Annotated in this window: 56 protein-coding genes and 1 tRNA gene; 17 read left to right on the plus strand and 40 right to left on the minus strand. The window is 65.2% G+C overall.

The genetic code is table 11. The annotated features are described in order from the left end of the window. From KIT86_RS12460 to KIT86_RS12490, 7 genes are all read right to left on the minus strand, one after another. Window positions 1-515: amidase (locus tag KIT86_RS12460; RefSeq protein ID WP_297398783.1), on the minus strand; the 515-nt coding region annotated here is incomplete at its 3' end. A gap of 4 nt (window positions 516-519) precedes the next feature. Then, the gene (gene hydA, locus KIT86_RS12465) at window positions 520-1,935 is read right to left on the minus strand and encodes a dihydropyrimidinase (protein WP_297398784.1); all 1,416 of its coding nucleotides are present in this window, start codon (window positions 1,933-1,935) and stop codon (window positions 520-522) included. Beyond that, window positions 1,932-2,678: an aspartate/glutamate racemase family protein gene (locus KIT86_RS12470; RefSeq protein ID WP_297398786.1), complete on the minus strand. Its 747-nt coding sequence runs from the start codon at window positions 2,676-2,678 to the stop codon at window positions 1,932-1,934. Before KIT86_RS12470 ends, hydA begins: the two co-directional genes overlap by 4 nt. Then, window positions 2,675-4,066, minus strand: coding sequence for an amidohydrolase family protein (locus tag KIT86_RS12475; RefSeq protein ID WP_297398788.1), 1,392 nt, complete (start codon window positions 4,064-4,066; stop codon window positions 2,675-2,677). The genes KIT86_RS12470 and KIT86_RS12475 overlap by 4 nt, the downstream gene beginning before the upstream one ends. A gap of 9 nt (window positions 4,067-4,075) precedes the next feature. Then, window positions 4,076-5,356, minus strand: a complete 1,281-nt coding sequence (locus KIT86_RS12480; protein ID WP_297398790.1) for a TRAP transporter large permease — start codon at window positions 5,354-5,356, stop codon at window positions 4,076-4,078. Beyond that, a complete protein-coding gene (locus KIT86_RS12485) occupies window positions 5,353-5,904 on the minus strand; it encodes a TRAP transporter small permease (protein ID WP_297398792.1) in 552 nt (183 codons plus the stop codon). Before KIT86_RS12485 ends, KIT86_RS12480 begins: the two co-directional genes overlap by 4 nt. Continuing rightward, window positions 5,901-6,896, minus strand: coding sequence for a TRAP transporter substrate-binding protein (locus tag KIT86_RS12490; protein ID WP_297398794.1), 996 nt, complete (start codon window positions 6,894-6,896; stop codon window positions 5,901-5,903). Before KIT86_RS12490 ends, KIT86_RS12485 begins: the two co-directional genes overlap by 4 nt. Before the next feature lie 219 nt (window positions 6,897-7,115). Here KIT86_RS12490 and KIT86_RS12495 point away from each other — a divergent pair, with 219 nt between their 5' ends. Next, a complete protein-coding gene (locus tag KIT86_RS12495; protein WP_297398796.1) occupies window positions 7,116-7,850 on the plus strand; it encodes a GntR family transcriptional regulator in 735 nt (244 codons plus the stop codon). Window positions 7,851-7,874: 24 nt separating this feature from the next. Continuing rightward, complete coding sequence (locus tag KIT86_RS12500) at window positions 7,875-8,735, plus strand: fumarylacetoacetate hydrolase family protein (protein ID WP_297398799.1); 861 nt, start codon at window positions 7,875-7,877, stop codon at window positions 8,733-8,735. 268 nt (window positions 8,736-9,003) lie between these two features. Here the strand turns inward: KIT86_RS12500 and KIT86_RS12505 are convergent. Beyond that, window positions 9,004-9,079, minus strand: a tRNA-Arg gene (locus KIT86_RS12505). Between the two features lie 142 nt (window positions 9,080-9,221). Here KIT86_RS12505 and KIT86_RS12510 point away from each other — a divergent pair. Next, window positions 9,222-10,082 carry a c-type cytochrome gene (locus KIT86_RS12510; protein ID WP_297398801.1) on the plus strand — a complete coding sequence of 287 codons (861 nt, stop codon included), beginning with the start codon at window positions 9,222-9,224 and terminating at the stop codon, window positions 10,080-10,082. A 69-nt stretch (window positions 10,083-10,151) separates the two neighbouring features. On the opposite strand, the gene KIT86_RS12515 is transcribed toward KIT86_RS12510, so the two are convergent. The 3 genes from KIT86_RS12515 to KIT86_RS12525 are packed head-to-tail and all read right to left on the minus strand — an operon-like array spanning window position 10,152 to window position 12,123. Next, complete coding sequence (locus KIT86_RS12515; RefSeq protein ID WP_297398803.1) at window positions 10,152-10,679, minus strand: DUF2946 family protein; 528 nt, start codon at window positions 10,677-10,679, stop codon at window positions 10,152-10,154. 11 nt (window positions 10,680-10,690) lie between these two features. Then, window positions 10,691-11,689: an alpha/beta fold hydrolase gene (locus KIT86_RS12520; protein WP_297398805.1), complete on the minus strand. Its 999-nt coding sequence runs from the start codon at window positions 11,687-11,689 to the stop codon at window positions 10,691-10,693. Then, window positions 11,686-12,123, minus strand: coding sequence for a nuclear transport factor 2 family protein (locus KIT86_RS12525; protein ID WP_297398807.1), 438 nt, complete (start codon window positions 12,121-12,123; stop codon window positions 11,686-11,688). The genes KIT86_RS12520 and KIT86_RS12525 overlap by 4 nt, the downstream gene beginning before the upstream one ends. Window positions 12,124-12,213: 90 nt before the next feature. On the opposite strand from KIT86_RS12525, the gene KIT86_RS12530 reads away from it, so the two are divergent. Genes KIT86_RS12530 through KIT86_RS12540 form a run of 3 tightly spaced genes read left to right on the plus strand, consistent with a single transcriptional unit; the run spans window position 12,214 to window position 14,267 of the window. Next, complete coding sequence (locus tag KIT86_RS12530; RefSeq protein WP_297398809.1) at window positions 12,214-12,822, plus strand: LemA family protein; 609 nt, start codon at window positions 12,214-12,216, stop codon at window positions 12,820-12,822. Further along, on the plus strand, window positions 12,819-13,727 hold the full coding sequence (locus KIT86_RS12535; RefSeq protein ID WP_297398811.1) for a TPM domain-containing protein: 909 nt from the start codon (window positions 12,819-12,821) through the stop codon (window positions 13,725-13,727). The genes KIT86_RS12530 and KIT86_RS12535 overlap by 4 nt, the downstream gene beginning before the upstream one ends. Window positions 13,728-13,739: 12 nt before the next feature. Then, on the plus strand, window positions 13,740-14,267 hold the full coding sequence (locus KIT86_RS12540; protein ID WP_297398814.1) for a TPM domain-containing protein: 528 nt from the start codon (window positions 13,740-13,742) through the stop codon (window positions 14,265-14,267). 14 nt (window positions 14,268-14,281) lie between these two features. On the opposite strand, the gene KIT86_RS12545 is transcribed toward KIT86_RS12540, so the two are convergent. The 10 genes from KIT86_RS12545 to KIT86_RS12590 form a co-directional block, all read right to left on the minus strand. Next, the gene (locus tag KIT86_RS12545; protein ID WP_297398816.1) at window positions 14,282-14,827 is read right to left on the minus strand and encodes a cyclic nucleotide-binding domain-containing protein; all 546 of its coding nucleotides are present in this window, start codon (window positions 14,825-14,827) and stop codon (window positions 14,282-14,284) included. A 160-nt stretch (window positions 14,828-14,987) separates the two neighbouring features. Then, entirely contained in the window at window positions 14,988-15,404 is a 417-nt protein-coding gene (locus KIT86_RS12550) for a F0F1 ATP synthase subunit epsilon (protein ID WP_291114471.1), read from the minus strand. A 122-nt stretch (window positions 15,405-15,526) separates the two neighbouring features. After that, the gene (gene atpD, locus KIT86_RS12555; RefSeq protein WP_297398818.1) at window positions 15,527-16,933 is read right to left on the minus strand and encodes a F0F1 ATP synthase subunit beta; all 1,407 of its coding nucleotides are present in this window, start codon (window positions 16,931-16,933) and stop codon (window positions 15,527-15,529) included. Between the two features lie 44 nt (window positions 16,934-16,977). Next, window positions 16,978-17,844, minus strand: coding sequence for a F0F1 ATP synthase subunit gamma (gene atpG / locus KIT86_RS12560; protein WP_291114477.1), 867 nt, complete (start codon window positions 17,842-17,844; stop codon window positions 16,978-16,980). Window positions 17,845-17,874: 30 nt separating this feature from the next. Beyond that, window positions 17,875-19,422, minus strand: a complete 1,548-nt coding sequence (atpA, locus tag KIT86_RS12565; RefSeq protein ID WP_297398820.1) for a F0F1 ATP synthase subunit alpha — start codon at window positions 19,420-19,422, stop codon at window positions 17,875-17,877. A 54-nt stretch (window positions 19,423-19,476) separates the two neighbouring features. Next, window positions 19,477-20,007 (minus strand): F0F1 ATP synthase subunit delta, encoded by a 531-nt coding sequence (locus KIT86_RS12570; protein WP_297398822.1) that lies wholly within the window; start codon window positions 20,005-20,007, stop codon window positions 19,477-19,479. A gap of 40 nt (window positions 20,008-20,047) precedes the next feature. Continuing rightward, complete coding sequence (locus tag KIT86_RS12575; RefSeq protein ID WP_297398824.1) at window positions 20,048-20,518, minus strand: F0F1 ATP synthase subunit B; 471 nt, start codon at window positions 20,516-20,518, stop codon at window positions 20,048-20,050. A gap of 122 nt (window positions 20,519-20,640) precedes the next feature. Next, entirely contained in the window at window positions 20,641-20,886 is a 246-nt protein-coding gene (gene atpE / locus KIT86_RS12580; RefSeq protein WP_009519254.1) for a F0F1 ATP synthase subunit C, read from the minus strand. 76 nt (window positions 20,887-20,962) lie between these two features. Continuing rightward, on the minus strand, window positions 20,963-21,829 hold the full coding sequence (gene atpB, locus KIT86_RS12585; protein ID WP_297398833.1) for a F0F1 ATP synthase subunit A: 867 nt from the start codon (window positions 21,827-21,829) through the stop codon (window positions 20,963-20,965). Between the two features lie 26 nt (window positions 21,830-21,855). Beyond that, a complete protein-coding gene (locus tag KIT86_RS12590) occupies window positions 21,856-22,362 on the minus strand; it encodes an ATP synthase subunit I (RefSeq protein WP_297398834.1) in 507 nt (168 codons plus the stop codon). 150 nt (window positions 22,363-22,512) lie between these two features. Between KIT86_RS12590 and KIT86_RS12595 the strand changes: the two genes are divergently transcribed. The 6 genes from KIT86_RS12595 to KIT86_RS12620 all read left to right on the plus strand — a co-directional run bounded on the left by KIT86_RS12595 (window position 22,513) and on the right by KIT86_RS12620 (window position 27,279). Then, window positions 22,513-23,397 (plus strand): D-amino acid aminotransferase, encoded by an 885-nt coding sequence (locus KIT86_RS12595; protein WP_297398836.1) that lies wholly within the window; start codon window positions 22,513-22,515, stop codon window positions 23,395-23,397. 19 nt (window positions 23,398-23,416) lie between these two features. Next, window positions 23,417-23,701, plus strand: a complete 285-nt coding sequence (locus tag KIT86_RS12600) for a DUF493 family protein (RefSeq protein WP_297398838.1) — start codon at window positions 23,417-23,419, stop codon at window positions 23,699-23,701. 73 nt (window positions 23,702-23,774) lie between these two features. Then, window positions 23,775-24,479: a lipoyl(octanoyl) transferase LipB gene (gene lipB / locus KIT86_RS12605; RefSeq protein ID WP_297398840.1), complete on the plus strand. Its 705-nt coding sequence runs from the start codon at window positions 23,775-23,777 to the stop codon at window positions 24,477-24,479. Window positions 24,480-24,507: 28 nt separating this feature from the next. Next, on the plus strand, window positions 24,508-25,524 hold the full coding sequence (gene lipA / locus KIT86_RS12610; protein WP_297398842.1) for a lipoyl synthase: 1,017 nt from the start codon (window positions 24,508-24,510) through the stop codon (window positions 25,522-25,524). A gap of 1 nt (window position 25,525) precedes the next feature. Continuing rightward, window positions 25,526-26,224 carry an AraC family transcriptional regulator gene (locus KIT86_RS12615; RefSeq protein ID WP_297398844.1) on the plus strand — a complete coding sequence of 233 codons (699 nt, stop codon included), beginning with the start codon at window positions 25,526-25,528 and terminating at the stop codon, window positions 26,222-26,224. A 104-nt stretch (window positions 26,225-26,328) separates the two neighbouring features. Continuing rightward, window positions 26,329-27,279, plus strand: a complete 951-nt coding sequence (locus KIT86_RS12620) for a DMT family transporter (protein ID WP_297398846.1) — start codon at window positions 26,329-26,331, stop codon at window positions 27,277-27,279. On the opposite strand, the gene ptsP is transcribed toward KIT86_RS12620, so the two are convergent. The 5 genes from ptsP to KIT86_RS12645 all read right to left on the minus strand — a co-directional run bounded on the left by ptsP (window position 27,276) and on the right by KIT86_RS12645 (window position 31,701). Beyond that, window positions 27,276-29,030 carry a phosphoenolpyruvate--protein phosphotransferase gene (ptsP, locus tag KIT86_RS12625; RefSeq protein WP_297398848.1) on the minus strand — a complete coding sequence of 585 codons (1,755 nt, stop codon included), beginning with the start codon at window positions 29,028-29,030 and terminating at the stop codon, window positions 27,276-27,278. The two genes, KIT86_RS12620 and ptsP, sit on opposite strands and share 4 nt — an antisense overlap. 115 nt (window positions 29,031-29,145) lie before the next feature. Beyond that, window positions 29,146-29,415, minus strand: coding sequence for an HPr family phosphocarrier protein (locus KIT86_RS12630; RefSeq protein ID WP_297398850.1), 270 nt, complete (start codon window positions 29,413-29,415; stop codon window positions 29,146-29,148). Beyond that, window positions 29,384-29,830 (minus strand): PTS fructose transporter subunit IIA, encoded by a 447-nt coding sequence (locus KIT86_RS12635; RefSeq protein ID WP_297398852.1) that lies wholly within the window; start codon window positions 29,828-29,830, stop codon window positions 29,384-29,386. Before KIT86_RS12635 ends, KIT86_RS12630 begins: the two co-directional genes overlap by 32 nt. Before the next feature lie 9 nt (window positions 29,831-29,839). Next, on the minus strand, window positions 29,840-31,138 hold the full coding sequence (locus KIT86_RS12640) for an MFS transporter (RefSeq protein WP_297398854.1): 1,299 nt from the start codon (window positions 31,136-31,138) through the stop codon (window positions 29,840-29,842). Next, a complete protein-coding gene (locus KIT86_RS12645; protein ID WP_297398856.1) occupies window positions 31,135-31,701 on the minus strand; it encodes a hypothetical protein in 567 nt (188 codons plus the stop codon). The genes KIT86_RS12640 and KIT86_RS12645 overlap by 4 nt, the downstream gene beginning before the upstream one ends. 67 nt (window positions 31,702-31,768) lie before the next feature. Between KIT86_RS12645 and KIT86_RS12650 the strand changes: the two genes are divergently transcribed. Then, window positions 31,769-33,034: a CaiB/BaiF CoA-transferase family protein gene (locus KIT86_RS12650; RefSeq protein WP_297398858.1), complete on the plus strand. Its 1,266-nt coding sequence runs from the start codon at window positions 31,769-31,771 to the stop codon at window positions 33,032-33,034. A gap of 25 nt (window positions 33,035-33,059) precedes the next feature. After that, window positions 33,060-33,488, plus strand: a complete 429-nt coding sequence (locus tag KIT86_RS12655) for a thioredoxin fold domain-containing protein (RefSeq protein ID WP_297398860.1) — start codon at window positions 33,060-33,062, stop codon at window positions 33,486-33,488. A gap of 28 nt (window positions 33,489-33,516) precedes the next feature. On the opposite strand, the gene KIT86_RS12660 is transcribed toward KIT86_RS12655, so the two are convergent. Next, on the minus strand, window positions 33,517-34,221 hold the full coding sequence (locus KIT86_RS12660; RefSeq protein WP_297398862.1) for a DUF4197 domain-containing protein: 705 nt from the start codon (window positions 34,219-34,221) through the stop codon (window positions 33,517-33,519). A 73-nt stretch (window positions 34,222-34,294) separates the two neighbouring features. Between KIT86_RS12660 and KIT86_RS12665 the strand changes: the two genes are divergently transcribed. Next, window positions 34,295-34,822 carry a TlpA disulfide reductase family protein gene (locus KIT86_RS12665; RefSeq protein ID WP_297398863.1) on the plus strand — a complete coding sequence of 176 codons (528 nt, stop codon included), beginning with the start codon at window positions 34,295-34,297 and terminating at the stop codon, window positions 34,820-34,822. 72 nt (window positions 34,823-34,894) lie between these two features. Here KIT86_RS12665 and KIT86_RS12670 read toward each other — a convergent pair whose 3' ends face one another. Continuing rightward, complete coding sequence (locus KIT86_RS12670) at window positions 34,895-35,344, minus strand: cytochrome c (protein WP_297398865.1); 450 nt, start codon at window positions 35,342-35,344, stop codon at window positions 34,895-34,897. A gap of 150 nt (window positions 35,345-35,494) precedes the next feature. Here KIT86_RS12670 and KIT86_RS12675 point away from each other — a divergent pair, with 150 nt between their 5' ends. Together KIT86_RS12675 and KIT86_RS12680 are read left to right on the plus strand one after the other, a co-directional pair. Further along, window positions 35,495-36,163 (plus strand): cytochrome b/b6 domain-containing protein, encoded by a 669-nt coding sequence (locus KIT86_RS12675; RefSeq protein WP_297398866.1) that lies wholly within the window; start codon window positions 35,495-35,497, stop codon window positions 36,161-36,163. Between the two features lie 73 nt (window positions 36,164-36,236). Next, the gene (locus KIT86_RS12680; RefSeq protein ID WP_297398867.1) at window positions 36,237-36,734 is read left to right on the plus strand and encodes a GNAT family N-acetyltransferase; all 498 of its coding nucleotides are present in this window, start codon (window positions 36,237-36,239) and stop codon (window positions 36,732-36,734) included. A gap of 66 nt (window positions 36,735-36,800) precedes the next feature. Here KIT86_RS12680 and KIT86_RS12685 read toward each other — a convergent pair whose 3' ends face one another. From KIT86_RS12685 to rpsJ, 12 genes are all read right to left on the minus strand, one after another. Beyond that, window positions 36,801-37,313, minus strand: coding sequence for a peroxiredoxin (locus KIT86_RS12685; protein ID WP_297398869.1), 513 nt, complete (start codon window positions 37,311-37,313; stop codon window positions 36,801-36,803). 129 nt (window positions 37,314-37,442) lie between these two features. After that, on the minus strand, window positions 37,443-37,712 hold the full coding sequence (gene rpsQ, locus KIT86_RS12690) for a 30S ribosomal protein S17 (protein ID WP_297398871.1): 270 nt from the start codon (window positions 37,710-37,712) through the stop codon (window positions 37,443-37,445). A gap of 9 nt (window positions 37,713-37,721) precedes the next feature. Continuing rightward, window positions 37,722-37,928, minus strand: coding sequence for a 50S ribosomal protein L29 (gene rpmC / locus KIT86_RS12695; protein WP_291114553.1), 207 nt, complete (start codon window positions 37,926-37,928; stop codon window positions 37,722-37,724). Window positions 37,929-37,944: 16 nt separating this feature from the next. Then, entirely contained in the window at window positions 37,945-38,361 is a 417-nt protein-coding gene (gene rplP, locus KIT86_RS12700) for a 50S ribosomal protein L16 (protein WP_066089098.1), read from the minus strand. 2 nt (window positions 38,362-38,363) lie between these two features. After that, window positions 38,364-39,239, minus strand: coding sequence for a 30S ribosomal protein S3 (gene rpsC, locus KIT86_RS12705; protein WP_291114559.1), 876 nt, complete (start codon window positions 39,237-39,239; stop codon window positions 38,364-38,366). Between the two features lie 15 nt (window positions 39,240-39,254). After that, window positions 39,255-39,584, minus strand: a complete 330-nt coding sequence (rplV, locus tag KIT86_RS12710) for a 50S ribosomal protein L22 (protein WP_204735725.1) — start codon at window positions 39,582-39,584, stop codon at window positions 39,255-39,257. Between the two features lie 9 nt (window positions 39,585-39,593). Next, complete coding sequence (gene rpsS, locus KIT86_RS12715) at window positions 39,594-39,869, minus strand: 30S ribosomal protein S19 (protein ID WP_204735724.1); 276 nt, start codon at window positions 39,867-39,869, stop codon at window positions 39,594-39,596. Window positions 39,870-39,881: 12 nt separating this feature from the next. Further along, a complete protein-coding gene (rplB, locus tag KIT86_RS12720; RefSeq protein WP_291114567.1) occupies window positions 39,882-40,706 on the minus strand; it encodes a 50S ribosomal protein L2 in 825 nt (274 codons plus the stop codon). Window positions 40,707-40,708: 2 nt separating this feature from the next. After that, on the minus strand, window positions 40,709-41,023 hold the full coding sequence (gene rplW, locus KIT86_RS12725; RefSeq protein ID WP_068174618.1) for a 50S ribosomal protein L23: 315 nt from the start codon (window positions 41,021-41,023) through the stop codon (window positions 40,709-40,711). Further along, window positions 41,020-41,640, minus strand: a complete 621-nt coding sequence (rplD, locus tag KIT86_RS12730; protein WP_291114572.1) for a 50S ribosomal protein L4 — start codon at window positions 41,638-41,640, stop codon at window positions 41,020-41,022. Before rplD ends, rplW begins: the two co-directional genes overlap by 4 nt. Next, entirely contained in the window at window positions 41,640-42,314 is a 675-nt protein-coding gene (gene rplC / locus KIT86_RS12735; protein WP_297398882.1) for a 50S ribosomal protein L3, read from the minus strand. The genes rplD and rplC overlap by 1 nt, the downstream gene beginning before the upstream one ends. A gap of 199 nt (window positions 42,315-42,513) precedes the next feature. Continuing rightward, window positions 42,514-42,828: a 30S ribosomal protein S10 gene (gene rpsJ / locus KIT86_RS12740; RefSeq protein ID WP_056266806.1), complete on the minus strand. Its 315-nt coding sequence runs from the start codon at window positions 42,826-42,828 to the stop codon at window positions 42,514-42,516. Window positions 42,829-42,834: the final 6 nt, after the last annotated feature.

The raw sequence follows: 42,834 nt of genomic DNA on the forward strand, positions 1-42,834 counted from the left end.
AGCGGCCCCAGGCCGGCGGCCACCGCCGCGGCTGCGCCGCCGGACGAACCGCCGGGTGTCAGCGCCAGGTCGTACGGGTTCTTCGTCGCGCCGAACAGCCGGTTGACGGTGACGCCCTTGCAGGCGAACTCGGAGCAGTTGGTGATGCCGGCGAACACCGCGCCGGCGTCGCGCAGCCGCGCCACCGCGAACGCATCCTGCGGGGCCACGAAGTCGGCGAAGCGCCGCGAGCCCTGGCTGACGCGCTGGCCGGCGACCCACAGGTTGTCCTTCACCGTGAACGGCACGCCGAGCAGCGCGGCGGGGTCGCCTGCACGCAGGCGACGGTCGGCCTCGCGGGCCTGGGCGCGGCCGGTGTCCGGGTCGAAGCGGATCAGCGCGTTCAGCGCCGGGTTCAGCGCCTCGATGCGCGCCGCGACGGCGTCGAAGGCCTCGACCGCGCTGGTCTCGCCCTGGCGGATCCAGCGGGCGAGCGTGCACGCGTCGGCGCTCGCGAGGCGGGTATCGGTGCCCATGGTGTCAGCGCCTCGGCAGCAGCGACGGGGCGTCGCAGCGCAGGAGGCGGCCCCGGCCGGCACGCGGATGGAAGTCGCGCCCGTCCCAGACGACCTCGCCGCGCGCGATCGTCAGGCCCGGCCAGGCGCGCAGCGTCTGCCCGGCATAGGGCGTGTAGTCGACCGCGTGGTGCAGCATGTCGTTGGAGAGCACGAACTCGCGCTCGTCCCACACCACCAGGTCGGCATCGCTGCCCACCGCGATCGTGCCCTTGCGCGGATGCAGGCCGTAGGCCTTGGCCGGGCCCGTGGAGGTCAGCTCGACGAAGCGGTTCAGCGTCATGCGGCCGGCCAGCACACCCTCGCTGTAGAGCAGCGGCAGGCGCGTCTCGATTCCCGGGATGCCGTTCGGGATGTGGCGGAACGCCACCTCCTCGCCGCCGGGCTTCTTGCCTTCGGGCGCGTCGAACCTGAAGGGCGCATGGTCGGAGCTGAACACGGTGAACAGGCCGTCGTTCAGTCCGTCCCAGATCACGTCCTGGTTCTGCTTGTCGCGCGGCGGCGGGCTGCACACGCAGCGCGCTCCCTTGTAGCTGTCGTCGATGCCCAGGTCCTCTGCCGTGAGGAACAGGTACTGCGGACAAGTCTCCGCAAAGACTTTCAAGCCTTGCGATCGGGCCCAGCGGATCTGCTCCACCGCCTCGCGCCCCGACACATGAACCACCAGGATCGGCACATCGATCAACTCAGCCAGGGCAATGGCGCGGTGCGTGGCCTCTCGCTCCACCAGCATGGGCCGCGCGTGCGCATGAAAGCGGGGCGCGGTGCGACCCGCGGCCTCCAGGCGGCGGGTCAGCCAGGCGATGCAATCGGCGTTTTCCGCATGGATCATCGCCATCGCATCGTGTCGTCGCGCGACTTCGAGCACGTCCAGGATCTGGCCGTCGTTGAGCTTGAGGTCGTCGTACGTCATGTAGATCTTGAACGACGTGTAGCCCTCGCGGATCAGCGCAGGCAGTTCCCGCTCCAGCACATCGGGCGTGGGATCGCTCACGATCAGATGGAAGGCATGGTCCAGGTGCGACTTCCCCCGAGCGCGCGCGTGGTAGTCGTCCACCGCGGCACGCAAGGATTGCCCTTTGACCTGCGCGGCGAAAGGGATCACGGTGGTGGTGCCACCGCACGCGGCTGCGCGCGTGCCTGTCTCGAAGTCGTCGGCCATGCGCACGGGCGGCGCCATCGGTTGATCGAGATGGCAGTGGGCGTCCACCCCGCCCGGTGTGACCACCCGCCCTGCCGCATCGATCTCGCGGTCTCCTTTGGCGAGTTGCAGGCCAAGTTGCTGGATCACACCATCGCGAATGCCAATGTCACTCTCAAAGCAATCCGCCGCGGTCGCCACACGGGCGTTTCGGATCACAAGGTCGAAGGCGGCGCTCATGGCTGCCGCCCGATCAGCAAGGACAGCCCGCCCTCCAGGCCTTGGTGCGCTTTGGCCGGCGGCGGCGAGAGCGCCCCACCGCGCCGGGGTGCGTAGGCGCCGCGGCCCAAGGCCTCGGCCATGCGGATGGCGCTGCCCACGCCATCGATCAAGGGCACCGGGACCTCGTCGGCGATCTCTCGCGCCAGGCCGGCCAGAGGCGCGCCCGCGAGAATGATGCTGTCCGCCCCGTCCTGCTCCACGCAGGCCATGCACATTTCGCGCAACACCTCGCGCGCCTCGTGCTGAACCGTGCCCACATTGGCAAAGCCCTGCTTGAGCCCGCGGTAGCCGATCATGCGCGAGGACATGCCCAGTTGATCCACGGTCTGCACGTACCAGGCGCCAATGCGCTGCGAGATGCCCACGATGGCGAATCGGCCCCCGAGTAGGAAGGCCGCGGCCACCGCGGATTCGGTCAGGCCGACCACCGGAATGTCCAGCAACTCCTTGGCGGCCGCCACGCCAGGGTCGCCGAAGGCGGCGATCACGGCCACATCGTGTTCAGCCTGCTGTTGCGCCAGGAGTTGCAGCGACGCATAGGCGCCCACCGCGGCTTCCCCCGGCGTTTCGATGTAGGCCACGCCGAAGGGCGCGGTGGCCATGGTGATCTGCGTGTCGGGCAGGGCGGCGCGCTGCGCCTCATTGCGGATCAGCTCGGTCACGCTGAGGGAAATGTTGGGGTTGATGACTAGGATTTTCAATCGGTTCTCCGCGGCTCGACTTGTGCGCGAGCACGCTGCCACAATGCGGCCGCCGCCTGCTGCGCGTCGGCCAAGATGCTGTCCTGGTCGACGCGCAGGGCGCGACCGCCTTCCACCACAACCTCGCCGTGCACCAGCACCATGGCCACATCGCGGCCCTGGCCTGTGTGCACCAGGTTGCCCAGGGGATTGATGCACGGCACGAGGTGAGGCCGGCGCATGTCCACACAGACCATGTCGGCCAGCTTGCCGGCCTCCAGCGAACCCAGGTGCTCCCCCAGGCCCATGGCCTGCGCGCCGTTGTAGGTCGCCATGCGCAACATGTCCGCCGGCTGCCAGCCATCGTCGATGCCGCCGGTCTGGATGCGGCCGAGGTTCAACGCCCAGCGCATGACCTCGATCATGTCTGCGTGCATGTTGTCCGTGGCCAGCGCCAGCCGGATGCCGGCGTCCTGCATGGCACGCGTGGGCGCAATGCGACCGCCGGTCGCATTGCCCTTGGGCACGTGCGCGAGGTTCATGCCCGCTGCGCCCGCGCGCCGCATGTCGGCTTCGCTCATGTACATGCCGTGCGCGGCAATCAGCCCGGGCCCGAGCAGACCGGTCTGGTCCAGCAGCTCGCAGGGCGAGCACCCGTCGCGCTCCTGCACGCGCTGGTTTTCCATGCGGCTTTGCGAGAGATGGGTGGTCACCACGCCCCCATGGCGCTCGCGGTGGTCGGCCACCCTGCGCAGCAGCGCCCGCGAACAGGTGTCTGGCGCGTGGGGCGTGAGGTGCACGCCGGTCCGACCGTCGGGACCGCCATGCCAGCGTTCGTGCAGCGCCACCGCCTGCGCGAACGTGCTCTCGCCGATCGCATCGTCATGGCGCCATTCCCCCAGGTGCACGCGGGAAAAGTCCACGTCGTGGATGCGGCCGCAGGCATAGGCACGCAGCCCCACGTCGGCCATCGCCGGCAGCGTGAGGTCGGCGTGCACGTAGCTGTCGTTGATGACCGTGGAGCCGAACATCAGCGCCTCCAGCGCGCCCAGGCGGGCCAGGGCAACGGCCTCGTCCGGGGTGACTTCATGGCCGTGCGGCACCCCCGGCGTGTAAGCCGGCGCGAAGCCCATGTCTTCGGCCACGCCTCGGACCATGGTCAGGATGGTGTGCGTGTGCACATTGATGAACCCGGGCAGCACCAGGTGACCGCGCAGATCGATGGTGCGCCGCGCGCTGGCACGGGGCGCTTCGGCTGCGCGCGCCACGAAGGCGATGCGGGCACCGGCGATGCCGATCACCGCGTCGTCGATCACCTCCAGCTGCGGCCGGGTGTGCACAACGGTGGCACCGGTAATCAGCAGATCGAGGGGGCCCGGTGGCGCCGGGGGGCGTGGCTCTTGTGTCATGGCCACTTCTTAGAAGCCGAGCGCGCGCGGCAGGGCCGTGACGATGGACGGGAAGGCCACGCACAGCAACAGCATCGCGAACTGGAAGATCACGAACGGCATGGACTCGCGAATGATCGCGCCCATGGGCACTCGGGTAATACCGCTCATCACGAAGAACAGCACGCCCACGGGCGGCGTCATCATGCCGATCACCAGATTGAACATGAACAGGAAGCCGAACCACAAAGGGTCCAGACCGAAGGCATCGGCGATCGGCACGAACAACGGGACCAACATGATGTAGGCCGCGTTCGACTCCAGGAACATGCCGACCACGACCAGCAGCAGCATCGTCAGCAGGACGAAGACCATCGGGTCCGAGGTCATGGCCTTGACGAAGTCGGCCATCTGCTGCGGCACCATGTCGATGGTGAGCAGGAAGGTCACCGTGGCCGCCAGTGCGATCAATGCACCCACCATCGACGCGGTGACCGCCGCGCGGAACAGGCAGCCCGGAAGGTCCGTGAAGCGCAGCTTGCGGGTGACCAGCAGCCCGACCACGGCCGAGTAGACCACCGCGATGGCCGCGCCTTCGGTGGCCGTGAACACCCCACCGATGATGCCGCCGACCACGATGATGGGCATGAACAGGATGATGTGCGCCTTGCGGAACTGCACCCATGCGTTGCGGGCGTTGAAGGCTTCGCCCGTCGGCGGGTACTTGCGCTTCCAGGAGATGAAGCTGGCGATGCCGATGAAACCCAGCGCGAGCAGCACCCCCGGCACGATGCCAGCCATGAACAGCCCGCCGACCGACACGGACGAACCGGCCATCAGGGCGTAGACGATCATCGCGTTGGACGGAGGGATCACCGGACCGAGGTTGGCCGCCGAAGCGATCACCGCGCAGTTGAAGCTGTCCGGGTAGTGCTTGCGCAGTGACGGCACCAGCGCGCTGCCCAGCGCACTGGCGGAAGCGACCGCTGCGCCACTGACCGAGGCGAGGATGGTGCCGGCGATGATGGTCACGTGCGCCAGCCCACCATGCACCCGGCCCACCAGGCTGTTGGCGAAGGTCACCAGACGCTCCATCATGCCGGCCTTGACCATCAGCTCGCCCGCCAGCATGAACAGGGGAATGGCCATCAGGGGAAAGTTGTCTACCGCATGCAGCATGCGCTGGGACAACATCACCAGTTCAAAGTCGGCGACATAGAGGGCGGCCAGCGAGGCAAAGCCCAGTGCGAACGCCAAAGGCATGCCGGCAAACGCGAGCAGGCAGAAGACACAGATCACGAGCAGCGTCATGACAACCTTCCTTCCCAGATGCGCGAACCCAGCCAGGCGTGCAGCACGAGATGAACAAAAGAGTGGGCTGCGCAGATCAGCACGGCGACGTAGTAGATGCCGGCGGAGATGGGCAGGGTCGGCATGAGTTCCTGCCACTTGTCCATGGTGGCCACCCAGGCGGCGTAGAAGATCGCGGCCATCAGCACGGCGCTGGCCACGCTCACGACCCGGAACAACCGATCCTTGTTCCGGGGCGACAGGTTCATGACCAGCAGATCGATGCCGACATGCACGGCGTACTTGATGCCGTGCGGAATCGCCAGGAAGATGACCCAGACGAAGAACAGGCGCGAGACCTCGTCGGCCGAATCGATGGAGGAGCTCAACACGTAGCGCCAGAACACCTGCAAGGTCACCATCAGCGTCATCGCGGCCATCGCCACCACGATCACCACCATCGACACTTTGTCGAGCGCCTCGACCCAGCGCCGGATGGCGGGCCAGATCGGGGGCAGTTGCGCGTCGGACGGCGGTGAAACCTCCGCCGGGTTGAACGCCTCGGTCACTTTGAGGCCTCGCTCACGACAGCGTCGATCAGCTTCGGATCGATGCGCTTCTTGAGCGACTCCACCACGCTGGCGGTGCTGCGACGGAAGTCGGCGCGGCCCTGCGCGGTGATGGGCGTGAACGTCATGCCGGCCTTCACCAGCTGCTGGCGCCAGCCTTCATCTTGCTTGGCCGCTTCCACGCGCTGCCAGGCCATGGCCTCCTTCATGCCAGCCATCACGGCCTCCTGGTGCGGCTTCTTCAGTCGATCGAACAGTCGCTTGTTGGCGGCCGCGTTGATGAAGTCATAAAAGTGGCCCGTGTCGGAGAGGTGCTTCTGCACCTCGTTGAACCGGCGGCTGGCGATGATGTTGTAAGGGTTCTCGTGCCCGTCCAGCACGCCCTGCTGCATGGCCGAGTAAACCTCTTTCACATCCATGGCGACGGGGTTGGCGCCCAGCGCGCGGAAGGTATCGAGGTGCACCTCGTTGGGCTGCAAACGGATCTTCAGGCCCTTGAAGTCGGCTGCCATGGTGATAGGTCGCACGTTGTTGGTCACATGGCGAAAGCCCAGTTCGCCATAGCCCAGACTCACGAAACCTTTCTGAGCCATGCGCTCATCGAACAGCTTGCCGACCGGCCCATCCATGACGCGAAAGGCCGCCTCGCGCGAGCTGAACAGGAACGGCAGGCTGACGGCCTCGTACTCCGGCACGATTCGGGTGAAGTAGGCAATGGAGGTGACGATCGCGAAAACGGTGCCCGAGCGCACCTGGTCGACGTTCTCCGACGCACCGCCGAGCTGCATGTTCGGGAACAGGTCGATCTGGAGTTCGCCTTGCGTGCGCGCCTCGACCTCTTTCTTGAAGATCTCCATCACCTTGGTCGCCGTGTGATCTGCCGGGAAGTTCCCGGCCACGCGAAGCCGCTGCTGGGCCATCGAAGGGGCATGAAGGCCCACAAGGACCAGGGCGGCGGCAGCCGAGAGAAGAAGGGATCGGCGAAACTTCATGGCAACTCCTAAGATGGGCAGGCGGATGGAATTCACGGATGCGAACGCACTGGTAATGCAAAGAACGCTAAAGTGAATTATCTTTTTTCGGAAACCGCTGTCAACAACTCATTTTATGCACTTTATTGGTGCATTTATAGAGGTATTGCGGCGAAATATGCACTTGTATAATGCAAAAATGATTCAGATCGGTCGAATTTGCATGCAAATGGGGGCGCGATGCACAAAGCAGTGACAGGGCAGTCCGAAGACAAGCTGCCGGTTTCAGGCATGGAAGAGCCATCGGGCGCCGAAGACCGACGACGGCGACACGGTGTGCATGCCGACACCTGCGACCGCATCCGGGACATGATCGTCCACGGCGATCTGGGCTCGGGCGAGCGCATCAATGAAATGGAGCTTTGCGAGGTCCTGGGCGTCTCGCGCACGCCCATTCGAGAAGCCTTGAAAGTGCTGGCCGCCGAGGGGTTGGTCGAACTGCTGCCCAACCGCGGGTCGCGCGTGACCACACCGTCCACCGACGAGATCGTCCACCTCTTCGCCGTGATCGCCGCGCTGGAACGCCTGGCGGTGGAAACCGTCACGCTTCAGGCCTCGGTGCCAGCGCTGGCCGAGTTGCGCGCGCTGCACGACGAGATGCTGCAGCGCTACGCCGAAGAGGATCGCGACCGCTACTTCGAACTCAACCACCGCATCCACGAAACCATCATTGCGATGGCGGACAACCCGCAGCTCACCCGCACCCACGCGGATCTGATGACGCGAGCCCGACGCCCGCGCTTCGTCGCCATCACCACGGACGGGCGCTGGGAGGAGTCGGTCAAGGAGCACGAGCTCGTGATGTCGGCCATGGAGTTGCGCGACGCGCGCTTCGCTGGCGAAATCCTTTTCCGACACGTCCTCAAAACGGGCACCGCCTACATCCAGTCTCTGGCCAGCGTCGCAAAGACCTGAACCACTCCGCCAAGGACCTTCCCGATGCGACTTCTGGCTTTTCTGGACGACAACGGCCGCCCCACCCTGGGCGCACGGGACGGCAACTCGGTCATCCACCTGACGGCCGAGGGACACCCGGCCACGCTCGAGGCCTTGCTGCATCTCGGGGAGGACGGCCTGGACCGGGTGCGGGCCACGATCGCGGGCAAGTCTGTGCGGCGCGTCCCGCTTGACCAGATCGTCTGGCTTCCCCCGCTGCTCAACCCGTCGAAGGCTTTCGGCATCGGCCTGAACTACAGCGACCACGCCCGGGAAATCGGCGCCACCCCACCGCCGTACCCCGTGATCTTCCAGCGCTTTCCCTCCTCCTGGGTCGCACACGGACAGGCGATGATCCAGCCGCGACTCTCCACCCAGTTCGACTATGAGGCGGAACTGGTGGCGGTGATCGGCAAGGCCGGCCGCGACATTCCACGGGAGCGCGCGCTCGAGCACGTCGCGGGCTACTCCATCTTCAATGACGGCACCGTGCGCGACTACCAGGCGCGATCTCACCAATGGCTGTGGGGCAAGAACTTCGACGCCAGCGGCGGCTTCGGTCCAGAGTTCGTCTCGGCCGACGAACTGCCACCCGGCGCCCAAGGCTTGAATGTGCAGTGCCGCCTCAACGGCCAAGTGCTGCAGGACGGCAACACCCGCGACATGATCTTCGACGTGGCCGCGCTGGTGTCTGCCTGCTCCGAGGGCATCTCATTGCAGCCGGGCGACATGATCTTCACGGGCACACCGGCCGGGGTGGGCTTTGTGCGCCAACCTCCGGTCTGGCTGCGGCCAGGGGATGTCTGTGAGGTGGAAATCGAAGGCATCGGAACGCTGCGCAATCCCATCGCGGCTCAAGCCTGAACGCCGCCTCCAGCCACTGCCTGCATCGAAAGCCCGCCCACTGCCCCGCGGTTGATCCGACGAGCGCCATTGCGCGCGATGGGTGCGATGGGTGCCCGATTTTTAAGCACGTCGCGCGAAGCGAGGCGGGCCGTGGCCTGCGGGAGTTGTCCCAGGGGTTGTCCACACCCTTGGGCACAGTCGCTGTGAGCAATTGCAGAGACCAGACCAGAAAGGGATGTCCAGAAACGACAAAGCCCTCGAGGCAACTCGAGGGCTTGAACGTGTCTGGTGCGGCTGGCGGGGATCGAACCCACGACCCTTGGCTTCGGAGGCCAATACTCTATCCACTGAGCTACAGCCGCAACCCAGCGATTCTATCAGTCGAGGCGGCGGCGCTCGGCTGGTGCGCAGGGGGGGTGGCTATAATCTGAGGCTGTTTGCCCGGCCTGACACGGGCACGCCCCACACCCAAACAGGCCTTGCTTCGCCACCCCTGAGGACATCATGAGCGACCACGCGCACGAAGAACACCATACCGGCCCCATCAAGACGCCAACCCAGTTGATGTGGACGGCCTTCTTTGCTTTCGTCGCGCCGATCTTCATCATCATCGGCTTGGTGTATTACGTGGTGTCGGCCAACAAGCCGGCCGCCGGCGCGGTGGACATGGAGCAAGCCGTCGCCCAGCGCATCCAGCGGGTGGGCACGGTCGAGCTGCGCGACGCCAATCGCCCTCTCGCTTCGGGTGAGTCGGTCTACACCGCCCAATGTGCAGCCTGCCACGCCGCTGGCCTGGCCGGCGCACCCAAGTTCGGTGATGCCGCCGCCTGGGGCCCTCGCATCGCCACCGGCTACGAAGCCCTGCTGAATTCGGCCCTCAAGGGCAAGGGCGCCATGGGCGCGCAAGGCGGCGGCGCGTTCCGCGATGCAGAGATCGGCCGCGCTGTGGTCCACCTGGCCAACGCCGCCGGCGGCAAGTTCCCCGAGCCCCAGGCGCCGGCACCCGTGGCTGCTGCAGCCGCTTCCACCGCACCTGCTGCAGCCGCACCGGCAGCCGCACCTGCTGTGGCAGCCGCGCCGGCCCCGGCCGCTGCTGCCCCTGCACCCGCCTCCGCAACGGTGGCCGCTGGCGCCGGCGAAGCTTTGTACAAGCAGGCTTGCGCCGTTTGCCACGTGGCGGGCGTGGCAGGTGCGCCGAAGTTCGGTGACAAGGCTGCATGGGCTCCCCGAGTGGGTGCCGGCGTGGATGCGCTGACCGCCAGCGTCATCAAGGGGAAGGGCGCAATGCCCCCCAAGGGCGGATCGGCCGCGCCGGATGCCGACATCAAGGCCGCCGTGCAGTACATGCTGAACGCCGTGAAGTAAACGTCGCCCAGCACCCGATTGATCAAGCCGGCTCCGTGCCGGCTTTTTCGTTCCCGCCCGCGACCGCCTTCAGGCCATATGAGCCGCCTGCGGATGCGGCACAAAGCCGAAGCGCGCCGGCAGCGCATCGGCGTGCACCTCGCCTGGACGCCAGCGGTTGGTCTCCACCTTGTCGGCAGCGAGGTTCATGTCGGCGCTGTGCACCAGCCCGATGCCGAGGTCGGTCAGCAGGTACAGCCTTCCCACCTCATCCAGCAGGCTCTCTTGCACCTGAACCGGCAGGCCGGTGTGCGACAGCACGCCCCCGTCGGGCTGCAGGCGCCAGACCCACGGCGTTGCTTCCAGTTCGACGTACACGCGTTGTGGCCCATTCTGGAAGAACCACTGGCCCTGCGCGTCTGCCGCGTAGTTGCGGTGGATGAACTCAATGAGCTTGTCGTGCTTGAGCAGTGAGCCTTTGCTGGCGGGGAACGGCCCTTGGGCCTGCGTGCGGTCGTCGCGCATGTACCAATTGCCGCGCGCATCCAGGCCCAGCCAGCCGTAGCAGTTCGGCACGTTGGGCCACTTGGCCATCGCGGCCTTGACGATGTCGTCCATGGCGGAGTTCCTCAAAGGTGGGCAAGCAGCCAGTTTCCCACGGCCTCCGGCATGGCGCGCACATGCCCTGGCAAGCCCAGGGGTCCATGCGAAACCGGGAACCCCACATGGCCACCCTGCTCGGGCTGCCACAGCGTGACGTGGTGCCCCGCGTCTTGCTGCGTCGGAAGGGACGCGGCGGGCACGAAGGGATCGTTGAGCGCGTTGAGCGCGAGTGCAGGCACGCGGATGCGGTGAAGCACCGGCTTGGCCGAAGCCCGTGTCCAATAGTCGGTGGTGTCCTTGAACCCGTGCAAAGGCGCGGTGAAAAGGTTGTCGAACTCGTAGAGGTCGCGCGCGGCCAGCAGTTTCTGCCGGTCGAACAGGCCGGGATGCTGCTCCAGCTTGCCAAGCGCCTTGGGCACCATGGAGCGCATGAACATGCGCGTGTAGACCAAGCGGTTGAAGCCACGCCCGATGGCGTGACCACCGGCGGCAAGGTCCAGTGGCGAGCAGACGGACGCGACAGCGCGCACGCAGGAGGCCGCCTCCGCCCCCATTTCGCCGGCCCAGCGCATCAGGGCATTGCCTCCCAGCGAAACGCCCACGGCGATCAGCGGCCGGCCCGGGTGCTCCTCGGCAAATCGGCGCAGGATCCAGTCGATTTCCTGGAAGTCGCCCGAGTGGTAGGCGCGTGGCGCTTGGTTGAGCTCCCCCGAGCATCCCCTGAAGTGGGGCACCGCGTAGGCCACGCCGTGGGCGGCGGCGAAATCGGCGAAGGCCACCGCGTACTGGCTTGCAGACGAACCCTCCAGCCCATGGAACAACACCAGCAGCGGCGCCTCTGGCGCACTGCTGTGCAAGGCCAAGTCCACGTCAATGAAGTCGCCATCAGGCGTCTTCCATCGGTTGCGCTTCCAGCGCGGCGGCGGCCCGAAATGACGCTGGCTGGCCAGCGCCGCCCACACCGTCTGCGGATTGCCACCCGGCAACCACCAGGGCGCGCGGTAGAAAAAGCGGTCGGACTTCAATGCAGCACCGGCTGGGACGTGAAGGCGTCGAGGGGTTCGGTGCGCGAACCGGGGCTGGCGTGGTGAGCGACCATGCGCCAGCCCTGCGGCGTCTTGGCATACACGTTGGTGGCCACCACCCAGGCATGCTGCATGCCATCGTCTGTCATGACGGCCACGCGCTCGACCACGCTGTGCACACTGCAACCACCGGCGTCGAGCCGGCGCACCTTCTCGGGCTGGGCTTGTACGCTGCCGTTGGCGAACATCGCCTCGAAGGCGGCGCGCACCGCCGCATGGCCCACGAGCCGAGGGCCGCCCGGGTGCACGCACACGATGTCGTCCTCATCTGCCCAGCAGGCCATGAGGCGCTCGATGTCGGCGTGCTGCAAGGCGTCGTAGAAGGCCGCCTCCGTGTCGTCCGCCGAACCGAGGGGCAGTTTGGGTTTTCGCATGCGGCTATTTTGCCGCCTGCGCCCTGCCGGCCGGGCGCCCCCCGGGTATATTCCCGCTGATCGACTCGATCTCATCCAGCGGAGGTTTTTATGCGCACATCCATTCGACGCCTGTCCACTTGGACGGCCGCCCTGCTGCTCGCCGCCAGCCTCACGGGTTGCGGTTACAACGACTTTCAACGCCTGGACGAGCAGAGCCAGTCGGCCTGGTCGGAGGTGCTCAACCAGTACCAGCGCCGCGCCGACCTGATTCCCAACATCGTTGCCACCGTCAAAGGCGAGGCCAACTTTGAACAGGAAACGCTGACCCGCGTGATTGAGGCGCGGGCCAAGGCGACCTCGATCCAGGTCACGCCAGAAACCTTGAACAACCCTGCCGCGATGCAGCAGTTCCAAGCGGCGCAAGGTGAACTCGGTAGCGCCCTCAGCCGCTTGATGGTGGTGGTGGAGCAATACCCCAACCTCAAAGCCAACCAGGGCTTCAGCGACCTTCGCGTGCAGCTCGAAGGCACAGAGAACCGCATCACGGTGGCGCGCAACCGCTACATCCAGACCGTGCAGGAGTACAACGTGCTCGCGCGCAGCTTCCCCACCAACCTCACCGCAATGGTTTTCGGCTACAGCCCCAAGGCCAACTTCCAGGTCGCCAACGAGGCCGCGATCTCAACGCCTCCGACGGTGGACTTCAAGAAGCCATGACGCTGCGCCTGGCCCGGTGGCTGCTGGCCATGCTGGGCCTGTGGCTTGTCCCTGCATGGGTGCTCGCCCAAGGCCTGCAACCCATCCCTGAGTTGCGCGCGCGGGTGATCGACGAGACGGGCACGCTCGACAGCGCGAGCCTCGCCTCCATCGAGGCCAAGCTCGCTGCCTTTGAGAAGTCGAATGGCTCGCAAGTCGTCGTGGTCATGGTGGCCTCCACCGCACCCGAAGACATCAGCGATTACACGCAACGCCTGGGCGACGCCTGGAAAATCGGGCGCCGCGACGTGGGCGATGGCGTGCTGTTCGTCATTGCCAAGGATGACCGGCGCCTGCGCATCGCCACCGCGAAGGCACTCGAGGGCGCCATTCCCGACCTGATTGCCAAGCGCATCATTGACGGCGCAGTGGCACCTGCCTTCCGCGTCGGCAACTATGCGGCCGGCATCGACGCAGGGGTCGATCAGATTCTGGCGCGCATCCGGGGCGAAAACCTGCCCCTGCCTGCCGAACAAGCTGCGCTTGATCGAGGCACGGGCCTCGGCGACTTTGACGGCATGGAATTGCTGGTGTTCCTGGTCTTTGCCGTGCCCATCTTCTCAGCGGTGCTGCGCGGCATCTTCGGTAACAAACTGGGCGTCCTCCTGACCGGGGTAGGCGCCGGTGGCCTGGCCTGGGTGCTCACGACCGTGGTCTGGGTGGCCATCGGCGCCGGCCTGCTGGGCATGCTCGCCGCCCTGTTCCTGCAATTCCTGCCCGCGCCCACTTCTGGAGGTTCGGGCCGCGGCGGGCGAGGCGGTGGCTGGGGAGGAGGCGGAGGACGCAGCGGCGGTTTTGGCGGCGGCGGCTTCAGCTCGGGTGGCGGCGGCAATTTTGGAGGCGGCGGCGCTTCCGGTGGCTGGTAGGGTGAGCAAGCCGTGAACAAACTGATCCGCATCCTGAAGCACCGCTGGCTCGACGCGTCGGACACCCAGCGTGCCGTGCCCGACGACATGGCCGAGCGCCTGGCACGTCGCGTGGCCGCCAGCGAAAGCCGTCACACCGGCGAAGTGCGGCTGTGCGTGGAAGCCGCCCTGCCACTGAGCTACCTTTGGCGCATCACCGCCAACACCCCTTTGTCCACCGTGGTACGTGAACGCGCCCTGACCTGGTTCGGCCGCTTGCGCATCTGGGACACCGAGCACAATAACGGCGTCTTGATCTACCTGTTGCTGGCCGAACATGCCATTGAGTTCGTGGCCGACCGCGCGCTGGCGCAGCGGGTGGCGCCAGCCGAATGGCAGGCCGTCGTGGACCGGCTGAGCACACGCCTGCGCGAGGGGGCGTTTGAAGACGGGCTCACGCAGGCACTGGAGGAGGTGTCGGCCCTGCTGGTGCAGCACTTCCCCGCCGAGCCCGGAGCCACCCGACACAACGAACTGGCCAATGGGGTGGTGAGGCGCTGACAGCGCCGACTGGCTCAGCCGCGGCGCTTCTCCGGCACGGAGCGGCCATTGTTGAGCGCCACGTTCAATTCCTGCTGCAGCGCCTTGTTCATCTGGGCAAAGGTTTTGAGCTTGCGCGTGGTCTCGCGCAGGCGATCGGCCATGCGCTTGGAAATCGCCAGCAACAGGCGGGCCCCCAACCTCGGATCGTCCTTGAGCAGGCGCATCAAAGCCGTGCGCGACAGCACGGCCGCCGCAATGTCGGTGTTGGCGGTGCAGGTGGCCGAGCGCGGCGCGCCATCGAGCACGCCCATTTCACCGATCAGGTGGCCAGGACCCATGATGTTCACCACCATGCTCTCGTGCAGGCCAGGCAACTCGTTCTCGACCGCGATATCGCCCTCGAGCACCAGCAGCATGTAGTCGGTCTGCTTGACTTCCCCCTCCTGGATGATGACGGCGCCAGCCTTGATGAGCTTGGGCCGCATGTAGCCCACCACCTTGAGCGCATCGCTCAGGGTGAGATCAGCCAACGCCGAGGAGGTGACCAGCAGACGGGCTGCCACCTCTTCCGGGGCCATGTCGGGGCTCTCAAAAATGGATGACATCGGCGATGCTCCCAACGTGTTCTTGTCTTGTCCGAGATGGTATGCGGACTGTCACACCGCGCACCGCAGAAGCCAACAAAAAAAGACCGGCACGAGGCCGGTCCTTCTTTGACAAACGACACGAAGTCGTTGTTTATTTCTTTTGACGGTACTTGCGCAAGGCGGCAATCTGTGCGGCCATGACCGCGAGTTCCGAGGTGGCCTTGGCCAGGTCGAGATCGCTTTTGGCATTCTTCACGGCCTCTTCGGCCTGCCGGCGCGCTTCGGTCGCCTTGGCTTCATCAAGGTCGTGGCCACGGATCGCTGTGTCGGACAACACGGTGATATGGTGCGGCTGAACTTCCAGAATGCCGCCGGCCACAAACACGAATTCCTCACCGCCATCGGCCTTCTCGATGCGCACGGCGCCAGGCTTGATGCGGGTGATCAGCGGAATGTGGCCGGGCAGGATACCCAGCTCACCGGCCTCGCCCGGCAGCGCCACGAACTTGGCCTCGCCGGAGAAGATGGATTCTTCGGCGCTGACCACATCGACGCGGATGGTGCTCATAGTTACTCCAATAAAAAAGGTGAGTGGAAAGCAAGCAGCGAGGTGGCTGGCCAGGCGCCGCGCGGAGCCGTACCAAGGTACGGCGAGCACGGCAACGAAGCCAGACGCCCCGGGGCGCCGCTTTACGCCACCTTTTTGGCCTTCTCGAAGGCCTCGTCGATGGTGCCGACCATGTAGAAGGCCTGCTCGGGCAGGGCATCGCACTCGCCATTCACGATCATCTTGAAGCCGCGGATGGTTTCCTTGAGCGGCACGTACTTGCCGGGGGAACCGGTGAACACTTCGGCAACGAAGAAGGGCTGCGAGAGGAAGCGCTGGATCTTGCGGGCGCGACCGACGACGAGCTTGTCTTCCGGCGCCAGTTCGTCCATGCCGAGAATGGCGATGATGTCGCGCAGTTCCTTGTAGCGCTGCAGCGTGCCCTGCACGGCGCGGGCGGTTTCGTAGTGGTCCTGACCCACCACCAGTGGATCGAGCTGACGGCTGGTGGAGTCCAGCGGGTCCACGGCGGGGTAGATACCCAGCGCGGCGATGTCACGGCTCAGCACCACGGTGGAATCCAGGTGGGCGAAGGTGGTGGCAGGCGAAGGATCGGTCAAGTCATCGGCAGGCACGTACACGGCCTGGATGGAAGTGATCGAGCCGACCTTGGTGGAAGTGATGCGCTCCTGCAGACGGCCCATCTCTTCGGCCAGCGTCGGCTGGTAGCCCACGGCGGAAGGCATCCGGCCCAGCAGGGCGGACACTTCGGTACCGGCCAGGGTGTAGCGGTAGATGTTGTCCACGAAGAACAGCACGTCACGGCCTTCATCGCGGAACGACTCGGCGATGGTCAGCCCGGTCAGGGCGACGCGCAGACGGTTGCCCGGGGGCTCGTTCATCTGGCCGTAGACCATGGCCACTTTCGAGTCCTCGAGCTTCTCGAGGTTCACGACGCCGGAGTCGGCCATCTCGTGGTAGAAGTCGTTGCCTTCACGGGTGCGCTCACCCACACCAGCAAACACCGACAGACCGCTGTGGGCCTTGGCGATGTTGTTGATGAGTTCCATCATGTTCACGGTCTTGCCCACACCGGCGCCACCGAACAGACCCACCTTGCCGCCTTTGGCGAACGGGCAGACCAGGTCGATCACCTTGATGCCGGTTTCCAGCAGTTCCTGCGAAGGGGAGAGTTCATCGTAGGCAGGGGCCTTGCGGTGGATCGAGGCCGTGAGGGCCTGGTCAACCGGACCGCGCTCGTCGATGGGCGCGCCAAGCACGTCCATGATGCGGCCCAGGGTGGCCTTGCCGACCGGGACCATGATCGGGTTGGCGGTGTTGGACACCACCATGCCGCGGCGCAGGCCGTCGGACGAGCCCAGCGCAATGGTGCGCACCACGCCGTCGCCCAGCTGCTGCTGGACTTCCAGCGTCAGGGTGGAGCCTTCCATTTTCAGCGCGTCGTAAACGCGCGGCATCTGGTTGCGCGGAAATTCCACGTCCACGACGGCGCCGATGCACTGGACGATCTTGCCTTGTACTTGAGACATGATGGATACCTTCTGTTTTCTCTGGATTCGGTTGGGCGGCTGCTTCAGACCGCGGCGGCACCGGCGACGATTTCCGAAAGTTCTTTCGTGATCGCGGCCTGACGGGTCTTGTTGTAGACCAGCTTGAGTTCACCGATGACGCTGCCGGCGTTGTCGGTGGCGGCCTTCATGGCCACCATGCGGGCGGATTGCTCGGACGCCATGTTCTCGGCGACCGCCTGGTACACCTGGGCTTCCACGTAGCGCAGCAGCAGCTCGTCGATGACGGTGGCTGCATCGGGTTCGTAGATGTAGTCCCAGTCGCGGCCGCCGGCGTTGTCTTGCAAGGTGCCTGCGTTGAGCGGCAGCAATTGCTCGATCACCGACTCCTGCTTCATCGTATTGATGAACTTGGTGTACGAGAGGTAGACCGCGTTGATGCGGCCTTCGGTGTACGCATCGAGCAGCACCTTGACAGGGCCGATCAGCTTTTCCAGGTGAGGCGTATCGCCCAGCCCGGTCACGCTGGACACCACCTTGGCGCCGATGCGGTTGAGGAAGCCAAGGCCCTTGTTGCCAATGGCGACGGCCTCAGCGCTCACGCCCTGTGCTTGCAGCTCCTTGAGCTGGGTCGTCACCGCGCGCAACACGTTGGTGTTGAGACCCCCACACAGACCCTTGTCGGTCGTGACCACGACAAAACCGGCGGTCTTGGCGTCGTTGGTCTGCATGAAAGGGTGCGTGTACTCCGGGTTGGCCCGGCTCAGGTTGCCAGCGATCTGACGCACCTTCTCGGCGTAGGGACGCGCGGAGCGCATGCGCTCCTGCGCCTTGCGCATCTTGGAGGCGGCGACCATTTCCATGGCTTTGGTGATCTTCTTGGTGTTTTCCACCGATTTGATCTTGCCGCGTATTTCCTTACCTGCTGCCATCGGGGCTCCTTAGCTGGTCAATGGGGCGGTTCAGTAGGTGCCGGTCTTCTTGAAATCGGCAACTGCGGCGGCGAGCTGGGCCTCGGCTTCTTTGTCCTTGTCCAGTGCCTTGCCGCCTTCCATCTTTTGCAGCAGGGCTGCGTGCTTGTCCTTGAGGAAAGCGTGCAGGCCAGCTTCAAAGGGGAGCACCTTCTTGACGTCGATGTCGTCCAGGTAGCCCTTGTTCACGGCGAACAGCGAGGCGGCCATCAGGCTGATGGACAGCGGCGCGTACTGAGCCTGCTTCAGCAGTTCGGTCACGCGAGCGCCGCGCTCGAGCTGCTTGCGGGTGGCTTCGTCCAGGTCGGAAGCGAACTGCGCGAACGCAGCCAGTTCGCGGTACTGGGCGAGGTCGGTACGGATACCGCCGGATTGCTTCTTGATCAGGTCCGTCTGGGCTGCACCACCGACGCGGGACACCGAGATACCGGCGTTGATGGCGGGACGGATGCCGGCGTTGAAGAGGTCGGTCTCGAGGAAGATCTGGCCGTCGGTAATGGAGATGACGTTGGTCGGCACGAAGGCGGTGACGTCGCCGGCCTGCGTCTCGATGACGGGCAGCGCGGTGAGCGAACCGGTCTTGCCCTTGACTTCACCGTTGGTGAACTTCTCGACGTAGTCCTCGCTGACGCGGGCGGCACGCTCGAGCAGGCGCGAGTGCAGGTAGAACACGTCGCCGGGGTAGGCTTCGCGGCCGGGCGGGCGGCGCAGCAGCAGCGAGATCTGGCGATAGGCCCAGGCCTGCTTGGTCAAGTCGTCATAAATGATCAGGGCGTCCTGGCCGCGGTCGCGGAAGTACTCGCCCATGGTGCAGCCGGAGTACGGGGCGATGTACTGCATCGCGGCGGATTCGGAAGCGGTGGCGACGACGACGATGGTGTATTCCATCGCGCCGGTTTCCTCCAGCTTGCGGATCACGTTCTTCACCGTCGAGGCCTTCTGGCCGATGGCGACGTAGACGCAGAACAGATCCTTGCCCTTCTGGTTGATGATGGCGTCGACGGCCACCGCGGTCTTGCCGGTCTGGCGGTCGCCAATGATCAGCTCGCGCTGGCCACGGCCGACAGGCACCATGGAGTCGATGGACTTGAGGCCGGTTTGCACCGGCTGCGACACGGACTTGCGCCAGATCACGCCCGGGGCGATCTTTTCGATCGGCTCGGAGAGCTTGGCGGCGATGGGGCCCTTGCCGTCGATGGGCTGGCCCAGCGCGTTCACGACGCGGCCGAGCATTTCGGGGCCGACGGGCACTTCGAGAATGCGGCCCGTGCATTTGACGGTGTCGCCTTCGGAGATGTGCTCGTAGGCGCCGAGAATCACCGCGCCGACGGAATCGCGTTCAAGGTTCAACGCCAGGCCGAAGGTGTCGCCGGGGAATTCCAGCATTTCACCCTGCATGGCGTCGGCCAGGCCGTGCACGCGGCAGATGCCGTCGGTCACGGAAACCACCGTGCCCTGGTTGCGCACATCGCTGGATGCGCCCAGACCCTCGATACGGGACTTGATCAGTTCGGAGATTTCGGCGGGATTGAGTTGCATGACTCTTTCCTTCTTTCGTTAAATGGTGTGCAGGCGCGCCCGGAGTAACAGCCGTCAGGCCGTCAGGGCAATCTTCATTTGTTCCAGGCGGGCTTTGACCGAAGTGTCGAGCACCTCGTCACCCACCACCACGCGAATGCCGCCGATCAGATCGGGCTGCAGTTCCACCTGGAGGTTGAGCTTGCGTCCAAAGCGCTTTTCAAGCACCCCGGAGAGCTCGGCCAGCGTGGCGCTGTCCACCTCGAAGGCGCTGTGAACCACCGCGTCGAAAGACCCCAGCTGCGCGTTCTTCAGCGCGCGGAACTGGGCGGCGATCTCAGGCAAGGCCTCGATGCGGCCGTTTTCGATCACGGTGCGCAGGAAGTTCTGGCCGATGGTGGGCAGGCTGCTCTTGAGCAGGCCCGTCATCAGCGAAAGCACCTGATCCGGTTCGGTCTTGGGGCTGTCGGCGAACTGACGCAGCTGTTCATTGGCGGCCAGGACAGCCAGCTCGTCGAGCCAGGCCGCGGCGCCAGCCGCGTCAGAGCCTGCGGCCTTGAACAGCGCTTCCGCATAGGGGCGGGCAATGGTGGCGATTTCTGCCATGGTGGTCCTTTGAATGCCGGTCGGTGGCGTCAGGCTCTGATCAGAGCTCGGTCTTCAGGCGGCCCAGCAATTCGGCGTGAACGCCGGCATTGATTTCGCGCTTGAGAATCTGCTCGGCGCCCTTGACGGCCAGGGCAGCCACTTGCTCGCGCAGGGCTTCGCGGGCCTTGACGACCTGCTGCTCGGCTTCCTGGCGGGCGGCCGCCACGATCTTCGAAGCCTCTTCAGTGGCACGGGCCTTGGCTTCTTCGATCACGGTCTGAGCACGTCGCTCGGCGTCGGCCAGACGGGTGGCGGATTCGTTGCGCGATTTGCTCAACTCTTCTTCCACCCGCTTGTTGGCCACGGCCAATTCGGTCTTTGCTTTTTCGGAAGCAGCCAGACCTTCGGAAATCTTCAACGCACGCTCATCGAGCGCCTTGGCGATGGGTGGCCACACGAATTTCATCGTGAACCACACCAGAATCGCGAAGACGATGGCCTGCGCAAAGAGGGTTGCATTGATGTTCATCGCAACGCCTTTCTGTGTGTTGACAAGAGGAGTGACGCACCGACTGCCGACACGGGTGGCATGAGAGCGACGGGATGGAAGCCGTCACCGCAACACCAGCCCGCGCAGGGCAGCGAGCCGGATTACAGCGTGAACGGGTTCGCGAAAGCGAACAGCAGGGCGATGGCCACGCCGATCAGGAAGGCAGCGTCGATCAGACCGGCCAGAATGAACATCTTGGTCTGCAGGTCGTTCATCAGCTCGGGCTGACGGGCCGACGATTCGAGGAATTTGCCGCCCATCAGCGCAATACCGATGGATGCGCCGATGGCGCCCAGACCGACGATGAGACCGCAAGCCAGTGCGACAAGACCCAGAACGTTTTCCATGATGACTCCTATGAAGTGGAAGTTTGTTGAGAAAGGAAAGAAACGAGAGAAACCGAATGCAGCCTAGAGAGCCGCGTCAGTGCGCGTCATGCGCCTGCCCCAGATAGATCAGGGCCAGCATCATGAAGATGAACGCTTGCAAGGTGATGACCAAGATGTGAAACAGCGTCCACACCGTGCCAGCGATCAGGTGACCAATGAAGAAGAGCGAGCCGCCCAGCGACAGGGTGGCGTAGGCACCCAGCAGGGCGATCAGCATGAACACCAGCTCGCCAGCAAACATGTTGCCGAACAACCGCATGCCGTGCGACACCGTCTTGGCGACGAACTCGATCATCTGCATCAGGAAGTTGACAATGCCCAGCAGCACGGCCCAAAGGGGGTTCTTGCTGGTGCCGAAGGGCGCGCTCACGAGCTCGTGAGCCCAGCCACCCAGGCCCTTGATCTTGATGTTGTAGAACAGGCACATCAGCAGCACCGACACCGACAGACCCAGGGTGGTCGACAGGTCGGCGGTGGGCACGACGCGCAAGTAATCCTTGAAGCCCATGGCCGGGCCGGCGCTGTGCCAGATCTGGGGAATCAGGTCCACCGGGATCATGTCCATGAAGTTCATCATGAAGATCCAGACGAACACCGTCAACGCCAGCGGCGCGACGAGCTTGCGGCTCTGTGCGTTGTGAATGACGGACTTGGCCTGCGAATCGACCATTTCCACCAGCATCTCGACAGCCGCCTGGAAGCGCCCCGGCACACCAGCCGTGGCCACGCGCGCGGCGCGCCAGAGCACGAACACCGTGAGCAGACCCAGAAGCGCGCTCACCACGACGGAGTCGATGTTGATCACGGAGAAATCAACGATGGATTCCTGCTTGTGGTTCGTCAGGTGGACGAGGTGGTGGCGAATGTATTCGCCCGGGGTCAAAGTGCCTTCAGCAGCCATGTTCGTGTGTCCGATGAGCCGGAGAGTCAACTGTTTGCATTTGATCGCCTGGCCTGGATGAGGCATCCAAACCAATAGACCTTGAGAACCAACACAAGCCCGACCAGAAGGCCGAACCAATTCAGGGGAGAGACCACCCAGGGGGCCGCGGCCAACATGACCACCGCCAACAGGATCTTGACGCCCTCCCACAGCAGGAAACCGGCAAATGCCGCATTGGCGTGCGCCGCCCACACACGGGACATTGCACTGGAGGTCAATCCGTAGGCCATCAGAGCCGAGGGAATCGCCACCGCCGCCGCGCCATACAGAACCGACCACGCCACCGAAGACGACTGCCACAGCAATCCGCCCACGATGCTCGCCACCAGCCCCACCAGCCACTGCACCATCACCAGCCGCCAGAGCGATAGCACTGGCTGGCCAACCCGCCACTGCTGCGCCTCTTCGCGCGTCAATGGCTTGAATTCGGTGTCCTGCCCCCCATCTTCCTGGTCTGCCCAACCGGGCGGGATCGAATGTCCTTGCGTCATGTTCGACCTCGCGCGTGACAAACAGACGTCAAAGCGCCTGGGTTGCAAAGCCGCTCATTATACGTAGAAACCCCAGCCCTCCGTCAATATTCAGCGGACGTGATAACCGTGCTCGCCACACGCCTCAAGGGGGCGTCCGATAATCCCGCCATGACCGACTTGCCCGACTCCCTGTGCTTCCTGGACGGGGCCTACGGTCCGCTGCGGGAAGCCCGCGTCAGTGTGCTGGACCGAGGCTTTATCTTTGGCGATGCCATCTACGAGGTGCTGCCAGCCTATGGCGGGCGCGTGTTCCGCTTCGCCGAGCACATGGCGCGGCTGGAGCGCTCGCTGCGCGAAATGCGCATACCCAATCCCTTTTCGCCCGACGAATGGTTGGGCATTGCTCGGCGGCTGATCGCCGACCAGCAGGCTCGGGGTGCGCAGGACCAGCTCATCTACCTGCAGGTCACGCGCGGCGTGGCACCGCGTGACCACGTCATGCCGCCGGGCCTCAAGCCCACGGTGTTCGCCATGGCCAACCCGATGAAGCTGGCCACCCGGGAGCAGCGTGCTCACGGCGTGGCCTGCGTCACTGCCGATGACTTCCGCTGGCGCAAGGCTCATATCAAGACCACCAGCCTCCTGGGCTCGGTGATGGCACGCCAGATCGCCGCCGATGCAGGCGCTGTGGAGGTCGTGATGTTCCGCGACGGCTTTCTGAGCGAAGGCGCTTCCAGCAACGTGTGGGTGGTCAAGGATGGCGTGGTCATGGGCCCGCCTAAGGACAATCTGGTGCTCGAAGGCATCCGCTTCGGGCTTGTCGAGGAACTCTGCCGGCAACAAGGTTTGCAGCATGAGCTTCGCCGCATCCCGCGCGCGGAGGTGCTGTCGGCCGACGAGTTGCTGCTGTCCTCGGCCACCAAGGAAATACTGCCCATCACCACGCTGGACGGCGCGCCGGTGGGCCACGGCACCCAACGCGGCCAGCCGGGCCCCGTATACGCCAGCCTGTACGCGGGTTACCAGCGCGCGGTGGCCGCGCAATCGATTTGAAGAACTGGACACCGGACCGATGGAACTCCCGCCCGACATCCCCCCCGAGCAGTCGCTCATCACCTATCCGAGCGACTTTCCCATCAAGGTGATGGGCGCCAATGTCGATGGCTTTGCCACCGCCATGACCCATGTCGCGCGCGCCTTCGACCCTGGCTTTGACGAAAACACCATCGAGCGGCGCCCGAGCAAGGCCGGCAACTACCTGGGCCTCACGCTCACGGTGCACGTGACGAGCCGCGAGCAACTCGACGAGCTGTACCGCACGCTGACCACCCACCCGATGGTCAAGGTGGTGTTGTGACACGCTCCCCGCTCCAGCGCTTCGCGGTCCGGCGGCCCCCGGGCGGCTGGCCCCACTTTGCGGCCTCGCGCCCATGGGACGGACCTTGATCGTTCGCGCGCTGGGCCGGGTGGATCACGCCCCCACCTATGAGGCCATGCAGGCCTTCACCGCAGCGCGCTCGGCCGACACGCCAGACGAGCTGTGGATCTGCGAGCATGCCCCCGTCTTTACCCAGGGGCTGGCGGGCCGTGAAGACCACTTGCTGGCCCCAGGTGACATCCCGGTGGTGCAGACCAACCGCGGCGGCCAGGTGACCTACCACGGGCCCGGCCAGGTGGTGGCCTACCCCTTGGTGAACCTGCAACGCGCGGGCTACTTCGTCAAGGAATATGTCTACCGGGTGGAAGAAGCAGTGATCCGCACCCTGGACACCTTCGGCGTGACCGGCCATCGCGTGGCCGGGGCGCCCGGCATCTACGTGCGGCTGGACGACCCGGGGAGCCACGCCCTGCTGCCGCAGCGGCCGCAGAAGCGGAGCCCCGACGAGCCCCTGCCCCCACCTGACTTCACCGGGCTGGGCAAGATCGCGGCGCTCGGCATCAAAGTCAGCCGCCACTGCACCTACCACGGTGTGGCGCTGAACGTGGCGATGGACCTTCAACCCTTCGATCGCATCAACCCTTGCGGCTACGCGGGCCTGCCCACGGTCGACCTTTCTACAATCGGGGTCGCGGCCTCCTGGGACGACGCCGCAGCGGTGCTGAGCCAGAAGCTCGTCACCACCCTGAGCCCCTGAACCCAACCGCGCCACCCGCGCCCACGCCATGACCCGCCTTGACACCCCCTCGGCTCCCGCCAGCAGCACCGTTCGCGACGCCCAGCCCGCTGCCAGCTATGACGCCACGGCCAAGCAGAAAAGCCAGGCCAAGACCGCGCGCATCCCGATCAAGGTCGTGCCTGCCGAGGTGCTGAAGAAACCCGAATGGATCCGCGTCAAGGCCGGCAGCCCGACCACGCGCTTCTACGAGATCAAGGACATCCTGCGCACCAACAAGCTGGTGACGGTGTGCGAAGAAGCCAGTTGCCCCAACATCGGCGAGTGCTTCGGCAAAGGCACGGCCACCTTCATGATCATGGGCGACAAGTGCACGCGCCGCTGCCCGTTTTGCGACGTAGGCCACGGCCGCCCCGATCCGCTGGACGTGAACGAGCCCGACAACCTGGCCAAGACGATTGCGCAGCTGAACCTGAAATACGTGGTGATCACCAGCGTGGACCGCGACGATCTGCGCGACGGCGGCGCAGGCCACTTCGTGGCCTGTATCGAGAAGACGCGCGCTTTGTCGCCGCAGACGCAGATCGAGGTGCTGGTGCCCGACTTCCGGGGCCGCGACGACCGCGCGCTTGACATTCTCAAGGCCGCACCGCCGGATGTGATGAACCACAACCTGGAGACAGTGCCGCGCCTGTACAAGGAAGCGCGCCCCGGTTCGGACTACCAGTTCAGCCTGAACCTGCTCAAGAAGTTCAAGGCACTGTTTCCGCACGTGCCGACCAAGAGCGGCCTCATGGTGGGTCTGGGCGAAACCGACGAGGAAATTCTCGATGTGATGCGGGACATGCGCGCGCACCACATCGACATGTTGACCATCGGACAATACCTCGCCCCCAGCGGCCATCACCTGCCCGTGCGCCGCTACGTGCACCCGGACACCTTCAAGATGTTCGAGGACAAGGCCTACGAAATGGGCTTCACGCACGCTGCCGTGGGCGCCATGGTGCGCAGCTCGTACCACGCCGACCAACAGGCCCATGGCGTGCTCAATCCCGAAGTGAAGTGACATGCCCGGCGCGCACGACCACTTGAGCGTGCGCGACTACGGCGCCTCGCACGGCAGCCACGATCACGAGCACTTCCAGATCCTCGTGGGTCTGGAGGGTGTGCTCGAACTGGAGGTCGCCGGTCGCGGGCAACGCATTGCGGCCGGCGACGGATGCGTGGTGCCACCGGGCGAGCACCATGACTTCGAAGGGCGCGGCGCCACGCGTTGCCTGGTGCTGGACTCGCACGACCCTGCCTGGGCCCGGGCTGTCGCAGCAGCCCCGCCTGGCGTGCACGTCCTGGCACGTTACCTGGCCGCCGCCATCACGGCCGGTCTGCCGCGCGCGCGCCAGGCCGGCGCAGGCCTGCTGCTCGAGGCCTGGTTGCCACACCATCACACGGCACCCCCGCCCCTGGAACGGCATCGCCGCCCCATCGATTGGGCCGCACTGGGCCAGTGGCTGCAGGCGCGCTGGCAAACACCTCTCACCGTGGCCGACCTGGCTTCGCAGGTGCACCTGAGCCCGTCACAGTTCACCGTGCGCTGCCAGGCCGAGCAAGGCGACAGCCCCATGCAATGGCTGCGCCGGCAACGCCTGGCCCAGGCCCGCGCCTGGCGCGCAGGCGGGCTGAGCGTGGCCGACACGGCCCGCCGCATCGGCTACCGCTCGCCCTCGGCACTGACGGCCGCGCTGCGCCGCGACTTGCCGCGCGATTGACCACCCCCTTCAAGACCGGCGCCGCGCAACGACAAACCGTCGGATCGCGACGAGGGCCCGGGCTAAGCTTGCGGCATGGGTCTCATCCTCTTGCCTGGTCACCAATGAGCCGTCATCGCCACTCCCTCCCGCTGGGCATCGGCTTTGGCGCCGCCGCTGGCGCCGCCTGGGGTTTTGTGTTCCTGGCACCCGAGCTCGCTCGCGACTTCTCACCCTTGCAGCTGTCCGCCGCCCGCTATCTGGCCTATGGCCTGGTGGCCCTGGCTCTGATCGCGCCGCGCTGGCATGCTTTGGCCCCCAGGCTCGGTCGGCCGGAGTGGTGGGCCCTGCTGCGGCTGAGCCTGCTGGGCAATATCCTGTACTACGTGCTGCTGGCGTCGGCGGTGCAACTGGGTGGCATGGCCATGACTTCGCTGGTCATCGGATTTCTGCCGGTGGCGGTCACGCTCATCGGCAGTCGCGGCCAAGGTGCGGTGCCGTTGCGCCGACTGGCGCTCACTCTGGCACTGGGCATCGCGGGGATTGCCTGCGTGGCCTGGCAGGCGCTGGGCGTGCCGTCCGAGGCGCCTGTGGCCATCCGCTTCACGGGTTTTCTCTGCGCGCTCGGTGCGCTGGCGGCCTGGACCGCCTACGCGGTGAGCAACAGCCGCTGGCTGCTTCGCCTGGACCACGTCTCCTCGCACGACTGGAGCTTGCTCACCGGCCTGGTGACGGGCGGGCTGGCCCTGCTTCTGGCGGTGCCCGCCTTTATCGGCAGCAACCTTAGCGACCACACTGGCGCGCAATGGGGACGTTTCGTCGGCGTTGCCGCCGGCATGGCGATCATGGCCTCGATCCTGGGCAACGCATTCTGGAACCGGGCCAGCCGCCTGTTGCCGCTGACCATGATCGGCCAGATGATCCTGTTCGAGACCCTGTTCGCCCTGCTCTACGGTTTCCTTTGGGAAGCTCGCTGGCCTACGGCACTGGAGGCCCTGGCCATGGTGCTCGTGAGCGCCAGCGTGCTGGCGGGTATCTCAGCGCACCAGACGCGGGCGCCGGAGCACGGGAACTAGTCGGTCATCAGGGCCGCGGGGTCTTCTGCGGCAAGCACGCTCTGCGCCCAGGTCTGCAGGCGCGTGGTATCGCAACGAAGGATCTGCTGCTTGACCGCCAGGATCTGCGAGGGGTGCATGGAGAAACTGCGCAGGCCCAGCCCCAGCAGCAGTCGCGTGAGGCTCACATCGCCAGCCATCTCGCCGCACACGCTCACGCCCTTGCCTTTGGCCCGGCACTGCTCGATGGTGCTGGCCAGCAGGTGCAGCACCGCCGGGTGCACCGGGTCATAGAGGTGCGACACGGCTTCGTCGGCACGGTCGATCGCCAGCGTGTACTGGATCAAGTCGTTGGTGCCGACGGACAGGAAATCGAAATAGCGAAGGAACAGCGGGATGGTCAGTGCCGCAGCCGGCACTTCGATCATCGCGCCGAGCTTGACGTGGCCATGCGCGATGCCGGCACTGTCCAGCTGTTCACGGGCGCGGTTGACCAGGGCCAGGGTCTGGCGGATCTCGCTGGCATGCGCCAGCATGGGAATGAGCAGGTGCACCGGGCCATGCGCCGCGGAGCGCAGGATGGCACGCAACTGCACCAGGAACATGGCTGGCTCGGCCAGACTCCAGCGGATGGCTCGCAGCCCCAGCGCCGGATTGAGGTGGTCCTCGCCCGCGCGCGAGGCGCCCCGGTCCAGCGGCTTGTCCGCGCCCACGTCGACGGTGCGGATGGTGACGGGCAGTCCCTGCATGCCCTCGACCGCGCGCCGGTAGGCGTGGTATTGCTCTTCCTCGTCGGGCAGCTTGCCGGCACGCCCCATGAACAGGAACTCGCTGCGGAACAGCCCCACTCCCACGGCACCGGCCCGGAGCGCGGCCACGGCATCCTCGGGCTGTTCGATGTTGGCGAGCAGCTCGATCTTCTGCCCATCGAGGGTGACGGCAGGCGTGTTCTTCAGGCGAGAGAGGCGTTCACGCTCGACCTCGCCCTGGCGTTGCTTGAAGCCATACTCGGCCAGCAGGATGGGCGAGGGATCGACCAGCACCACGCCAGCGTCTCCATCGATGATGACCCAGTCGTCCTGCTGGATGAGCTGGCTGGACGAGCGCGCGCCCACCACCGCGGGAATGTCCATGCTGCGCGCGACGATGGCGGTGTGGCTGGTCTTGCCGCCCACGTCGGTGACGAAGCCAGCGAAGACGCTCTGCTTGAACTGCAGCATGTCGGCGGGGGACAGGTCGTGCGCGATCAGCACCAGAGGCACTTCGATGGTGCTGTCGTGTACCCCCTTGGCATCGCCTCCAGGGGCCACCGGCGAAGCCACACCGCGCATGAAGCGCAGCATGCGCTCGACCACCTGCTCCAGGTCGGCCTTGCGCTCGCGCAGGTAAGGATCTTCCATTTCGTCAAACTGGCGCGCGATCACCTCGAGTTGGGTGGTCAGCGCCCATTCGGCGTTGTAATGCCGGTCCACGATCCAGTGCTTCACGCCGCCGGTGAGTTGCTCGTCCTGCAACAGCATCAGGTGCACATCCAGCAGCGCGGTGAGTTCGGGGTGAGCATCGTTCGGACCGAGATCGTGCAGGCTTTGCTGCACCTTCACGATCTCCTCGGCCACCGCGTTGCGCGCCTGACGCAGGCGCTCGATCTCACCCTCGACCTGGTCGGCCTGCACAAAGTAGTGCGCCACATCCACGCGGCTTGACGCCACGATCACGGCCCGTCCGATGGCAATGCCCCGGGAGACCGCCAGGCCGTGAATTGAAATTGTCATGCCCGCTCCTGGGCGTTGCCGCCAAGAAGTGGGTCAGGCCACCGCCAGGTCGCTCCCTGGGCGGTCCAGCCCCCTTGGGTGGCAGCGACTCGCGCAACGGTGGAGCGTGGAGGCTTCATTCGCCCTCGCCGAACTTGTCGTTGACCAGCGCCACCAGCGCGTCCATGGCGGGCTGCTCGTCCTTGCCGTCGGTCTCGATCTCGACCACGCTGCCGATGCCCGCGGCCAGCATCATGACGCCCATGATGCTCTTGGCATTGACGCGCCGCTCGCCGCGCGACATCCACACGTCGCAGGCAAAGCCGCCGGCGAGTTTGGTGAGTTTGGCCGAGGCGCGCGCGTGCAGCCCGAGCTTATTGCTGATGGTCACGGTGGTCTTGATCATGCGTGGCTCTTCTGGCCTGGTTCTGAGGTGCGGTCACCGCCACCTGGATGACACCTTGTGTGGCACCGATCATGGCGCGCGAGATCAGCGCGTCCAACGATTCATGGCGGTACGACACGGTGCGCAGCAGCATGGGCAGGTTCACGCCGGTGATGAGTTTGGAATTGATGCCGTCGATGAGTTTCTGCGCCACGTTGCAAGGCGTGGCGCCAAACACGTCGGTCACGACCAGCGTCTGTGGCAGGTGCATCTGGCGCATGAGGGCGCGGGCCTGCGCCAGCGACTCCTCCGGCGGCACGTTGGGTTGCACATCCAGGGCCGACACCGCGTCGGCGCTGTCGGGAAACACGTGCAGCACGCACTGGCGCAGGGCGGTGGCCAGCGGCGCGTGCGCCATGATGAGGATGCCGTTCATGGCGCCAGTTTAGCCCGCGCGGCCGGCTGCGCGACGAAGGTGGGCGTGCAGGAACACAGCGTAGGCAAGAACGCCACAGAGGCCAAAGAGCGCAATGGCACCTCGGTAGCGGGCGATCTCGTTGCCCACGAACAGCCCAAGGGCATCGATCAGCAACCCGATGCCCCACTGCACGACGAATACGCCCCCGAAAATGACCAGGTTGTAGCCCGAGAGCGCCCGCCCGGCAGCCTCGGCCGGCAGGGCCAGGGCCACTGCGGGTTGGGACAGCGAGCCCACGGTGCAGCTGACACAGTAGAGGGCCCAGAGCGGCCAGCCGGCACGCTCGCCCAGCAGCACGATGGCGGCCAGCACGACGAAACTCAGCGGCAGGCCCCAGGCGATCAGGCGTTCGGGCAACCAGCCCTGGCGTGCCAGCCGCGGATTGAACATGCCCCAGAGCCAGAAAGTGCACAGCATGCAGAGGTTGATGCCGAACAGGCCGCCGGCCGCCTGCTCCGGCGTATAGCCCGCGACCTTCACCATCCAGGGCCCGGCCCACAGGGTCTGCACGGCGATCATGCCGCCATAGTTGACGAAGCCGATCGGCACCATCTGGCGGAAATACGGATGGCGCCAGACCATGCCATAGCCCGCCTCGGCAACCGGGGCGGCCTCCACCGGCTCGGTCTGGCGCCAGCGCGGCACCATCCACACGATACCCACCATCGACAGCAGGATCAGCCCGCCCAGCAACCAGAACAAGCCACGCCAGCCGGTCAGCGGCATCAGCCACTGCACCGGCAGGGTGGCCGCCACCATGCCGAAGGAGCCGGTCATGAGCATCCAGGAGTTGGCGCGCATCTGAGCCAAAGGCGTGAGCCAGCGCCGGTACCCGGTAAGGGGCGCCATCAGGCAGGCGCTCACGCCCATGCCGATGAGCACGCGCGCAATCAGCAGCCAGCTGAAGCTGGTGGCCAGCGCGAAAGCGGCACAGCCGGCGACCGCCACGCCCAGGAACCACAGGATCACGGTGCGCGGACCATGGCGGTCGAGCCAGTTGCCCAGTGGCAGTTGCGTCAGCGCGAAGCCGAAGAAGTAGCCCCCGGCCAGCAGGCCAAGATCGCCTGCGTTGAGCGACATCTCGGCACTCAGGGTGGGCGAGAGCGTGGCCGTGATGGCCCTCAACAGCGCCGACAGGAAGTACGGCAGCGCAAAGGTCAGAAACACGATGACCACCGCGCGAGGCCCCAGCAACTCGCTTGGCGGGAGGTGCGGCGCCACCTCGCCGTCGTGACGCACAGGGCCGGGTCGGACAGTCGGGTTCATGGCAGCTTGAGTCCGTCAAAGAAGGTGGTGGCCACGTCATCACGCACCGTGGGGCCGTAGACCGCGGCCTGATAGACCTGCGTGCCACGTGCGAAATGCACCGCGCGCACTTGCACCGGCTGTCCCTGGTGGTCACTGCCCCGCGCGGCCAGGCCCAGGGCCTGGGAGGCGCCCGGCACGGAAGCGGGCCAGCGTGTGACAGGGTCGTCGGCGCGCGCGGGGTCGATGCGCACGGCCCCCAGCGAAGCCCTGCGCCAGCCGGCCAGCGCGGCAGGCACGCGGGCGGCGTCGCCCAGGTCGGCCCATGCGACAGCGAAGGTCAGGCCACCCGTGTCGCAGCTGTGCATGTGCAACTCGGCCGGCGCTCCGCCATCGAGCGGCACCGGCCGAGCGGCGGACTCGGGTTTGCAGGGCATGAGTGCCAGCAGCGGCGTGCCCTCGGAACGCAGTTCGCGCCAGTTGAAAGTGGGGTTGCACGCCCCCAGAATCAGTCCGGCGGACAGCGCGAGCCCCAGCGGGCGCAAGCGGCGGCGCGGCACACCGCCGGGAAGGGGGACAGACATGGGATTCCAGCCAGAGGGGCCACCGCCGGGACACCACAGCGAAGGCGGGGTCGCGCACAATGGCAACATGAATGCTCTGGATGGTATCCGCATACTCGATCTCTCGCGCGTGCTCGCCGGGCCATGGTGCACGCAGACCCTGGCCGATCTGGGCGCCGATGTGGTGAAAGTGGAGCGCCCTGCGGGCGCTGACCACCCCGGCGGCGACGACACCCGCGGCTGGGGCCCACCCTTCCTGCAAGGGCGCGACGGCCAGGACACCGCCGAGGCGGCCTACTACCTGGGCGCGAACCGCAACAAGCGATCTATCACCTGCGACATCGCCACCCCGCAGGGGCAGGCCCTGATCCGCGAGCTCGCCGCCAAGGCCGACGTGTTCGTCGAGAACTACAAGGTCGGCGACATGGCGCGCTACGGGCTGGACTACGCGGCGCTGCGCGCGATCAACCCCCGGCTTGTCTACTGCTCCATCACCGGCTTCGGTCAGACCGGGCCCTACAAGAACCGCGCAGGCTACGATTTCGCCATCCAGGCCATGGGCGGCCTCATGAGCGTGACCGGCGAACGGGACGCCTTGCCCGGCGGCGGTCCGCAGAAGGTGGGCGTGGCGGTGGCGGACCTGTTCACCGGCCTGTACGCGACCATCGCCATCCAGGCCGCGCTGCGCCACGCCGAGCGCACCGGAGAAGGACAGCACATCGACATGGCGCTGCTGGACACCCAGGTGGCCATGCTCGCCAACCTGGGCGCCAACTACCTTGTCCGCGGCCGTGGTGAAGGCAAGGTGCCGGGCCGGGCAGGCAATGCCCACGCCAACATCGTCCCCTACCAGGCGTTCGAGGTCGCACCGGATGCCCAAGGCCAGGCGCAGTACATCATCCTTGCCGTGGGCAACGACGGCCAGTTCGCCAAGTTCTGCGCGGTGGCCGGACGGCCTGAGCTCGCGAGCGACCCGCGCTTCGCGCAAAACCAGAACCGCGTGCGGAATCGCGAGGTGCTGATACCCCTGTTGGCCGAGCTGCTCAAGACGCGCGGCAAAGCCGACTGGCTGAATGCGCTGGAGGCCGCCAAGGTGCCTTGTGGGCCCATCAACAACCTGGCCGAGGTGTTCGCCGACCCGCATGTGCGCTCGCGCGGCATGGTGCACACCTGGTCGCATCCCCTGGCCGATGCCGTCGATCTGGTTGCCAGCCCCCTCAAGCTTGGCGCCACGCCTGTGCGCAACGACCTGCCACCACCGCTGCTGGGCCAGCACACGGCCGAGGTGCTGAGCGACTGGCTGGCCTGCCCGCCCGAGCGCCTGGCCGAACTCCAACGCTGCGGCGCGGTCTGAACCACGACGCCCACCGGTACACCTCATGAGCGACACTGCCACGCCCTCCCCCGCCGCCGTGCAGGCCCTGCCCACCCCCACTTCGCTGCGCGGCGCCGCGCAAGCCGCTGCCGCCCGCGGCGAGCCGCTGGTGGTGATGACCACGTTGACGGGTTGTCCCTATTGCGCCATCGTGCGCAACCACTACCTCCTGCCCATGCGGCGCGAGGGCAAGATCCATGCGGTGCAGATCGATGTGATGGATCGCACCGGCAATCTGCAGGGCTTTGACGGCCAGATGAGCACACCGGCCGAACAAGCTCGGGCCTGGAAAGCCCGCTTCACGCCAACGGTCTTGTTCTTCGGGCCCGATGGGCGAGAACTTGCCGAGCGCCTCGTGGGCATCGCAGTGCCCGACTTCTATGGCGAGTACCTGGAGGCCCGCCTGGCCGAGGCCCGGCAAAAGATCAAGTGATTTCTGGGGATCTTGCGCAAGAATGCGCTCACTTCAATGCACCGAAGACCTTCTTCAGGAGCGCGCTGCCAGTGCCCACCGGATCCTGGCGGATCTTGCGCTCTTCTTCGCCGATGATGGTGTAAAGCCCGTCGAGCGACTTCCCGGTCACATAGCGCTGGATGTTGGCGTCTTCCGAACGGACCAACCCCAGGCCAGCCACCTTGCCGGCCACTTTGTTGTACTGATTGGCCAGCCCCACTTTCTCGGTGGCCCTGGTCACGATGGGCAGGAACTTCTCGCCCAGCGGGCTGCGCGTTTTCTCGGCAAAGAACTGCGTCACTGAGTTCTCGCCACCGCCCAGGATGTTCTTGGCGTCGGTCACGCTCATGGACTTCACCGCGCCCACCAAGATGTCCCGCCCCATGGGCACGGCGGCTTCGGCGGCTCGGTTCATGCTCGTGACCAACTCGTCCACGCGCTTGCCCTGGCCGGTCATCTTGAGCAACTTGGACGCATCTTCCAGAAATCCAGGCAACGGAATCCGAACTTTTGGGTTGCCCAGGAATCCATCTGCCTTGCCCAGCAATGCCACTGCGGCCAATGCGCCCTTTTCCAGCGCCAGCTTGATGCCTTGGCTGGCATCGCCTTCGGTGAGGTCTCCCAGCGACAAGGCCCAGGCTTGCCGATGGGCCGCGAGGACCAGGAGGCCGATCATCGCGGTGGTGGACTGGGTAAACTGGCGGCGCTGCATGGCGGTTCCTCCGGGAAACAGGCTGTTCAATGAAAGACGTGGGGCAATGTAGCCCCCAGGAAGTGAAAAGACAATGACCGATCTCAGCCCCCGCGGCCAGCATCGTCGGCGCACCCTCCAAGCAGCCGCCGCGCTGGGTGCCCTTGGCGCCTTTGGCCTGGCAGGATGCTCCGGCCGCGACCCGGCGCCCGAGTCCACCTTCGTGCTGCTCGATGGCAGCAAGGCCACCACCGCCGACCTCAAGGGCAAGGTCACGCTCGTGAATTTCTGGGCCACCACGTGCGTGACCTGCGTGAAGGAGATGCCCTCCATCATTGCCACGTACCAGAAGTACCAGGGGCAGGGCTTCGAGACGCTGGCCGTGGCCATGGAATATGACCCGCCAGCCTGGGTGCTCAATTTTGCGCAATCGCGCCAGTTGCCCTTCAAGGTCGCGCTGGACAACACCGGCGACATCGCCAAGCAATGGGGGGACGTCAAGCTCACGCCCACCACCTACCTGGTGGATAAGCAAGGCCGGATCGTCAAACGTTATGTCGGTGAGCCCGACTTTCCCGCGCTGCACAAGCTGATCGAAGAGCTGCTGGCTCAGCAGGCTTGAGCCTGACCGGGCGCGTGTCCACGAAAAAGGCCGGGAGCGATCCCGGCCTTTTTCAATTGGCGGAATCCAGACTTATTTGCGGAAAGCGTCGTGGCAGGCCTTGCAGGTCTGGGCCGTGGCGCCGAATGCGGTCTTCACGCTGTCGAGATTGCCCGTCTTGGCCGCCGCCGCCAGTTGCGCGGTGGCAGTCTGGAGCTTGTCCGCGCTTTCCTTGAACTTGGCCTGTTCGGTCCAGATCACGGGCAAGGCGGCCGTGTCGCCTTTGTCGGTGCCCGGCACAAACCCCTCCCACGGCAGCTTGCTCATGGTTTCCACAATCGCGGCGCTCTCGGCAGCCACCTTGGCATCGAACGGTGCGCGGCCATTGGCCATCGCGCCGATGCGGCCGAAGTGATTGGCCATCACAGTCAGGGCGCCCTTGCGGTATTTCACCGCGTCTTCGGGCTTCTGGAATTGCGCGAAGGCGGATGCCGACAGGGTGCCGAAGGCCAGGGCCACGGCGAGGGGAGCGATTATTTTCATGAAAACTCCTGAGGAGGTTGTGGGGCGTTGCGGCGTGGCTCGGGGAGCCACCCGATCAGGAGTGTAGGGAGTTGGCCGAAGTTCCATCTGAACGTTTTTCGATATACCTTCTCTATTCCTCGATTCCAAACTCACCCATCCAACCTCACCATGCACACCATCCGCGTCTGGGACCTGCCCACCCGTCTGTTCCACTGGCTCCTGGCCGCCTGCGTCATCGGGCTGATCGTCACCGGCAGCATGGGCGGCAACTGGATGAATTGGCACCTTCGCCTGGGCTATGCGGTGTTGACGCTGCTGCTGTTCCGCCTGGTCTGGGGCTTCATCGGCGGCCGCTGGTCGCGCTTCACCCACTTCATCTACGCACCTTCGTCGTTGCTCGCCTACCTCCGCGGAGAGGGCCGCCCCGAGCATTCGGTCGGCCACAGCCCGTTGGGTGCCTTGTCTGTTTTCGCGTTGCTCCTGATTCTCGCCGCGCAGGTCGGGACCGGTCTCATGAGCGACGATGAGATCGCCTTCTTCGGCCCGCTCGTGCGATTCGTCTCGGGCGACACGGTGTCTCTCGCCACCGGATACCACAAGGAAGTCGGCAAACTCATCGTCCTCTTTCTGGTCGGCCTGCATTTGCTGGCGATCGCGTACTACAAGTGGGCAAGGAAGCAAGGCCTTGTCCGTCCCATGGTGGTCGGCGACAAGCAGGTGCCGATCCCCGTCCCTGCCACCCGCGACACAGCCACCACGCGCCTGCTGGCCCTGACGGTGCTGGGCCTGTGCGCGGCGGCAGTCGGCTGGCTGGTCAGCCTGGGCAATGCATTTTGAGCATGCGGCCGGTCGCTGTCGTATAGTGGCAGCCACGCCACCCACCGGGCTTCGCGTCCGCTCCCCCGCTGCCATGACCGACACCGGAACCGCCGAGATCTCGCTGAGACCGGCCCAGTTTCCCGACGACCTGCAGACCGTTCGCCAACTCTTCCTGGAGTACCAGGCTGGGCTGGGAATCGACCTGTGTTTCCAGGGCTTTGATGCCGAGCTCGCCGAGCTGCCTGGCGCCTACGCACCGCCCGACGGCACGCTGCTGCTGGCATGCGTGGACGGCGAGGCCGCAGGGTGCTGCGCCATGCGCCCGCTCTACAACACGGATCACCTCAACGCCTGCGAGATGAAGCGCCTCTTCGTGCGACCGGCCTTTCGCGGCTTCGGCCTGGGCCGTCTGCTGGTGGAGCGCATCCTGTCGGACGGTCAACTGTCCGGCTACACCACCATGCTGCTGGACACCTTGAGCGACATGGAGACGGCACGAGCGCTCTACCAGGAGATGGGTTTTGTCGAGGTGGCGCCGTACTACCACAACCCGATTCCAGGTGCGCATTACCTCAAGGTCGATCTCTAAGCCGGCAAGCGGCCAGAAAAAAGCCGCCAGGTGGCGACACCGGCGGCTTTTTGCTTGAATCGAGAATCAGGCGCCAGCTTTGGCCTGGGCGAGCAAGGTATCGGCGTCGCTCACCTCGAACTTGCCAGGGCCTTCGACGTTCAGCGATTTCACCACGCCATCCTTGACCAACATCGAATACCGGTTGCTGCGCAGACCCATGCCGCGGCCGGTCAGGTCGAGGGTCAGGCCTGTGGCCTTGGCAAAGTCGGCGCTGCCATCGGCCAGCATGCGCACCTTATCGCCCGTCTTCTGGTCGCGCGCCCAAGCGCCCATCACGAAAGCGTCGTTCACGCTCAAGCACCAGATCTCGTCCACGCCGGCAGCCTTGAAGTCGGCGGCGCGCTGCACGAAACCCGGCACGTGCTTGGCGGAACAGGTTGGCGTGAACGCGCCAGGCAGCGCGAACACGGCGATCGTCTTGCCAGCCGAAGCTTTCTGCACGTCCACCGGGTTCGGGCCGATGCTGCAGCCATTGCCTTCAACTTCGCTGTATTCCATCAGCGTGGCCGCCGGAATCTTGTCACCCACCTTGATCATGTCGTGCTCCTCGTTGTGTGGCCCGCAGGCCGTGGCTGGAGGGCCCGATCATGCCGGGCCCGGAAAAAGAAAAAGCGACCGAATTGTCGGTCGCTTTGTCGATTTGCGCTGCGAAGAACGCAATGGGGCTTAGACCAGCGCGGCCTTTTGCACCAGGCGCGTGGCCACCCAGTTCTTGGTCTTGGACAGCGGACGGCTTTCGGTGATCTCGATCACGTCGCCCATTTTGTACTCGCTCTTCTCGTCGTGAGCATGGTACTTGCTGGACTTGGCCACGATCTTGTCGTAGAGCTCGTGCTTCACACGGCGCTCCACCAACACCGTCACGGTCTTGGCACGCTTGTCGCTGACCACCTTGCCAACCAAGGTGCGCTTGAGGGATGTTTTAGCTTCCGTCATGGTCACTCCTTATTTGGCAGCGGCGGCGGCGCGCTGCTTCTCGGCCAGGATGGTCTTGGCGCGAGCGATCGCACGGCGGGTGTCACCCAGCGTGGCGTTGTTGTTGAGTTGTTGCGTGGCTTTTTGCATGCGCAGACCGAAATGGGCCTTTTGCAGTGCCTTCACTTCGGCTTCGAGGCCGGCCACATCCTTTTGGCGCAGTTCAGCAGTTTTCATCTTGTGTTCTCCTGAATCACTGACCCAACATGCGCGTCACGAACGTGGTGCGCAGCGGAAGCTTGGCGGCAGCCAACGTGAATGCCTCGCGGGCCAGCTGTTCGGGCACGCCCACGATCTCGTAGAGCACCTTGCCAGGCTGGATCTCGGCCACGTAGTACTCCACCGAACCCTTGCCGTTGCCCATACGGACTTCAGCAGGCTTCTGGGAGATCGGCTTGTCCGGAAACACGCGGATCCAGATGCGGCCGCCACGCTTGACGTGACGGGAGATCGCACGGCGTGCGGCCTCGATCTGGCGAGCCGTCAGGCGACCGCGGTCGGTCGACTTCAGGCCGAAGTCGCCGAACGCGACGGTGGCGCCACTGGTGGCGACGCCGGTATTGCGGCCTTTTTGTTCTTTACGGAACTTGCGGCGAGCAGGTTGCAACATGTTTATTCTCCTTTGCCGTCCGCAGCTGCAGATGCGGGCGCGGCGTCTTTGCGAACGCGCTTAACGGCGGGTTTGGTTTCGGTGCCAGTGGCTTCAGCAGGCTTGTCGCTGCCGTCGGCCGGAGCGGCATTGGCGCCAGGGCGGCGGACTGCGGCGCGGGCAGGCGGGCCTGCCGGACGCTCGCGGCGCGGACCACGCGGGCGACGCTCTTCTTCGACACGCGGTTCGGCCACCACAGGCGCATCGTTGCGACCCAGGGTATCGCCTTTGTAGACCCAGACCTTGACACCGATGATGCCGTAGGTGGTCTTGGCTTCGGACGTGCCGTAGTCGATGTCGGCGCGCAGGGTGTGAAGCGGCACGCGACCTTCGCGGTACCACTCGCAACGGGCAATTTCAATGCCGTTGAGACGACCCGACGACATGATCTTGATGCCCTGTGCGCCCAGGCGCATGGCGTTCTGCATTGCGCGCTTCATGGCGCGGCGGAACATGATGCGCTTTTCGAGCTGCTGCGTGATGCTGTCGGCGATCAGTTTGGCATCGATTTCCGGCTTGCGCACTTCTTCGATGTTGACAGCCACCGGCACGCCCAGCTTGGCGGCCAGTTCCTTCTTCAGCTTCTCGATGTCCTCACCCTTCTTGCCGATCACCACGCCCGGACGTGCCGAGTAGATGGTGATGCGGGCGTTCTTGGCGGGGCGCTCGATCACGACGCGCGAAACGGCGGCGTTCTTCAGCTTGCCCTTGAGGTACTCACGCACCTTGATGTCTTCGGCCAGCATGCCGGCGAAGTCACGGTTGCTTGCGTACCAGCGGCTGGCCCAGTTGCGGGAAACTGCGAGGCGGAACCCGGTGGGGTTGATTTTCTGTCCCATATTCCTGTGACCTCTTCAGTTGCCAACCGTCACGTAGATGTGACACGTGGGTTTGCTGATGCGGTTGCCGCGGCCTTTGGCGCGGGCCGAGAAGCGCTTGAGCGTGGTGCCTTGCTCGACGTAGATGGTCTTGACCTTCAGTTCGTCAATGTCGGCGCCGTCGTTGTGTTCGGCGTTGGCGATGGCGGACTCAAGAGCCTTCTTGACGATGCCAGCGGCCTTCTTCTGCGTGAACGTCAGGATGTTGAGGGCCTGATCGACCTTCTTGCCACGAATCAGGTCGGCAACCAGTCGGCCTTTGTCGACCGAGAGGCGAACGCCTCGAACGATTGAACGGGTTTCCATGGTTAGTCCTTACTTCTTCGCTTTTTTGTCGGCCGGGTGGCCCTTGAACGTGCGCGTCAGCGAAAACTCGCCGAGCTTGTGTCCCACCATCTGATCGGTGATGTACACGGGCACGTGCTGCTTGCCGTTGTGCACGGCGATGGTCAGGCCGATGAAATCGGGCAGGATCATCGAGCGGCGCGACCAGGTCTTGACGGGCTTTTTGTCCTTGGTGGCTTGGGCTTTTTCAACCTTGGCCAGCAGGTGGTGGTCGACAAACGGACCTTTTTTGAGTGAGCGAGTCATGTTGTCAACCCTTTACTTCTTGCGACGCGAGACGATCATCGACTGCGTGCGGCGGTTGTTGCGGGTGCGATAGCCCTTGGTCAGGTTGCCCCACGGATCCACCGGAGCGCGGCCTTCGCCGGTCTTGCCTTCACCACCACCGTGCGGGTGGTCGATCGGGTTCATCGCGGTACCGCGAACGGTCGGGCGGATGCCCATGTGACGCTTCACACCGGCCTTGCCCAATTGGCGCAGGCTGTGTTCCTGGTTGGACACTTCGCCGATGGTGGCGCGGCAATCCACGTGGACCTTGCGCACTTCACCCGAGCGCATCCGCACCTGGGCGTAGATGCCTTCGCGGGCCAGCAGCACGGCCGAGGCGCCGGCGGAGCGGGCGATTTGCGCGCCCTTGCCAACCTGCAGCTCGATGCAATGGATGGTCGAACCGACCGGGATGTTGCGGATCGGCAAGGTGTTGCCCACGCGGATGGGCGACTCCGAGCCGGACAGCAGTGTCGCGCCCACTTCAACACCGCGGGGGGCGATGATGTAGCGGCGCTCGCCGTCGGCGTAGCACAGCAGCGCAATGTGCGCCGTGCGGTTCGGGTCGTACTCGATGCGCTCGACCTTGGCCGGGATGCCGTCCTTGTTGCGGCGGAAATCGACCACGCGATAGTGGTGCTTGTGTCCACCGCCCTTGTGACGGGTGGTGATGTGACCATTGTTGTTGCGGCCGGCCTTCTGGAACTGGGGTTCCAGCAGCGGCGCAAAACCTGCACCCTTGTGCAACTGGTCACGCGTGACCTTCACCATGCCGCGACGGCCTGGCGAAGTCGGTTTCATCTTGATGACTGCCATGATTAAACGCCCTCTCCGCCGAAGTTCAGCTCTTGACCCGGCATCAGCGTCACATAGGCCTTGCGAACGTGGTCGCGACGACCGACGGTCTTGCCAAAGCGCTTGGACTTGCCCTTTTGGTTGAGCACGGAAACGCCCTTGACCTGGACCTTGAACATCAGTTCAACGGCCGCCTTGATCTCGGGCTTGGAGGCATCGCGCAACACCTTGAACATCACGGCGTTGGTTTGCTCGGCGACCTGGGTGGCCTTCTCGGACACGATCGGTGCCACGAGGACCTGCATCAGGCGACCTTCGTCGTATTTCGTGACGCTCATGCGAACATCTCCTTGAGCTGGTCGATCGCCGCCTTGGTGACGATGACCTTCTTGTAATGCACCAGCGACAGCGGATCGGCGTAACGAGGCTCGACCACCAGCACGTTGGGCAGGTTGCGCGAAGCCAGGTACAGGTTCTCGTCGACTTCCTCGGCGATCACCAGCACCGACTGCAGGTTCATGGCTTTGAATTTGTCGGCCAGCTGCTTGGTCTTGGGCGAGTCCACTTTCAGGGAGTCGACCACGGCCAGACGGCCTTCACGCACCAGCTGCGAGAAGATGGACGCCATGCCGGCGCGGTACATCTTCTTGTTGAGCTTCTGGGTGAAGTTCTCGTCGGGGCTGTTCGGGAAGATGCGACCGCCTCCGCGCCACAGCGGGGAAGACGTCATACCGGCGCGAGCGCGGCCGGTGCCCTTCTGCTTGAACGGCTTCTTGGTCGAGTGCTTGACCATCTGGCGGTCTTTTTGCGCACGCGTACCTTGACGGGCGTTCGCCTGATAGGCCACCACGAGTTGGTGAATCAGGGCTTCGTTGTAGTCGCGACCAAACACGGTCTCGGGCACGTCCACGTTGGACGAGGCTTGACCCTGGTCGTTCAGGAGTTCAACTTGCATCAGTTTGCTCCCTTGCCGGATTTGGCCTTGATGGCGGGACGCACGGTCACGAAACCGCCGTTGGAGCCGGGAACGGCGCCGCGGATCATGAGCAGCTGACGGGCTTCGTCCACGCGCACGATGTCGAGGTTCTGGATGGTCTTGGTCACATCGCCCATGTGCCCGGTCATCTTCTTGCCCGGAAACACGCGGCCCGGATCCTGGGCCATGGAGATGGAGCCCGGCACGTTGTGCGAACGGCTGTTGCCGTGCGACGCGCGCTGCGAGCTGAAGTTGTGGCGTTTGATCGTGCCGGCGAAGCCTTTACCGATCGAGGTGCCTTGCACGTCCACCTTTTGACCCGCTGCGAAGATCGCATTGGGGGCCACCACGGCACCGGGCTGGTACTGGGCAGCGACGTCGGAGGCGACGCGGAATTCCTGGATGATTTCACCGGCTTCAACACCGGCCTTGGCCAAGTGGCCCGCTTCGGGCTTGGTCACGCGGGAGGCACGGCGGGCACCAAAGGTGACCTGCAGCGCATCGTAGCCGTCATGGGCCAGGGTTTTGACCTGCGTCACACGGTTGTTGGACACATCGACCACCGTGACAGGCACTGCGTCCCCGTCATCGGTGAACAGACGCATCATGCCCACCTTGCGACCCAACAACCCGAGGGAGTTGCTAAGACTCATTGTTTTCTCCGTTCCCGACTTCAATTGGCCGGGGCTGATGGTGCGAAACCGGGGTTCCGCGCTAAGGGCCGATGATTCAGGATCAAACGGCACCACGAAATCTCCGGCCAGAAGCCGGAAAGCCCGCCAGTATAACCGGCGGGCTTTTTCTCTGCAAGCACCGCCGGGCGAATGCCCTGCGGTGCCTTGGCGAGAAACCTTACTGCAGCTTGATTTCGACGTCCACGCCAGCTGGCAGGTCGAGCTTCATCAGGGCATCGACCGTCTTGTCGGTCGGGTCCACGATGTCCATCAGGCGCTGGTGGGTGCGGATTTCGAGCTGGTCGCGGCTGGTCTTGTTGACGTGCGGCGAGCGCAGGATGTCGAAACGCTTCATGCGGGTCGGCAGGGGCACGGGACCCTTGACGATCGCGCCGGTGCGCTTGGCGGTGTCAACGATCTCGGCGGCCGAGCTGTCGATCAGCTTGTAGTCGAAGGCCTTGAGGCGGATGCGGATTTTTTGCTTGGTGGACATGTCCGC

Source organism: Hydrogenophaga sp., assembly GCF_026125825.1.
Taxonomy (GTDB): domain Bacteria; phylum Pseudomonadota; class Gammaproteobacteria; order Burkholderiales; family Burkholderiaceae_C; genus Hydrogenophaga.

Coding starts and splice junctions, on each gene's coding strand:
- hydA (WP_297398784.1), bottom strand. CDS start 1,935: ATGAGCGCCGCCTTCGACCTTGTGATCCGAAACGCCCGTGTGGCGACC.
- KIT86_RS12475 (WP_297398788.1), bottom strand. CDS start 4,066: ATGACACAAGAGCCACGCCCCCCGGCGCCACCGGGCCCCCTCGATCTG.
- KIT86_RS12480 (WP_297398790.1), bottom strand. CDS start 5,356: ATGACGCTGCTCGTGATCTGTGTCTTCTGCCTGCTCGCGTTTGCCGGC.
- KIT86_RS12490 (WP_297398794.1), bottom strand. CDS start 6,896: ATGAAGTTTCGCCGATCCCTTCTTCTCTCGGCTGCCGCCGCCCTGGTC.
- KIT86_RS12495 (WP_297398796.1), top strand. CDS start 7,116: ATGCACAAAGCAGTGACAGGGCAGTCCGAAGACAAGCTGCCGGTTTCA.
- KIT86_RS12500 (WP_297398799.1), top strand. CDS start 7,875: ATGCGACTTCTGGCTTTTCTGGACGACAACGGCCGCCCCACCCTGGGC.
- KIT86_RS12510 (WP_297398801.1), top strand. CDS start 9,222: ATGAGCGACCACGCGCACGAAGAACACCATACCGGCCCCATCAAGACG.
- KIT86_RS12515 (WP_297398803.1), bottom strand. CDS start 10,679: ATGGACGACATCGTCAAGGCCGCGATGGCCAAGTGGCCCAACGTGCCG.
- KIT86_RS12525 (WP_297398807.1), bottom strand. CDS start 12,123: ATGCGAAAACCCAAACTGCCCCTCGGTTCGGCGGACGACACGGAGGCG.
- KIT86_RS12530 (WP_297398809.1), top strand. CDS start 12,214: ATGCGCACATCCATTCGACGCCTGTCCACTTGGACGGCCGCCCTGCTG.
- KIT86_RS12535 (WP_297398811.1), top strand. CDS start 12,819: ATGACGCTGCGCCTGGCCCGGTGGCTGCTGGCCATGCTGGGCCTGTGG.
- KIT86_RS12545 (WP_297398816.1), bottom strand. CDS start 14,827: ATGGCCCCGGAAGAGGTGGCAGCCCGTCTGCTGGTCACCTCCTCGGCG.
- KIT86_RS12550 (WP_291114471.1), bottom strand. CDS start 15,404: ATGAGCACCATCCGCGTCGATGTGGTCAGCGCCGAAGAATCCATCTTC.
- atpD (WP_297398818.1), bottom strand. CDS start 16,933: ATGTCTCAAGTACAAGGCAAGATCGTCCAGTGCATCGGCGCCGTCGTG.
- atpG (WP_291114477.1), bottom strand. CDS start 17,844: ATGGCAGCAGGTAAGGAAATACGCGGCAAGATCAAATCGGTGGAAAAC.
- atpA (WP_297398820.1), bottom strand. CDS start 19,422: ATGCAACTCAATCCCGCCGAAATCTCCGAACTGATCAAGTCCCGTATC.
- KIT86_RS12570 (WP_297398822.1), bottom strand. CDS start 20,007: ATGGCAGAAATCGCCACCATTGCCCGCCCCTATGCGGAAGCGCTGTTC.
- KIT86_RS12575 (WP_297398824.1), bottom strand. CDS start 20,518: ATGAACATCAATGCAACCCTCTTTGCGCAGGCCATCGTCTTCGCGATT.
- atpE (WP_009519254.1), bottom strand. CDS start 20,886: ATGGAAAACGTTCTGGGTCTTGTCGCACTGGCTTGCGGTCTCATCGTC.
- atpB (WP_297398833.1), bottom strand. CDS start 21,829: ATGGCTGCTGAAGGCACTTTGACCCCGGGCGAATACATTCGCCACCAC.
- KIT86_RS12590 (WP_297398834.1), bottom strand. CDS start 22,362: ATGACGCAAGGACATTCGATCCCGCCCGGTTGGGCAGACCAGGAAGAT.
- KIT86_RS12595 (WP_297398836.1), top strand. CDS start 22,513: ATGACCGACTTGCCCGACTCCCTGTGCTTCCTGGACGGGGCCTACGGT.
- KIT86_RS12600 (WP_297398838.1), top strand. CDS start 23,417: ATGGAACTCCCGCCCGACATCCCCCCCGAGCAGTCGCTCATCACCTAT.
- lipB (WP_297398840.1), top strand. CDS start 23,775: ATGGGACGGACCTTGATCGTTCGCGCGCTGGGCCGGGTGGATCACGCC.
- lipA (WP_297398842.1), top strand. CDS start 24,508: ATGACCCGCCTTGACACCCCCTCGGCTCCCGCCAGCAGCACCGTTCGC.
- KIT86_RS12615 (WP_297398844.1), top strand. CDS start 25,526: ATGCCCGGCGCGCACGACCACTTGAGCGTGCGCGACTACGGCGCCTCG.
- KIT86_RS12620 (WP_297398846.1), top strand. CDS start 26,329: ATGAGCCGTCATCGCCACTCCCTCCCGCTGGGCATCGGCTTTGGCGCC.
- ptsP (WP_297398848.1), bottom strand. CDS start 29,030: ATGACAATTTCAATTCACGGCCTGGCGGTCTCCCGGGGCATTGCCATC.
- KIT86_RS12630 (WP_297398850.1), bottom strand. CDS start 29,415: ATGATCAAGACCACCGTGACCATCAGCAATAAGCTCGGGCTGCACGCG.
- KIT86_RS12635 (WP_297398852.1), bottom strand. CDS start 29,830: ATGAACGGCATCCTCATCATGGCGCACGCGCCGCTGGCCACCGCCCTG.
- KIT86_RS12640 (WP_297398854.1), bottom strand. CDS start 31,138: ATGAACCCGACTGTCCGACCCGGCCCTGTGCGTCACGACGGCGAGGTG.
- KIT86_RS12645 (WP_297398856.1), bottom strand. CDS start 31,701: ATGTCTGTCCCCCTTCCCGGCGGTGTGCCGCGCCGCCGCTTGCGCCCG.
- KIT86_RS12650 (WP_297398858.1), top strand. CDS start 31,769: ATGAATGCTCTGGATGGTATCCGCATACTCGATCTCTCGCGCGTGCTC.
- KIT86_RS12655 (WP_297398860.1), top strand. CDS start 33,060: ATGAGCGACACTGCCACGCCCTCCCCCGCCGCCGTGCAGGCCCTGCCC.
- KIT86_RS12660 (WP_297398862.1), bottom strand. CDS start 34,221: ATGCAGCGCCGCCAGTTTACCCAGTCCACCACCGCGATGATCGGCCTC.
- KIT86_RS12665 (WP_297398863.1), top strand. CDS start 34,295: ATGACCGATCTCAGCCCCCGCGGCCAGCATCGTCGGCGCACCCTCCAA.
- KIT86_RS12670 (WP_297398865.1), bottom strand. CDS start 35,344: ATGAAAATAATCGCTCCCCTCGCCGTGGCCCTGGCCTTCGGCACCCTG.
- KIT86_RS12675 (WP_297398866.1), top strand. CDS start 35,495: ATGCACACCATCCGCGTCTGGGACCTGCCCACCCGTCTGTTCCACTGG.
- KIT86_RS12680 (WP_297398867.1), top strand. CDS start 36,237: ATGACCGACACCGGAACCGCCGAGATCTCGCTGAGACCGGCCCAGTTT.
- KIT86_RS12685 (WP_297398869.1), bottom strand. CDS start 37,313: ATGATCAAGGTGGGTGACAAGATTCCGGCGGCCACGCTGATGGAATAC.
- rpsQ (WP_297398871.1), bottom strand. CDS start 37,712: ATGACGGAAGCTAAAACATCCCTCAAGCGCACCTTGGTTGGCAAGGTG.
- rpmC (WP_291114553.1), bottom strand. CDS start 37,928: ATGAAAACTGCTGAACTGCGCCAAAAGGATGTGGCCGGCCTCGAAGCC.
- rplP (WP_066089098.1), bottom strand. CDS start 38,361: ATGTTGCAACCTGCTCGCCGCAAGTTCCGTAAAGAACAAAAAGGCCGC.
- rpsC (WP_291114559.1), bottom strand. CDS start 39,239: ATGGGACAGAAAATCAACCCCACCGGGTTCCGCCTCGCAGTTTCCCGC.
- rplV (WP_204735725.1), bottom strand. CDS start 39,584: ATGGAAACCCGTTCAATCGTTCGAGGCGTTCGCCTCTCGGTCGACAAA.
- rpsS (WP_204735724.1), bottom strand. CDS start 39,869: ATGACTCGCTCACTCAAAAAAGGTCCGTTTGTCGACCACCACCTGCTG.
- rplB (WP_291114567.1), bottom strand. CDS start 40,706: ATGGCAGTCATCAAGATGAAACCGACTTCGCCAGGCCGTCGCGGCATG.
- rplW (WP_068174618.1), bottom strand. CDS start 41,023: ATGAGCGTCACGAAATACGACGAAGGTCGCCTGATGCAGGTCCTCGTG.
- rplD (WP_291114572.1), bottom strand. CDS start 41,640: ATGCAAGTTGAACTCCTGAACGACCAGGGTCAAGCCTCGTCCAACGTG.
- rplC (WP_297398882.1), bottom strand. CDS start 42,314: ATGAGTCTTAGCAACTCCCTCGGGTTGTTGGGTCGCAAGGTGGGCATG.
- rpsJ (WP_056266806.1), bottom strand. CDS start 42,828: ATGTCCACCAAGCAAAAAATCCGCATCCGCCTCAAGGCCTTCGACTAC.